Origin of the sequence: Pseudomonas entomophila, from assembly GCF_013523165.1 — a bacterium.
Classification (GTDB): Bacteria; Pseudomonadota; Gammaproteobacteria; order Pseudomonadales; family Pseudomonadaceae; genus Aquipseudomonas; species Aquipseudomonas entomophila_A.
This window is the reverse complement of record NZ_JAAMQI010000001.1, coordinates 57,672-113,686: the sequence shown is the minus strand read 5'-3', so window position 1 is coordinate 113,686 and position 56,015 is coordinate 57,672. Positions and strand designations below refer to the sequence as shown.

Annotated in this window: 54 protein-coding genes (2 of these 54 cut by a window edge); 31 read left to right on the top strand and 23 right to left on the bottom strand. The window is 64.7% G+C overall.

Features of this window, described 5'->3' with window-relative positions:
- From G7Z99_RS00470 to acs, 5 genes are all read right to left on the bottom strand, one after another.
- Positions 1 to 388, bottom strand: the 5' portion of a protein-coding gene (locus tag G7Z99_RS00470; protein WP_181091019.1) for an ABC transporter ATP-binding protein. The gene continues 377 nt to the left of window position 1, outside the view; the window shows 388 of its 765 coding nt (coding positions 1-388); its start codon is at positions 386 to 388; the stop codon falls past the left edge of the window.
- A gap of 21 nt (positions 389 to 409) precedes the next feature.
- Positions 410 to 1,108 (bottom strand): ABC transporter permease, encoded by a 699-nt coding sequence (locus tag G7Z99_RS00465; RefSeq protein WP_181091017.1) that lies wholly within the window; start codon positions 1,106 to 1,108, stop codon positions 410 to 412.
- On the bottom strand, positions 1,105 to 1,794 hold the full coding sequence (locus tag G7Z99_RS00460; RefSeq protein WP_181091015.1) for an ABC transporter permease: 690 nt from the start codon (positions 1,792 to 1,794) through the stop codon (positions 1,105 to 1,107). The genes G7Z99_RS00465 and G7Z99_RS00460 overlap by 4 nt, the downstream gene beginning before the upstream one ends.
- Positions 1,795 to 1,878: 84 nt before the next feature.
- Positions 1,879 to 2,679: an ABC transporter substrate-binding protein gene (locus G7Z99_RS00455; protein ID WP_181091013.1), complete on the bottom strand. Its 801-nt coding sequence runs from the start codon at positions 2,677 to 2,679 to the stop codon at positions 1,879 to 1,881.
- A gap of 529 nt (positions 2,680 to 3,208) precedes the next feature.
- A complete protein-coding gene (gene acs, locus G7Z99_RS00450; RefSeq protein WP_181091011.1) occupies positions 3,209 to 5,164 on the bottom strand; it encodes an acetate--CoA ligase in 1,956 nt (651 codons plus the stop codon).
- Positions 5,165 to 5,568: 404 nt separating this feature from the next.
- On the opposite strand from acs, the gene G7Z99_RS00445 reads away from it, so the two are divergent.
- The 4 genes from G7Z99_RS00445 to G7Z99_RS19750 all read left to right on the top strand — a co-directional run bounded on the left by G7Z99_RS00445 (position 5,569) and on the right by G7Z99_RS19750 (position 7,594).
- Positions 5,569 to 5,826: a DUF2790 domain-containing protein gene (locus G7Z99_RS00445; protein WP_181091009.1), complete on the top strand. Its 258-nt coding sequence runs from the start codon at positions 5,569 to 5,571 to the stop codon at positions 5,824 to 5,826.
- A gap of 319 nt (positions 5,827 to 6,145) precedes the next feature.
- Entirely contained in the window at positions 6,146 to 6,931 is a 786-nt protein-coding gene (gene phhA, locus G7Z99_RS00440; protein ID WP_181091007.1) for a phenylalanine 4-monooxygenase, read from the top strand.
- A 42-nt stretch (positions 6,932 to 6,973) separates the two neighbouring features.
- A complete protein-coding gene (locus tag G7Z99_RS00435) occupies positions 6,974 to 7,333 on the top strand; it encodes a 4a-hydroxytetrahydrobiopterin dehydratase (RefSeq protein WP_181091005.1) in 360 nt (119 codons plus the stop codon).
- 135 nt (positions 7,334 to 7,468) lie between these two features.
- Positions 7,469 to 7,594, top strand: coding sequence for a hypothetical protein (locus tag G7Z99_RS19750; protein ID WP_258196910.1), 126 nt, complete (start codon positions 7,469 to 7,471; stop codon positions 7,592 to 7,594).
- Between the two features lie 216 nt (positions 7,595 to 7,810).
- Here G7Z99_RS19750 and ydiJ read toward each other — a convergent pair whose 3' ends face one another.
- Positions 7,811 to 10,831, bottom strand: a complete 3,021-nt coding sequence (ydiJ, locus tag G7Z99_RS00430) for a D-2-hydroxyglutarate dehydrogenase YdiJ (protein WP_181091003.1) — start codon at positions 10,829 to 10,831, stop codon at positions 7,811 to 7,813.
- 185 nt (positions 10,832 to 11,016) lie between these two features.
- Here ydiJ and G7Z99_RS00425 point away from each other — a divergent pair, with 185 nt between their 5' ends.
- On the top strand, positions 11,017 to 11,901 hold the full coding sequence (locus G7Z99_RS00425) for a LysR substrate-binding domain-containing protein (RefSeq protein ID WP_181091001.1): 885 nt from the start codon (positions 11,017 to 11,019) through the stop codon (positions 11,899 to 11,901).
- Between the two features lie 21 nt (positions 11,902 to 11,922).
- Here the strand turns inward: G7Z99_RS00425 and G7Z99_RS00420 are convergent, their stop codons facing one another.
- The 6 genes from G7Z99_RS00420 to G7Z99_RS00395 form a co-directional block, all read right to left on the bottom strand.
- Positions 11,923 to 13,302 carry an amino acid permease gene (locus G7Z99_RS00420; protein ID WP_181090999.1) on the bottom strand — a complete coding sequence of 460 codons (1,380 nt, stop codon included), beginning with the start codon at positions 13,300 to 13,302 and terminating at the stop codon, positions 11,923 to 11,925.
- A 610-nt stretch (positions 13,303 to 13,912) separates the two neighbouring features.
- Positions 13,913 to 15,031, bottom strand: coding sequence for a 23S rRNA pseudouridine(2605) synthase RluB (rluB, locus tag G7Z99_RS00415; protein ID WP_181090997.1), 1,119 nt, complete (start codon positions 15,029 to 15,031; stop codon positions 13,913 to 13,915).
- Positions 15,032 to 15,183: 152 nt separating this feature from the next.
- Positions 15,184 to 15,990, bottom strand: coding sequence for an SMC-Scp complex subunit ScpB (gene scpB / locus G7Z99_RS00410; protein ID WP_181090995.1), 807 nt, complete (start codon positions 15,988 to 15,990; stop codon positions 15,184 to 15,186).
- Between the two features lie 22 nt (positions 15,991 to 16,012).
- Positions 16,013 to 16,711 carry a segregation and condensation protein A gene (locus G7Z99_RS00405; RefSeq protein ID WP_181091459.1) on the bottom strand — a complete coding sequence of 233 codons (699 nt, stop codon included), beginning with the start codon at positions 16,709 to 16,711 and terminating at the stop codon, positions 16,013 to 16,015.
- Positions 16,712 to 16,830: 119 nt separating this feature from the next.
- Entirely contained in the window at positions 16,831 to 17,460 is a 630-nt protein-coding gene (locus G7Z99_RS00400) for an L-threonylcarbamoyladenylate synthase (RefSeq protein WP_308812268.1), read from the bottom strand.
- Positions 17,461 to 17,473: 13 nt separating this feature from the next.
- Entirely contained in the window at positions 17,474 to 18,334 is an 861-nt protein-coding gene (locus tag G7Z99_RS00395) for a PHP domain-containing protein (RefSeq protein ID WP_181090991.1), read from the bottom strand.
- Positions 18,335 to 18,401: 67 nt separating this feature from the next.
- Between G7Z99_RS00395 and G7Z99_RS00390 the strand changes: the two genes are divergently transcribed.
- The 5 genes from G7Z99_RS00390 to G7Z99_RS00370 all read left to right on the top strand — a co-directional run bounded on the left by G7Z99_RS00390 (position 18,402) and on the right by G7Z99_RS00370 (position 22,191).
- A complete protein-coding gene (locus G7Z99_RS00390; protein WP_181090989.1) occupies positions 18,402 to 19,010 on the top strand; it encodes a septation protein A in 609 nt (202 codons plus the stop codon).
- A 1-nt stretch (position 19,011) separates the two neighbouring features.
- Complete coding sequence (locus G7Z99_RS00385) at positions 19,012 to 19,311, top strand: YciI family protein (RefSeq protein ID WP_181090987.1); 300 nt, start codon at positions 19,012 to 19,014, stop codon at positions 19,309 to 19,311.
- Between the two features lie 46 nt (positions 19,312 to 19,357).
- Positions 19,358 to 20,035, top strand: a complete 678-nt coding sequence (locus G7Z99_RS00380; protein WP_181090985.1) for a response regulator transcription factor — start codon at positions 19,358 to 19,360, stop codon at positions 20,033 to 20,035.
- Positions 20,036 to 20,374: 339 nt separating this feature from the next.
- Positions 20,375 to 20,791, top strand: coding sequence for a Spy/CpxP family protein refolding chaperone (locus G7Z99_RS00375; protein WP_181090983.1), 417 nt, complete (start codon positions 20,375 to 20,377; stop codon positions 20,789 to 20,791).
- Between the two features lie 59 nt (positions 20,792 to 20,850).
- Positions 20,851 to 22,191 (top strand): sensor histidine kinase, encoded by a 1,341-nt coding sequence (locus tag G7Z99_RS00370; RefSeq protein ID WP_181090981.1) that lies wholly within the window; start codon positions 20,851 to 20,853, stop codon positions 22,189 to 22,191.
- A 598-nt stretch (positions 22,192 to 22,789) separates the two neighbouring features.
- Here the strand turns inward: G7Z99_RS00370 and G7Z99_RS00365 are convergent.
- Positions 22,790 to 23,344: a nitroreductase family protein gene (locus G7Z99_RS00365; RefSeq protein WP_181090979.1), complete on the bottom strand. Its 555-nt coding sequence runs from the start codon at positions 23,342 to 23,344 to the stop codon at positions 22,790 to 22,792.
- Positions 23,345 to 23,584: 240 nt separating this feature from the next.
- Here G7Z99_RS00365 and G7Z99_RS00360 point away from each other — a divergent pair, with 240 nt between their 5' ends.
- Positions 23,585 to 25,039 (top strand): TrkH family potassium uptake protein, encoded by a 1,455-nt coding sequence (locus G7Z99_RS00360; RefSeq protein WP_181090977.1) that lies wholly within the window; start codon positions 23,585 to 23,587, stop codon positions 25,037 to 25,039.
- A gap of 74 nt (positions 25,040 to 25,113) precedes the next feature.
- Here G7Z99_RS00360 and G7Z99_RS00355 read toward each other — a convergent pair whose 3' ends face one another.
- Together G7Z99_RS00355 and G7Z99_RS00350 are read right to left on the bottom strand one after the other, a co-directional pair.
- The gene (locus tag G7Z99_RS00355) at positions 25,114 to 25,596 is read right to left on the bottom strand and encodes a GAF domain-containing protein (RefSeq protein ID WP_181090975.1); all 483 of its coding nucleotides are present in this window, start codon (positions 25,594 to 25,596) and stop codon (positions 25,114 to 25,116) included.
- A complete protein-coding gene (locus G7Z99_RS00350; protein WP_181090974.1) occupies positions 25,593 to 26,483 on the bottom strand; it encodes an ATP-binding protein in 891 nt (296 codons plus the stop codon). Before G7Z99_RS00350 ends, G7Z99_RS00355 begins: the two co-directional genes overlap by 4 nt.
- Before the next feature lie 104 nt (positions 26,484 to 26,587).
- Here G7Z99_RS00350 and G7Z99_RS00345 point away from each other — a divergent pair, with 104 nt between their 5' ends.
- The gene (locus G7Z99_RS00345; protein WP_181090972.1) at positions 26,588 to 28,906 is read left to right on the top strand and encodes a hybrid sensor histidine kinase/response regulator; all 2,319 of its coding nucleotides are present in this window, start codon (positions 26,588 to 26,590) and stop codon (positions 28,904 to 28,906) included.
- Here G7Z99_RS00345 and G7Z99_RS00340 read toward each other — a convergent pair.
- Both G7Z99_RS00340 and msrB read right to left on the bottom strand, forming a co-directional pair.
- Positions 28,866 to 29,354 carry a glutathione peroxidase gene (locus G7Z99_RS00340; protein WP_219854017.1) on the bottom strand — a complete coding sequence of 163 codons (489 nt, stop codon included), beginning with the start codon at positions 29,352 to 29,354 and terminating at the stop codon, positions 28,866 to 28,868. The two genes, G7Z99_RS00345 and G7Z99_RS00340, sit on opposite strands and share 41 nt — an antisense overlap.
- A gap of 43 nt (positions 29,355 to 29,397) precedes the next feature.
- A complete protein-coding gene (gene msrB, locus G7Z99_RS00335) occupies positions 29,398 to 29,793 on the bottom strand; it encodes a peptide-methionine (R)-S-oxide reductase MsrB (protein ID WP_181090970.1) in 396 nt (131 codons plus the stop codon).
- A 167-nt stretch (positions 29,794 to 29,960) separates the two neighbouring features.
- Between msrB and G7Z99_RS00330 the strand changes: the two genes are divergently transcribed.
- Both G7Z99_RS00330 and htpX read left to right on the top strand, forming a co-directional pair.
- Positions 29,961 to 31,172, top strand: coding sequence for a pyridoxal phosphate-dependent aminotransferase (locus G7Z99_RS00330; protein WP_181090968.1), 1,212 nt, complete (start codon positions 29,961 to 29,963; stop codon positions 31,170 to 31,172).
- Positions 31,173 to 31,399: 227 nt separating this feature from the next.
- On the top strand, positions 31,400 to 32,287 hold the full coding sequence (htpX, locus tag G7Z99_RS00325) for a protease HtpX (protein ID WP_181090966.1): 888 nt from the start codon (positions 31,400 to 31,402) through the stop codon (positions 32,285 to 32,287).
- Positions 32,288 to 32,785: 498 nt separating this feature from the next.
- Here the strand turns inward: htpX and G7Z99_RS00320 are convergent, their stop codons facing one another.
- Positions 32,786 to 34,492 (bottom strand): DEAD/DEAH box helicase, encoded by a 1,707-nt coding sequence (locus tag G7Z99_RS00320; RefSeq protein WP_181090964.1) that lies wholly within the window; start codon positions 34,490 to 34,492, stop codon positions 32,786 to 32,788.
- Between the two features lie 284 nt (positions 34,493 to 34,776).
- Entirely contained in the window at positions 34,777 to 35,532 is a 756-nt protein-coding gene (locus tag G7Z99_RS00315; protein WP_181090962.1) for a spermidine synthase, read from the bottom strand.
- Between the two features lie 114 nt (positions 35,533 to 35,646).
- On the opposite strand from G7Z99_RS00315, the gene G7Z99_RS00310 reads away from it, so the two are divergent.
- On the top strand, positions 35,647 to 36,996 hold the full coding sequence (locus G7Z99_RS00310) for a class II 3-deoxy-7-phosphoheptulonate synthase (protein ID WP_181090960.1): 1,350 nt from the start codon (positions 35,647 to 35,649) through the stop codon (positions 36,994 to 36,996).
- A gap of 119 nt (positions 36,997 to 37,115) precedes the next feature.
- Here the strand turns inward: G7Z99_RS00310 and G7Z99_RS00305 are convergent, their stop codons facing one another.
- Positions 37,116 to 37,856 carry a sulfite exporter TauE/SafE family protein gene (locus tag G7Z99_RS00305; RefSeq protein ID WP_375139124.1) on the bottom strand — a complete coding sequence of 247 codons (741 nt, stop codon included), beginning with the start codon at positions 37,854 to 37,856 and terminating at the stop codon, positions 37,116 to 37,118.
- Positions 37,857 to 37,981: 125 nt separating this feature from the next.
- On the opposite strand from G7Z99_RS00305, the gene G7Z99_RS00300 reads away from it, so the two are divergent.
- The gene (locus tag G7Z99_RS00300) at positions 37,982 to 38,938 is read left to right on the top strand and encodes a LysR family transcriptional regulator (protein ID WP_181090956.1); all 957 of its coding nucleotides are present in this window, start codon (positions 37,982 to 37,984) and stop codon (positions 38,936 to 38,938) included.
- Between the two features lie 56 nt (positions 38,939 to 38,994).
- On the top strand, positions 38,995 to 39,453 hold the full coding sequence (locus tag G7Z99_RS00295; protein ID WP_181090954.1) for a MarR family winged helix-turn-helix transcriptional regulator: 459 nt from the start codon (positions 38,995 to 38,997) through the stop codon (positions 39,451 to 39,453).
- 85 nt (positions 39,454 to 39,538) lie between these two features.
- Here G7Z99_RS00295 and G7Z99_RS00290 read toward each other — a convergent pair whose 3' ends face one another.
- Positions 39,539 to 40,471 (bottom strand): lipid A biosynthesis lauroyl acyltransferase, encoded by a 933-nt coding sequence (locus G7Z99_RS00290; protein WP_181090952.1) that lies wholly within the window; start codon positions 40,469 to 40,471, stop codon positions 39,539 to 39,541.
- A 111-nt stretch (positions 40,472 to 40,582) separates the two neighbouring features.
- Between G7Z99_RS00290 and minC the strand changes: the two genes are divergently transcribed.
- The 14 genes from minC (at position 40,583) to G7Z99_RS00220 (ending at position 53,325) form a co-directional block, all read left to right on the top strand.
- Complete coding sequence (gene minC / locus G7Z99_RS00285) at positions 40,583 to 41,341, top strand: septum site-determining protein MinC (RefSeq protein ID WP_181090950.1); 759 nt, start codon at positions 40,583 to 40,585, stop codon at positions 41,339 to 41,341.
- A gap of 98 nt (positions 41,342 to 41,439) precedes the next feature.
- Complete coding sequence (gene minD / locus G7Z99_RS00280; protein WP_181090948.1) at positions 41,440 to 42,252, top strand: septum site-determining protein MinD; 813 nt, start codon at positions 41,440 to 41,442, stop codon at positions 42,250 to 42,252.
- 3 nt (positions 42,253 to 42,255) lie between these two features.
- Entirely contained in the window at positions 42,256 to 42,510 is a 255-nt protein-coding gene (gene minE / locus G7Z99_RS00275) for a cell division topological specificity factor MinE (RefSeq protein WP_060393040.1), read from the top strand.
- 89 nt (positions 42,511 to 42,599) lie between these two features.
- Positions 42,600 to 43,235 carry an RluA family pseudouridine synthase gene (locus G7Z99_RS00270; RefSeq protein ID WP_181090946.1) on the top strand — a complete coding sequence of 212 codons (636 nt, stop codon included), beginning with the start codon at positions 42,600 to 42,602 and terminating at the stop codon, positions 43,233 to 43,235.
- 189 nt (positions 43,236 to 43,424) lie between these two features.
- Positions 43,425 to 44,714 carry a M18 family aminopeptidase gene (locus tag G7Z99_RS00265; RefSeq protein WP_181090944.1) on the top strand — a complete coding sequence of 430 codons (1,290 nt, stop codon included), beginning with the start codon at positions 43,425 to 43,427 and terminating at the stop codon, positions 44,712 to 44,714.
- A 262-nt stretch (positions 44,715 to 44,976) separates the two neighbouring features.
- Positions 44,977 to 45,141, top strand: coding sequence for a hypothetical protein (locus G7Z99_RS00260; RefSeq protein WP_181090942.1), 165 nt, complete (start codon positions 44,977 to 44,979; stop codon positions 45,139 to 45,141).
- Between the two features lie 45 nt (positions 45,142 to 45,186).
- Complete coding sequence (locus tag G7Z99_RS00255) at positions 45,187 to 47,367, top strand: mechanosensitive ion channel family protein (RefSeq protein WP_181090940.1); 2,181 nt, start codon at positions 45,187 to 45,189, stop codon at positions 47,365 to 47,367.
- 210 nt (positions 47,368 to 47,577) lie between these two features.
- Positions 47,578 to 48,642: an ABC transporter substrate-binding protein gene (locus G7Z99_RS00250; protein ID WP_181090938.1), complete on the top strand. Its 1,065-nt coding sequence runs from the start codon at positions 47,578 to 47,580 to the stop codon at positions 48,640 to 48,642.
- 46 nt (positions 48,643 to 48,688) lie between these two features.
- Positions 48,689 to 49,522, top strand: a complete 834-nt coding sequence (locus G7Z99_RS00245; protein WP_181090936.1) for an ABC transporter permease — start codon at positions 48,689 to 48,691, stop codon at positions 49,520 to 49,522.
- Entirely contained in the window at positions 49,512 to 50,321 is an 810-nt protein-coding gene (locus G7Z99_RS00240) for an ABC transporter permease (RefSeq protein WP_181090934.1), read from the top strand. Before G7Z99_RS00245 ends, G7Z99_RS00240 begins: the two co-directional genes overlap by 11 nt.
- Before the next feature lies 1 nt (position 50,322).
- Entirely contained in the window at positions 50,323 to 51,312 is a 990-nt protein-coding gene (locus tag G7Z99_RS00235) for an ABC transporter ATP-binding protein (protein WP_181090932.1), read from the top strand.
- Positions 51,313 to 51,376: 64 nt separating this feature from the next.
- Positions 51,377 to 51,787, top strand: a complete 411-nt coding sequence (locus G7Z99_RS00230) for a PA2817 family protein (RefSeq protein WP_181090930.1) — start codon at positions 51,377 to 51,379, stop codon at positions 51,785 to 51,787.
- A gap of 200 nt (positions 51,788 to 51,987) precedes the next feature.
- On the top strand, positions 51,988 to 52,524 hold the full coding sequence (locus tag G7Z99_RS00225; RefSeq protein WP_181090928.1) for a fimbrial protein: 537 nt from the start codon (positions 51,988 to 51,990) through the stop codon (positions 52,522 to 52,524).
- A gap of 60 nt (positions 52,525 to 52,584) precedes the next feature.
- Positions 52,585 to 53,325, top strand: a complete 741-nt coding sequence (locus tag G7Z99_RS00220) for a fimbrial biogenesis chaperone (RefSeq protein WP_308812264.1) — start codon at positions 52,585 to 52,587, stop codon at positions 53,323 to 53,325.
- Here G7Z99_RS00220 and G7Z99_RS00215 read toward each other — a convergent pair.
- Positions 53,309 to 54,757 carry a hypothetical protein gene (locus G7Z99_RS00215; RefSeq protein WP_181090925.1) on the bottom strand — a complete coding sequence of 483 codons (1,449 nt, stop codon included), beginning with the start codon at positions 54,755 to 54,757 and terminating at the stop codon, positions 53,309 to 53,311. The two genes, G7Z99_RS00220 and G7Z99_RS00215, sit on opposite strands and share 17 nt — an antisense overlap.
- 54 nt (positions 54,758 to 54,811) lie before the next feature.
- Positions 54,812 to 56,015, bottom strand: partial view of an autotransporter outer membrane beta-barrel domain-containing protein gene (locus G7Z99_RS00210; RefSeq protein WP_181090923.1) — the 3' portion only. 974 nt of this gene lie beyond the right edge of the window; 1,204 of the gene's 2,178 nt are visible here — the last part of the coding sequence; the start codon falls outside the window, past its right edge; its stop codon occupies positions 54,812 to 54,814.

Sequence of the window (56,015 nt, the reverse complement as noted above, 5' to 3'; positions counted from 1 at the left end):
CCTTTTCCAGCGCTTCCTTGCGACTGACGCCCAGCACGTGCACCGGCGCCTCGATGATGTTCTCCAGCGCGGTCATGTGGGCCCACAGGTTGAAGTGCTGGAACACCATCGCCAGGCGCGAGCGCAGGCGCTGCAGCTGCCTGGGCTCGGCCGCGTGCAGGGCGCCGTCCTTGCCGGCCACCAGCTTGAGCTGTTCGCCATTGAGCAGGATCTGCCCGGCGTGGGGCTGCTCGAGCAGGTTGATGCAGCGCAGGAAGGTCGACTTGCCCGAACCGCTGGAGCCGATGATGCTGATCACGTCCCCGGCCTTGGCGGCCAGCGATACGCCTTTGAGCACCTCGTGGCTGCCATAGCGCTTGTGCAGGTCTTGGACTTGGAGTTTGTACATGCGTTCGGATCTCACAGAGCGTCAGTGCTTGCGTGGCGCCAGGTAGCCGAGCCAACGGCGTTCGGCCAGCTTGAACAGGCGTACCAGGATGAAGGTCAGGCACAGGTAGAACACGCCCGCCGTGATGTAGGCCTCGAAAGGCAGGTAGTACTGGGCGTTGACCGTACGGGCCGCGCCGGTGATGTCGATCAGCGTGACGATGGAAGCCAGGCTGGTAGTCTGCAGCATCATGATCACTTCGTTGCTGTACTGCGGCAGTGCCCGGCGCAGCGCCGAGGGCAGCAGGATGCGCCGGTACATCTTGGCACGCGACATGCCCATGGCCTTGGCCGCCTCGATTTCGCCCGCTGGCGTGGCTTTCAGGCTGCCGGCGATGATCTCGGCAGTGTAGGCGCTGGTGTTGATGGCGAAGGCCAGGCAGGCGCAGAACGTCGCGCTCGACAGCCAGGGCCAGAACAGGCTGTCGCGCACGGCTTCGAACTGGGCCAGGCCATAGTAGATCAGGAACAGCTGCACCAGCATCGGCGTGCCACGGATCACGTAGGTGTAGAGCCAGGCAGGGGCATTGACCAGTGGGCGCTTCGACACCCGCATCAGGCCCAGCGGAATCGCCGCCAGCAGGCCGAAGAACAGCGAAATGCCCAGCAGCTTGAGCGTGGTCAGCAAGCCGCCGAGGTAGAGCGGCATGGCTTCCCAGACCGTGGAATAGTCGAAGATCATAGTTCAGCCACCTTGACGCCCACCGAGTAACGTTTCTCCAGTTGCTTGAGGGCCAGCAGCGAGACGCTGGTGATCACCAGGTACAGCGCCGCCACGGCCAGGAAGAAGGTGAACGGCTCGCGCGTGGCGTCGGCCGCCTGCTTGGCCTTGAACATCATGTCCTGCAGGCCGACGATCGAGATCAGCGCAGTGGCCTTGGTCAGCACCAGCCAGTTGTTGGTGAAGCCCGGTATGGCCAGGCGCACCATCTGCGGCACCATGATGCGGAAGAACACCTGGCGGGGGCTCATGCCATAGGCCGCGCCAGCCTCGGCCTGCCCCTTGGGAATGCCGAGAAACGCACCGCGGAAGGTTTCCGACAGGTAGGCGCCGAAGATGAAGCCCAGGGTAGCGATGCCGGCGACCATGGGGTTGATGTCGATGTAATCGTCGTAGCCCACCAAGGGCGCCACGCGGTTGATGACGTCTTGCCCACCGTAGAAGATCAGCAGGATCAGCACCAGGTCCGGGATGCCGCGCACCACCGTGGAATACACATCGCCCAGCCAGGCAAGCCAGCGCACCGGCGACAGGCGCAGGGCGACGCCGATGAGGCCTAGCACGATGGCCAACGCCATGGAGGACAGCGCAAGCTGCAGCGTCAGCCAGGCTCCGTCGAGGATGACTGCCCCGTAGCCTTTCAACATGATGAGGTCCTCGACCTTGAAAATGAAAAATGGTGCAAACCGCAGCGCGCCGCCGTTTGCACCATTGCAGGATGTAGCGCGTGGTTAGTGCGCGGCCTGGGCCTTGTCGTCCGGACCGTAGATGTCGAAGTTGAAGTACTTGTCCTGGATGGCCTTGTACTTGCCGTTGGCGCGAATGGCGTCGATGGCACCGTTCAGGCGTGCGCGGTTGGCGTCGTCGCCCTTGCGCACGGCGATACCGATGCCATCACCGAAGTACTTGGCGTCGGTGAAGGCCGGACCGACGAAGGCATAACCCTTGCCCGAGTCGGTCTTGAGGAAGCCGTCTTCCAGCAGGGTGGCGTCGGCGACGGTGCCGTCGAGCCGGCCGGCAGCGACGTCCAGGTAGATTTCGTTCTGGGTGCCATAGGGCACCACGGTCGCGCCCTTGGCCGCGAGCACTTCCTTGGCGAAACGGTCGTGGATGGAGCCACGCTGCACGCCGATCTTCTTGCCCGACAGCTCATGCAGGTCTTCGCTCACGGCAGTGCCGTCCTTCATCACCAGGCGTGCAGGCGTGAGGTAGTAGCGCTTGGTGAAGTCCACGGACTTCTTGCGGTCTTCGGTGATGGACATCGAGGACAGGATGGCGTCGATCTTGCGCACCTTGAGCGCAGGGATCAGGCCGTCGAACTCTTGCTCGACCCAGGTGCACTTGGCCTTGAGCTGTTCGCACAAGGCGTTGCCGATATCGTAGTCGAAGCCTGCCAGGCTGCCGTCGGGCTGCTTGAAGGCGAACGGTGGGTAAGCGGCCTCGATGCCGATCTTCAGCGGTTTTTCATCGGCCAGCGATACCAGGGAAAACGCGGACAGCGCCAGGGCGCCAAGCAGTGCGAGTTTCTTCATCGGGTAGCTCCATCGGTACAGGCAACAAAAGGCAGGGGTACTACTGCCCGCTAGGCGAAGGGTGACAATGCGAGCCACTCGGCGTCAGGAACGGATCCTGGTCACGAGCGTGTGGCTGGCATTCTAACGGCAGGCGAGTCGTCGAAATTTCTTTAAAGCGACAACTACTTACAAAAGCACCAAAAACGGCATCCAGCTCTATTGACAACCTCTGACGCATGTGCAGAAGCGATGGAATCCAACCCAGTACTCAAGCAATAAGCGGGCCTATTATTCGCAAACCCTTGTGCTACGGCAAGTCCGGATGTGATTGGCGATAAAGTCGCGGGCCTGTGCACCCGCCGGGCGCCTGGACGTTTCCAAAGGCTTCGCCGGGGTGCAGGGCTCGGTGATACTGCATGGAGGACAGGCGTGCAAGCACGGGGGGTTGGGCATCCGATGGTCCGGCAGGACGAGGGCAAGCCGGCTTCCGGTGCCCTGAGGGGCCGGACAGGGTGTCCGGCACCTCGGAGCGACAGGGGTCAGGCCATCAGGCCGCTTTCATGGTCTTGTGTGTGTCGATCAGGTGCTGGACCACGCCAGGATCGGCCAGCGTCGAGATGTCGCCCAGCGCGTCGTACTCACCCGTGGCGATCTTGCGCAGGATCCGTCGCATGATCTTGCCCGAACGCGTCTTGGGCAGGCCTGGGGCCCACTGGATGACGTCTGGCGAGGCGATCGGGCCGATCTCCTTGCGCACCCAGTTCTTCAGCTCCAGACGCAGCGCTTCGCTCGGCTCCTCGCCGGCATTGAGGGTGACGTAGACATAGATGCCCTGGCCCTTGAGGTCATGGGGCACACCGACCACTGCCGCCTCGGCGACCTTGGCATGGGCGACCATGGCGCTCTCGATCTCGGCGGTACCCATGCGGTGCCCGGACACGTTGAGCACGTCGTCCACCCGCCCGGTGATCCAGTAATAGCCATCTTCGTCGCGGCGGGCGCCGTCGCCGGTGAAGTACATGCCGCGGAACGTCTTGAAGTAGGTGTCGACGAAACGGTCGTGATCACCGTACAGCGAACGCGACTGGCCCGGCCAGGAATCGAGGATCACCAGGTTGCCCTCGGCGGCGCCCTCGATGATGTTGCCCAGGTTGTCGACCAGCGCAGGCACCACGCCGAAGAAGGGCCGTGTCGCCGAACCCGGCTTGAGCGCGGTGGCCCCTGGCAGAGGGCTGATCAGGATGCCGCCGGTCTCGGTCTGCCACCAGGTGTCGACCACCGGGCAGCGCTCCTTGCCGACCGTGGAGTAGTACCAGCTCCAGGCTTCCGGGTTGATCGGCTCGCCCACCGAACCCAGCAGGCGCAGGCTGGAGCCGTCGGCACCGGCCACCGCGGCCTTCCCTTCGGCCATCATGGCGCGGATCGCCGTCGGTGCGGTGTAGAGGATGTTGACCTTGTGCTTGTCGATGATCTTCGACACGCGGGTGATGTCCGGGTAGTTCGGTACGCCCTCGAACAGCAGCGTGGTCGCGCCGTTGGCCAGCGGCCCGTAGACGATGTAGCTGTGCCCGGTGACCCAGCCGACGTCGGCCGTGCACCAGTACACGTCGCCTGGACGGTAGTCGAAGACCCGCTCATGGGTCAGCGCGGTGTAGACGAGGTAGCCGCCCGTGGTGTGCTGCACGCCCTTGGGCTTGCCGGTGGAACCGGAGGTGTAGAGGATGAACAGCGTTTCCTCGGCGCCCATTTCCTTGGGCGCGCAATGGCTGGAGGCGACCTTCATCAGGTCTTCGTACCAGATGTCGCGGTGCTGGTGCCAGGCGATGTCGCCACCGGTGCGCTTGCACACGATGATCTTCTGCACGCTGGCGGTTTCCGGGTTGGTCAGGGCCAGGTCGACGTTGGCCTTCAGCGCCGTGCGACGACCGCCACGCACACCCTCGTCGGCAGTGATCACCACCTTGGAGCGGCAGTCGATGATGCGACCGGCCAGCGCCTCGGGCGAGAAGCCGCCGAACACCACCGAATGGATCGCACCGATGCGGGCGCACGCCAGCATGGCGACCACGGCCTCGGGGATCATCGGCATGTAGATGGTCACCACGTCGCCGCGGTGCACGTCCTGCCCACGCAGGGCGTTGGCGAACTTGCACACCTGTTCGTGCAGTTCGCGGTAGGTGATGTTGCGGCTCTCGGCCGGGTCATCGCCTTCCCAGATGATGGCCACCTGATCGCCGCGTTCTTCCAGGTGGCGATCCAGGCAGTTGTAGGAAACGTTCAAGGTACCATCGGCGAACCACTTGATGTCGACATGGTGGTCGTCGAAGGAGGTCTGCTTGACCTTGGTGAACGGCTTGATCCAGTCCAGCCGCTGGGCCTGCTCGCGCCAGAAGCCGTCGGGGTTGATCACCGATTGCTGGTACATGGCCTTGTAGGTGGCCTCGTCGGTCAGGGTACGTTCCATGACCTCGGGACGAACGGGATACAGGGGCGCCGCACTCATCTTGTTACCTCGGTGTCATCGTTGTTTTTGTATGGGACCGTTTGTAACTGTAGCGCAGCGCGGCCGACCATTCGACATTGGTAGTAACCGGCCACGCCTGCCCGGCGCCTCGGCTGTCGATCACGGCGCATGTAGCCGTGCACCTGGCAGGTGTGCGCAAAGTTGCAAAAGACTTTATCAAAAGTGGCGCTGTTTCTTCGTTCATGGCGTCATTAGACTTTCTCTCGACGGCATGAAACGCCGCTGACACTCCGCATGTTGCATCCCCTCATGAACGGTAACGTTCTCGCCTCCACGCGGGCGATCGGGATGACGATCACATGCCTCATGTGCAAAACGGGCTTTATCACGCGGCGCCTTGGCGACCGCGCGCCCTCCTACGACCTCGAACAGGTGAAACGAAGATGAAAGCGTTACTGGTGTTGATGCTGAGTGGTGTGTGCGCCGCGGCGATGGCCGATGAGGCACCGACGACCACTGGGCAGATTCCGGTCGAGCACTATCACTACAACGAACCGCTGGACATCGCGCGAGTGCTGTCGATGAGCCCGATTCCAAACGTCTGCGCGGTGGTACCCACGCGCATGACCTATGAAGATTCCGGTGGGCATCGTCATGTCCTCGAATATCAAGTCATGGGCAATGGTTGTTCCAACGGCTGATAAAGACGGCCGTACTGTTTGACACCCACTCGATACACCCTGGCATATCGAAACTTCATGAAATGATGTGTATCGCACAGGGCCTTACTTGAAAGTAAGGCCCTGTTTCTTCACGCGCGCATGTCACACAACCGTGCGCGAACTCATCATTGCCCTTCGCCCCGAGCACCGCTCATCGCCTGCCCGAGGCGGTGCTTCCGTCAGAGTGCACGGCGCTTTGCCCGCTTCGGCCGAATCCACTGGAAAGCCTCTCGCCTCTTGCGGTCTACTGCTCGACAGTCATCGACAACAAGAACAGGCTCATCCCTTGGAGAGCACCATGACACAGACGCAATACGTGGCGCGCACCCCTGACGCGCGCGGCTTCATCGATTACCCGGCGCAAGACCACGACGTGTGGCACACCTTGATCGAGCGGCAGCTGAAGGTCATCGAGGGCCGGGCCTGCCAGGAATACCTCGATGGCATCGAGCAGCTGGCACTGCCCCACGGCCGGGTACCCCAGCTGGGCGAGGTCAACAAGGTCCTGGCCGCGACCACTGGCTGGCAGGTGGCGCGGGTGCCGGCGCTGATCCCCTTCCAGACCTTCTTCGAACTGCTGGCCAGCAAGCGCTTCCCCGTGGCCACCTTCATTCGTACGCCCGAAGAGCTGGATTACCTGCAAGAGCCGGACATCTTCCACGAGCTCTTCGGCCATTGCCCACTGCTGACCAACCCCTGGTTCGCCGCCTTCACCCACACCTACGGCAAGCTGGGCCTGGCGGCCAGCAAGCAGGAGCGGGTCTACCTGGCGCGGCTGTACTGGATGACCATCGAGTTCGGTCTGCTGGACACGCCCAATGGGCGCCGCGTCTATGGGGGCGGTATCCTGTCTTCGCCGAAGGAAACCCTCTACAGCCTGTCGGACGCCCCTGAGCACCAGGCCTTCGACCCCGTCGAGGCCATGCGCACGCCTTACCGCATCGACATCCTGCAGCCGGTGTACTTCGTGCTGCCTCGGCTCAAGCGCCTGTTCGACCTGGCCCATGAAGACATCATGGCGATGGTGCACCAGGCCATGGCCCTTGGCCTGCATGCGCCGAAGTTTCCGCCCAAGGCCGCTTGAACGCGCGCCCTCACTGCCCTTTTCAGTCAATGGAGCCTGACCATGACCACCCTGAACCAAGCCCACTGCGAAGCCTGCCGCGCCGATGCCCCGAAGGTCAGCGATGAAGAGCTCGCGGCGCTGATCCGGGAGATCCCCGAGTGGAACATCGAGACGCGGGAGGGCGTGCTGCAACTGGAGCGCGTCTTTCGCTTCGGCAATTTCCGACATGCCTTGGCGTTCACCAATGCCGTGGGGGCGATTGCCGAAGAAGAAGGCCATCACCCCGGCCTGCTGACCGAATGGGGCAAGGTCACGGTCACCTGGTGGAGCCACTCGATCAAAGGCCTGCACCGCAACGATTTCGTCATGGCCGCCCGCACCGACGTGGTCGCCCGGCAGGCCGAAGGTCTCAAGGCCTGAGGCGAAACGGGTCGTTGATCGAACGCGGAGGGGGCGAACTGTTGTCAAACTGTCATCCGCGTTCCTGTACCCTGGCCAGACTTGTTCGCGCTGCGCCAGGCGCAGGCTTCCCTTCCCTTCGCGAGGAACGACACGATGCATGAGATCCCTAACTTCCCCTTCCCCCGCCTGACCCCGGAAACGCCCCTGGACACCGCGCCAGAGCCGGCATCGAGTGCCGAGCAGGAAGATGAGTGCACTGCCGAGGGCGATCAGGGCTGACGGAGATCACTTCCAGAGAAAAGTGTTCAAACCCCAGCACCATGAGCCAATCCAGGCTCAAGAGCAGTGGTGCCTGCCATGCCTTCACCGCGGACAAGCCCGCTCCCACAAGCGGTGCAGCCTCCGCTTTCTTGGCAGGCTGTAACGGTCCTGGTGGGGCTTGCCAGCGATAGCACTCGATCGGCCACCGCCTGTATCGCGGGCAGGCCCGCCGCCCTACCGCGCGACGTGCTCCAGCACCACCTCCAACGGATGCCGCAGGCGGCGCTCTGCCAGCCGCTTCACCTGGCTACGGCATGAATACCCGGTCGCCAATGGTTCGCCCGCCTTGTCCAGCTTGGTCGCCCAGGACTGCTCGAAGATCGTCCGTGAAGTCTGCTGGTTACGGGCTTCGTGGCCATAGGTGCCCGACATCCCACAGCAGCCGGTCGCCTCGGTCACCAAGGTCAACCCCAGACGCTGGAACACCTGCTCCCACTGGCGCGTACTGGCCGGTACGTTGGTCTTCTCGGTGCAATGCGCCATCAGCCGGAACGATCCCGCAGCCGCAGCCGAACGCGCAGGCAGTGCCTCGATCAACCACTCCTGCGGCAACAGCACCTTGGGCCCATCCTCCAGGCCAGGGACCTTGAGGTATTCCTGGCGATACACCAGGGTCATCGCCGGGTCCAGCCCCACCAGCGGCACGCCACAGTCCGCGAGCGCCTTGAGCTGGCCGGCGTTGCGGATGGCGGCCTTGGCGAAGGCACCGAGGAACCCCTGCACGTGCAGAGGCTTGCCGTTGGCGCTGTAGGGTGCCAGGAACACGCGGTATCCCAGCTGGTACGCCAGATCGATGAATGCGGCCAGCAGCGGCGTCTCGAAATAGCGCGTGAAGGCATCCTGCACCAGCACGAGGCTGCGTTCACGCTGGGCAGGCGTCAGCTCGCGCAAGGCCGGTACGCTGGCGGTGCCGACCCGGCAGCGCGTCAACGTGCGCTGCAGGTCAAAGCGGCTGATCAACGGGCTGTCGACCATGCCGACCTGGTCCGCCAGCAACCGGCTGACCCAGCGTGACCCCATCACCGCGTTGTACAGCCCTGGCGCATGGGCCAGGTGCGGCAAGGTGAACTCCAGCGAACCGATCAGGTAGTCGCGCAGCGGGCGCTGGTAGCGACCGTGGTACAGCTCGAGAAAGCGCGAACGAAAATCCGGCACGTTGACCTTGATCGGGCACTGCCCGGCGCAGGACTTGCACGCCAGGCAACCGGCCATGGCGTCGTACACCTCGTGGGAGAAGTCCGCCTGCCCCTGACGGTGCGCCCGGCTGTTGCGCAGCCGGGCCGGCAGGCCCTTGAGCCAGGCCATCGGCGTGCGTTCAGTGGCCAGCACATCGATGTCGGCAGCGCCTTGCAGGCGCAGCCACTCGCGGATCAGCGAGGCACGCCCCTTGGGCGAATGGCGCCGCTCGCGGGTGGCCTTCCAGGACGGGCACATGGCATCGTCGGGGTCGTAGTTGTAGCAGGCGCCATTGCCGTTGCAGTGCACCGCACTGCCGAAGCTCTGCCAGACCCGCTCGTCGATGGTGCGGTCCAGCTCGCCGCGCAAGGTCACTTCATCGACCCGCGTCAGGCCGGTGGCGCTGTCGGGCGGTGTGCAGATCTTGCCGGGGTTGAGCTGGTTGTACGGGTCGAACGCACCCTTGAGTCGCTGCAGTGCCGGGTACAGCTCGCCGAAGTACTCAGGCACGTACTCCGAGCGCAGCCCCTTGCCGTGCTCGCCCCAGAGCAGACCGCCATAGCGCTGGGTCAATTCGGCCACCGCATCGGAAATCGGCTTGACCAGTGCCGCCTGAGCCGGATCTTTCATGTCCAGCGCGGGGCGCACGTGCAGGACCCCCGCATCGACGTGGCCGAACATGCCATAGGCCAGGCCATGGCCATCGAGCAGGGCACGGAACTCGGCGATGTAGTCGGCCAGGCGCTCTGGCGGCACGGCGGTGTCTTCCACGAACGGCTGGGGCCGGACTTCGCCCTCGACGTTGCCCAGCAGCCCCACCGAGCGCTTGCGCATGGCATAGACCCGGCTCACGGCCGCCGCGCCCTCGGCCAGGGTATGGCCGAGCCGCTCGACGCGGGTGTCGGCCTGCAGGTGCTCGATGAACGCCAGCACCCGGGCGTTGACCTCCTCGGGCGAGTCGCCACAGAACTCCACCAGGTTGATCCCCAGGGTCGGACGCTCGGCATCGGCGGGGAAATACTCGGCCACGCTGTCCCAGACGATGTCCTGCATCGCCAGCTTCAGCACCTTGGAATCGACCGTCTCGATCGACAGCGGCTTGAGCGCCATCAGGGCATTGGCATCGCGCAGGGCCTCCATGAAGCTGGCGTACCGCACGTTGACCAGCACTGCATAGCGCGGGATCGGCAGGACGTTGAGCTTGGCCTCGACCACGTAGCCGAGCGAGCCTTCAGCGCCGCACAGCACGCTGTTGAGGTTGAAGCGCCCCTGCTCATCGCGCAGGTGCGCCAGGTCGTAGCCGGTCAGGCAGCGGTTGAGCGGCGGGAAGGTGCGTTCGATCAGTTCGGCCTGATGCTGCTGGATGTCGCGAGCCGTGCGGTACACCTCGCCCACACGCCCGGGTGCGGCGCAGGCCTGGTCGAGCGCGGCGTCGTCGATCGGCAGGCTGTGCAACCGCTCGCCGCCGAGCAGCACGCTGTGCAGCTCCAGCACATGGTCGCGGGTCTTGCCGTAGGTGCAACTGCCCTGACCGCTGGCATCGGTGTTGATCATGCCGCCGATCGTGGCGCGGTTGGAAGTGGACAGCTCGGGCGCGAAGAACAGGCCATGGGGCTTGAGCGCAGCGTTGAGCTGGTCCTTGACCACACCGGCCTGGACACGGACCCAGCGTTGCTCGACGTCGATTTCGAGGATCGCGTTCATGTGCCGCGACAGGTCGACGACGATGCCGTCGGTCAGCGACTGGCCATTGGTGCCCGTGCCACCGCCCCGGGGTGTGAGCACCACCTGGCGAAAGCGGGCCTCGCCCATGAGCGTGGCGATGCGTGCGACGTCGTCGGCATCCACCGGGAACACGGCGGCCTGGGGCAGGCGCTGGTAGATCGAGTTGTCGGTGGCGAGCACCGTGCGGGTGCCGTAGTCGGCGCTGATCTGCCCACGGAAGCCACTGCCACGCAGGGCATCGAGGAAGTCCGTGTAACGGGCGGCGGAGGTCTGGGGCTGCAATGGGGCGATCATCGACGGACGGCCTCTTTATCGGCGAATTCACGGTGACGTGGCAGACGGCAACGTAGGGGCGCCTGCTCTCGTTGGTGTCGCATCGGCATGGATCAAGCCAGGCGAAGTGACGAATGGGCCCATGTTCCTGTAGTTTCGCGGCCGGGGCAAACGGATAATCCTGCCGCTATCGATGACTTTCATGAATGAATTACCGCCACCTGACACCGTCCATGTCACTGCTGCTGGCCTTCGAGGCGGCCGCACGGCATGAAAGCTTCACCCGTGCTGCCGTGGAACTGTCACTGACCCAGAGCGCGGTCAGTCGCCAGGTGCAGGCCCTGGAGCATCAGTTGGGCTTGACGCTGTTCCGGCGCGAAGGCCGTCACGTGCAGCTGACGGACGTCGGGCGCCTGTACCAGCGTGAATTGAACGAGGCGCTCGGACGTATTCGCAGCGCCACCTTGCAGGCCCTGGCCTACCAATCGGGCGTCGGCACGCTGCGGCTGGCCACCCTGCCCACCTTCGGCTCGAAATGGCTGCTGCCCCGGCTGCATGCGTTCTACGCAGCGCACCCCGGCATGCTGGTGCACATTCACTCACGCATCGAGACGATCGACTTCGAGACCAGCGAGATCGATGCGGCGATCGGCGTCGCCTACCATGACCTGCCAGGGCTGGTCTGCCACCGCCTGCAGGCCGAGGAATTGGTGGTGATCCTGCCGCCCTCGGCGCAGGCAGCCGGAGAGGCCTGGACGCCGGCACGCATCAGTGAGCATCTGCTGCTCAACGTGGCCAACAACCCTCATGCCTGGGGCGAATGGTTCTCGCACCATGCCCTGCCCCACCGGAGTATGCGCCTGGGGCCGAGTTTCGAACTGACGTCGCACTTGATCCAGGCGGTGCGCGCCGGGATCGGCGTGGGGTTGGTGCCAAGGGTCCTGGTGGAGGACGAACTGACCAGTGGGGAACTGATCAGCGCCGGCGCGGCATTCGCCAGCCAGCGCAGCTATTACCTGATCTATCCGCCGCGCAACGAGGGGTTGCCGTCGTTGCGGGCGTTTCGAGGCTGGTTGCTGGAGCAGATCTGAAGGGGCCAGGGCCCCTGCTCGTCAGCGGCGCGTCTTGAGCCAGTACAGCCCGAACATCACTGCCAGCCACACCGGGATTGCGTAGACCGACACGTTGATGCCCGGAATCTGCAGCATGATCCCCAGGATGAGCACCACGAAGGCCAGGCACAGGTAGTTGCCGTAGGGGTACCACAGTGCCTTGAACAACGGCGTCTGGCCGGTGCGGTTCAGGTGCTGGCGGAATTTCAGGTGCGAGTAGCTGATCATCGCCCAGTTGATCACCAGCGTGGCGACCACCAGCGACATCAGCAGCTCCAGGGCATCCTGCGGCATCAGGTAATTGAGCAGCACCGCCACCACCGTGACGGCGGCTGACACCAGGATCGCGCGCACGGGTACACCGCGCCGGTCGACCCGGGCCAGACTGGCCGGGGCGTCACCCTGCTCGGCCATGCCGTAGAGCATGCGTGCGTTGCAGTAGGTGCCGCTGTTGTACACCGACAGCGCGGCCGTGAGCACGACGAAGTTGAGCAGGTGCGCCGCCACGTTGCTGCCCAGCAGCGAGAACACCTGCACGAACGGGCTGCTGCCATAGCTGCCACCGGCGGCGTCGATGCTCTTGACCAGGCCGTCCCATGGCGTCAGCGACAACAGGATCACCAGGGCGCCGATGTAGAAGATCAGGATCCGGTAGATGACCTGGTTGATCGCCTTGGGGATCACCGTCTTGGGCTGATCGGCTTCAGCCGCCGTGAAGCCGAGCATCTCCAGCCCACCGAACGAGAACATGATGATCGCCAAGGCCATCACCAGCCCGCTGACCCCGTTGGGGAAGAACCCGCCGTGGCTCCACAGGTTGCTGACCGAGGCATCGGGCCCGCCGTTGCCGCTGACCAGCAGGTAGCTGCCCAGGGCGATCATGCCGACGATGGCCATGACCTTGATGATGGCGAACCAGAATTCGGTCTCGCCGAAGACCTTGACGTTGGTCAGGTTGATCGCATTGATCAGCACGAAGAACGCCGCGGCCGTCACCCAGGTCGGGATCTCCGGCCACCAGTAGTGCACGTACTTGCCGACGGCGGACAGCTCGGACATGCCCACCAGGATGTACAGCACCCAGCAGTTCCAGCCCGACAGGAAGCCGGCGAAACCGCCCCAGTACTGGTGGGCGAAATGGCTGAAGGAACCGGCCACCGGCTCCTCGACGATCATTTCGCCCAGTTGGCGCATGATCATGAACGCGATAAAACCGCACAGTGCATAACCGAGGATCATCGACGGCCCGGCGGACTTCATCACCCCGGCCGAGCCGAGAAACAGGCCCGTGCCGATGGCGCCGCCCAGGGCGATGAGCTGGATGTGGCGATTCTTCAAGCCACGCTTGAATTCGCCGGAGGATGTGTGTGGTCCACTCATGAACGAGGTCACCTGCCTGTTGCTAGCTGTGACGAAATCGGACCCACCGCGCGCAGGGCGTGGCGGAATGGGCAAGGTGAGGCACCTTGGGTTCCCGGGCCTGTCGACTGGCCCAGGCCAAGGCCGGGCGACACGAAGACGAGGGTGACGGGAAAGCGCGATATGCGAGGGAGGTCACAGGTAAAACGCGGCGCATTGTATACCCCCAGGTTACCGAGAGCGTCAACGCGGCAGGCATTTTCTCGATGAAAATCAGACATTTCGTCGAGATTGCGCTCGCCAGGGGAGGCATCTGGCGCAGGAAAGGTGCTTTTGCCACAGGAGCTGGCGGTTCAAGGCGCGGCGAGGGACAGGACGCTATCGCGGGCAAGCCCGCTCCCACAAAGGCCCATGCAGCCTGCCCACAGGCAGGAACGTGCACTTACCCTGTGGGAGATTCTATGGCTTCTGCCAAGTGACAAAGGTGAGCCTTTCAGGCCTAATCGCGGCCGGTCCGGCGCCCCGGCAGGGACCGCTCCTACACCCACCACTGTGGTACAGGCAGCCGCAGTCCCCTGTGGGGGCTTGCCCGCGAGGGGGCCACGACGTGGCCCCGACTGCCCGGCATGACTCAGCCGCGCGGCTTGCCGCGACCACCACCCGAAGGCTTGCCACCGTCGCCGCGACCACCGCCCGAAGGCTTGCCGCCGTCGGTGCGACTACCGTCCGGACGACCCGGACGCTTGCGCATGTCGCTCGGTCGCTCGGCCACGGTGCTGCTGCCACGGCCGCCCTTGCGCGGTGCATCCTCGCGCGGCTGGCGCGCCGGACGTTCGGCCGTCGGGCTGGCGTCCTGGGCCGGGCGCAGGGAACGCACGCGCTCGTTGCGCCCCATGGGCCGGGTGGACTTGCGCTGCAGACGCTCGAGCTTGTCCTTGGCCTTGAGGTTCAGTGCCGGCAACGCCACCGGCTGCAACCCGACTTCGGCAGCGAGGATGTCGATCTCGCCCTGGGTCATTTCGCGCCAGCGCCCCATCGGCAGGTCCGAATTGAGGAATACCGGGCCGAAGCGCACGCGCTTGAGGCGGCTGACCACCACGCCCTGGGATTCCCAAAGGCGACGAACTTCCCGGTTGCGGCCTTCCATCACCACGCAGTGGAACCAGTGGTTGAAGCCTTCGCCACCCGGCGCCTTCTGGATGTCGGTGAACTTGGCCGGCCCGTCCTCGAGCATGACGCCGTCGGTGAGGCGCTGGACCATGTCGTCATCGACCTCGCCCCGGACACGCACCGCGTACTCGCGGTCCATCTCGTAGGACGGGTGCATCAGGCGGTTGGCCAGTTCGCCATCGGTGGTGAACAGCAGCAAGCCGGTGGTGTTGATGTCCAGACGGCCGATGTTGATCCAGCGGCCCTCTTTGGGGCGCGGCAGGCGATCGAACACGGTCGGGCGCCCTTCCGGGTCGTCGCGGGTGCAGATCTCGCCATCGGGCTTGTTGTACATGATGACCCGACGAACCGATTCGGCGGACTCTTCACGCTTGATCAGCTTGCCATCCACGGCGATGGCGTCATGCAGGTCGACGCGCTGGCCGAGGGTGGCCACCACGCCGTTGACCTTGATCCGGCCTTGGCCGATCCAGGCCTCGACGTCACGCCGCGAACCGACGCCGATGCGCGCCAGCACCTTTTGCAGCTTCTCGCCAGCGGGTGGGGTCAATGGGGTTTCTTGCAGGTCGTTGTCACTCATTCTGGGCACCTCCCGGTGTATGCAGTCAAACCAGTGTCGACGTCGAACGCGTCGAGCGGGCGCGCATCATACGCCCTTCCTGACAGGCATGCACGACCCGACCGATCACTTTTCGGGCACACCCCTGCACTTTCCGCCCGATGGCGGCAGGGCTAGTCGCGCGGTGAGGTCTGCTCGGCGTCCAAGGCCTCGACCGCCGCCGACTCGCTCGCCTCTTCGTCACCCTCCTCGGGAAGCGGCAGGTCGTCGAAGTCGGTCTTCAGCCCGTCTTCCATGGCATCGAGCTCCACCAGCAACGAGCGGAAGCTGGTTTCTTCCGGCGCGTCCTCCTCGGCCTGGGGCTCGTCCCCGAGGCTGGCATCGGCCAGCGCCTGCAGGTGGATCGGCACCGGGGCGTCGTCATCGTCGAAGGCCGGCTCAGGCTCCATCTCGCGCAACTCGGCCAATGCCGGCAGCTCGTCGAGGCTCTTGAGGTTGAAGTGGTCGAGAAACGCCTTGGTGGTGGCGAACATGGCCGGACGACCTGGCACGTCACGGTGCCCGACCACCCGGATCCACTCGCGCTCGAGCAGCGTGCGGGTGATGTTGCTGTTCACCGCCACACCGCGCACCTCTTCGATCTCGCCCCGGGTCACCGGCTGGCGGTAGGCGATCAGCGCCAGCGTCTCGAGCAAGGCCCGTGAATAGCGCTGCGGGCGCTCTTCCCAGAGGCGACCGACCCAGGGGCCGTACGTCTCGCGAATCTGCAGGCGGTAGCCGGACGCCACTTCCTTGAGTTCGAACGCCCGGCCTGCGCAGGACTTGCCCAGCACGTCCAGGGCTTTCTTGAAGACGGCCGGCGCAGGTCGCTCGGCCTCCTCGAACAGTTCGTACAGCCGTTCGAGCGATTGCGGCTTGCCCGAGGCGAGCAGGAAGGCTTCGATCAGCGACGCCAGGTCGCGTGGTTCATTGAGGTTCATGGGGCAAGGCTTGGCTCGTGGATCACTCGGCGCGCACGCGCACGTGGATGGGGGCGAAGGGTTCATTCTGCACGAGTTCGACCAGGGATTCCTTTACCAGCTCGAGCACCGCCATGAACGTCACCACCACGCCCAGCTTGCCCTCGGCAGCGCCGAACAGCGTGGCGAAGGGGACGAAGCCCTGGCCCCTGAGGCGTTCGAGCACTTCGGTCATGCGTTCGCGGGTGGACAGGGTCTCGCGACTGATCTGGTGGCTTTCGAACAGGTCGTTGCGGCGTATGACCTCGGCCATCGACAGCAGCACCTCCTCCAGCAACACCTGGGGCAGCACCTTGCGCACCTTGGCCTGGGGTGCCTCCAGACGTGGCACGACGATGTCGCGCCCTACCCGGCTCAGGCGGTCGAGGTCTTCGGCCGCCGTCTTGAAACGTTCGTACTCCTGCAGGCGGCGGATCAGTTCGGCGCGCGGATCCCCCTCTTCCTCTTCGGCCACGACTGCCCGGGGCAACAGCATGCGCGACTTGATTTCGGCGAGCATGGCGGCCATGACCAGGTACTCGGCGGCCAGCTCCAGGCGCACGCTCTTCATCAGCTCGACGTAGCCCATGTACTGGCGCGTGATCTCGGCCACCGGGATGTCGAGGATATCGATGTTCTGCTTGCGAATCAGGTACAGCAGCAGGTCGAGCGGTCCCTCGAAGGCGTCCAGGAAGATTTCCAGCGCATCCGGCGGGATGTACAGGTCGACGGGCAGCTCGGTCAGCGCCTGGCCATAGACCAGCGGCGAGGGCGCCGGGCGTGCCAGGTGCTGCGTTTCGCTCTCGCGATCAGGCACCTCGGTCATGCAGGCGCCAGGAACGGTTCGGGATCGCCACAGCCCACCCGGAGCACTTCCGGCTCGTCGTCGACCAGGCTGATCACGGTGGAGGCTTTCAGGTCGCCGAAACCGCCATCGATGATCAGGTCGACGTGGTGTTCCAGACGCTGCCGGATCTCGTAGGGATCGGTCATGGGCTCGTCATCGCCCGGCAGGATCAGGCTCACGCTCATCAGCGGCTCGCCCAGCTCGGCCAGCAGCGCCAGGGTGATCGCATGGTCCGGCACCCGCAGGCCGATGGTACGGCGCTTCTCGTGCAACAGCAGGCGCGGCACTTCGCGGGTGCCGTTGAGGATGAAGGTGTAGGGGCCTGGCACATGGGCCTTGAGCAGGCGGAACAGGCGCGTGTCGACCTTGGCGTACAGGCCCAGCTGGGACATGTCGCAACACATCAGGGTGAAATTGTGGTTCTTGTCGAGCTGGCGCAGGCGCCGGACCCGCTCGATCGCCGCCTTGTCGCCGATCTGGCAACCCAGGGCGTAGGCCGAATCGGTCGGGTACACCACCACCCCGCCCTTGCGGATGATGTCCACAGCCTGGCGGATCAACCGCGGCTGAGGGTTTTCCGGATGGATCTGGAAAAATTGGCTCACGTCGTTGTCCTGTTCATAGCGCAGTTGGCTGTTCATGTCGGAATCGACGCCACAACGGTGGCAGGTCCTCGGGCACTGGCCGATAGGCGCCGATCTCGCCCCAGGCGCCGGGGCCGTGGAAGTCGCTGCCAGCGCTTGCCAGCAGACCGAACTCGCGGGTGAGAATGGACAGCGTGCCGACCTGCTCGGCCGGCATCATCCCGTTGACCACTTCCAATGCCTGACCGCCGGCCTGCAGATAGTCGGCGATCAGGCGACGACGCTTGCTGCGCGTCAGGTCGTAATGCATCGGGTGCGCCAGGCTGACCCATGCGTTGGACCGGCGCAGGGTCTGGACGGTTTCATCCAGGGTCGGCCAATGCAGCTTGACGTCGCCCAGCTTGCCGGCCCCCAGCCACTTGCGAAAGGCCTCGCCGCGGTCCTTGACGTGCCCGGCCTGGACCAGGAACTCGGCGAAGTGCGGCCGAGCCGGGGCGTTGTCGCTGTCGCCCAGCGCCTGCTGCAGGGCACGTGCGCCCTCCAGGGCACCGGGCATGCCCTTGGCTGCCAGCCGTCGGTCGATCTCTTCGGCGCGCAGCCAGCGCCCCTTGTGCAGCGCCTGCACCGCCTCGAGCAGTGGCGGCGCATCCAGGGCGAAGTCGTAGCCCAGCACATGGATGGTCGCGCCACCCCAGGTGCAGGACAGTTCCACGCCGCTGACCCAGCGCATGCCCCGGGCCTGGCAGGCCTCGCGGGCCTCGACCAGGCCGTCGAGGGTGTCGTGGTCGGTGAGCGCCAGCGTGTGCACGCCGTGCGCGTGCGCCCGCGCGACCAACGCCGTGGGCGTGAGCGCGCCGTCGGATGCCGTGCTGTGGCAGTGCAGATCAACATTCATAGGGGAACGCTTTCGTCGTATTCGATGTTTGTTATTATGCCGCCACCTCTCGCTTCTGGCTGCCACCGTGAAACAATTCATCGATTTCATACCGCTGCTGCTGTTCTTCATCGTCTACAAGCTCGACCCTCGTCTGGTCGACGTCGGCGGTCATGCCTTCGAACTCGGCGGCATCTACAGCGCGACCAAGGTGCTGATCCTCAGCTCCGTGGTGGTATATGGCGTGCTGTTCCTGCGCCAGCGCAGGCTCGAGAAAGGCCAGTGGCTGACGCTCGTCGCCTGTCTGGTGTTCGGCGGGCTGACCCTGGCCTTCCACAGCGAAACCTTCCTCAAGTGGAAGGCGCCGGTGGTCAACTGGCTGTTCGCCCTGGCGTTTCTGGGCAGTCACTTCGTCGGCGATCGTGTGCTGGTCAAGCGCTTCATGGGTCATGCCCTGAACCTGCCGAACCCGATCTGGGTGCGGCTGAACCTGGCCTGGGTGGTGTTCTTCGTGTTCTGCGGCGCGGCCAACCTGTTCGTGGCCTTCACCTTCGAACGTTTCTGGGTCGACTTCAAGGTCTTCGGCAGCCTGGGCCTGACCGTCCTGTTCATGGTCGCCCAGGGGCTCTACCTGTCGCGCCACCTGCGCGACAACGAGACGCCCACTCCGCCTTCCTCCACCCAGCACAAGGATTGACATGCTCTACGCCATCATCGCTCGCGACACCGAAGGTTCCCTGGACAAGCGCCTGGCCACGCGCCCTGCCCACCTCGAGCGCCTGCAGCAGCTCAAGACCGAAGGTCGCCTGGTGCTGGCCGGGCCGCACCCGGCCATCGACAGCAACGACCCGGGCCCGGCCGGCTTCACCGGCAGCCTGGTCGTCGCCGAGTTCGACTCGCTGACCGCGGCCCAGGCCTGGGCCGACGCCGACCCCTACGTGGCGGCGGGTGTCTACGATCAGGTCGTGGTCAAGCCCTTCAAGCACGTCCTGCCCTGATTACCCGTGGCGGCTGCCTTTGGCCGCCCTTCGTCTCGAGTGAGTCATGAGTGAGCTGTTACTGATTGACGATGACCAGGAGCTCTGCGAGCTGCTGAGCAGCTGGCTGAGCCAGGAAGGCTTCGACGTGCGCGCCTGCCATGACGGGCACAGCGCGCGTCAGGCCCTGGCCGAGCAGCCGCCTGCAGCCGTGGTGCTGGACGTCATGTTGCCTGATGGCAGCGGCCTGGAACTGCTCAAGCAGCTGCGTACCGAGCATGCCGAGCTGCCGGTCCTCATGCTTTCGGCGCGGGGCGAACCTCTGGACCGCATCCTGGGCCTGGAGCTGGGCGCCGACGACTACCTGGCCAAACCCTGCGATCCTCGTGAACTGACGGCACGTCTGCGGGCCGTGCTGCGCCGCAGCCACCCGGGCACCCCGACGACGCAGCTGGCGATCGGCGACCTGGCCTTCAGCCCGGCACGCGGCGTCGTGGCGATCGAGGGCCGGGAGATGACCCTGACCCTGTCGGAAAGCCGAATCCTCGAGGCTCTGCTGCGCCAGCCGGGCGAGCCCCTGGACAAGCAGGAACTGGCGCAACTGGCCCTGGGACGCAAGCTGACGCTGTACGACCGCAGCCTGGACATGCACGTCAGCAACCTGCGCAGAAAGGTCGGCCCCCATGCCGACGGCCGCCCGCGGATCGTCGCCTTGCGCAGCCGGGGGTACTACTACAGCCTCTGAGCGGCAAGCGCTGGGAGGCGAGAGGCGTGAAAGGCTCACATCCTGGCTGATGCCAGACAGCCAGTTGAGGCCCGCCTGGCCGACTGCATCAGCCCTTCAAGCCCGACCACGACCGGCCCGGCGTCTCGTCAAGACTGTTGCGCGTCCTAGCGCCAGCTCGATCTCATGATCAAGCGCAGCCCCCTGTGTGCGGGCTTGCCCGCGATGCAGGTATCGCCTGGTCGGCCTCTATCGCCCCCTTGCTTTACCAATCCTTTACCGACCCCTGACCGCCCTTGACCTTGTCTTCCCTAGACTGGGCTCATCCGGTAATCACCGGCCCATGAGAGGAGAGACACCATGCGCAAGACCCTGACCGCCCTGCTGTTCGCCGCCGCGCTGCCGACCGTGGCCATGGCCATGCCAGAAGGCGGCCCGCGTCATGACGGCCCGCCTCACCGTGGTGGCGCGCCGTTCGCCCAGCTCGACCTGACGCCGGAACAGCGTCACCAGGTGGATACCCTGATGCGCGACCAGATGAAGGCACGTCACGACATCACCGACCGCTACCTGGACAAGCTGTCCGCTGCGGACAAGAAGGCCATGCAGGACGACATCAAGGCCAACCGCGAGAAGAGCCAGACCGCCATCCGCGCGCTGCTCAAGCCAGAACAGCAGAAGAAGTTCGACGACATGGAAAAGGAACGCGCCGCCCGCAAGGCCGAGTGGCAGGAATTCCAGACCTGGAAAGCTGAAAAAGCCAAGAAGGCCCAGTAAGCTGTCGTTGACCGCCCGACCCGCCTTTGGTGGGTCGGGCTTTTTTTCGTAGGGGAGGTGTGAGCGTGCGCTCATTGTTCTGGCGAATCCTGGCCAGTTTCTGGCTGGCCATCACCCTGGTCGCGGGGCTGTCGATACTGCTGGGCCACATGCTCAACCAGGATGCCTGGATCCTCAGTCGTCACCCCGGCTTGAACACCCTGGCCAGCCAATGGGCGCAGCATTACGAGCAAGAGGGCCTGGCGCCTGCGCAACGTTTCCTCGAGCAGCGCAAGCAGCGCTACAAAGTCGACGTGCAGGTACTGGACGAAAGTGGCCAGGCGGTGGTGCCCGGGACGTTCCCGCGGCGCGCGGCGGACTTCGAGGCACGGCAGACCAACGATGAACGCCCCCTGCCCTGGCGCCGGCTGACCGAGGAGTACACCAGCCCACACAGCGGCCAGACCTACCTGCTGATCTATCGCATCCCCCATCCTGAGCTCGACGCCTGGCACCGTGACAGCCTGCTCTGGCCACTGAGCGCCCTGGGCATCGCGCTGGTGGTGCTGACGTTGTTCAGCCTGCTGGTGACGCTGTCGATCACGCGCCCCTTGAGCCGTCTGCGCGGTGCGGTGCATGACCTGGGCCAGACCAGCTATCAGCAGAACAGCCTGGCGCGGCTGGCTGATCGACGTGATGAATTCGGTGTCCTGGCCACCGACTTCAACAAGATGGGCGCGCGGCTACAGAGCTTGATCGGCAGCCAACGGCAATTGCTGCGTGATGTGTCGCACGAGCTTCGCTCCCCTCTGGCCCGTCTGCGCGTGGCACTGGCCCTGGCCGAGCGCGCCGAACCGGCACAACGCGCAGCGCTCTGGCCACGCCTGACGCGCGAATGCGACCGACTGGAGGGCCTGATCAGCGAAATTCTCGAACTGGCGCGTGTCGATGCCGAGCAGGCGCATCCTGAACCGGTCGATCTGCCCGTGTTGCTGGGCGGCGTGTGCAAGGACGCTCAACTGGCTGTTCCGGAGCAGACCATCCGCTGTGAGGTCGAACCGGGCGTAAGCCTGCAGGGCTGGCCGACACTGATCGAACGCGCGGTGGACAATCTGGTGCGCAATGCCTTGCGCTTCAATCCCCAAGGCAAGCTCATCGAGCTGCTGGCCGCGCAGGATGCGCGTGGCGTCGTGATCAGTGTGCGTGACCACGGGCCAGGTATCGCGCCGGAACACCTGGCCCAGCTGGGTGAACCCTTCTACCGGGCACCGGGCCAGACGGCTGCCGGTCATGGGCTGGGGCTGGCCATCGCGCGCAAGGCGGTGGAGCGCCATGGTGGGGTGCTCGAGCTGTCGAACCATGCACAGGGCGGCTTCGAGGCACGGTTGGTGCTGCCGGCCGAGCCGGTAGTGGCGGGTTGACCGGGGGGTGATGGAAAGAACGCATGGATGGCTTCGTGGGCCCGCAGGGCCAGGCCTTTCAACCTCTTTGGAAAAAGCCCCACGACAGGGCCATCGTTGTATCCACAGACTGATCGGCTTGATACAGGCAAACGCAGTCCATCCTGTGGGAGTCCGCCCGCCGCCTTGGCGCCGCGCTGTCGCGCAGAGAACCTGGCGATAGCTGGCAGTGCTCAGATGCCGTGTCGCTGATCGATTTCTGGGACCGCTTTGCGGTCCATCGCGGCCGGTCCGGCGCTCCGGCAGGGGCCGCTCCTACACCGTAGCCGCACCACGGCATCGCAGGCAGTCGCGGTCCCCTGTGGGAGCGGCCCCTGTGCCGCGATTGGGCCCGCAGGGCCCACAAAGCCCTATAATTAATTACTTTTAAATCAATAATTTACTCTATGTTTATGAGAACGGGCTTGAGCCGCTCTGCCAGATCAGCGATGGGGTCCACATCGCGCTGGGCAAAGACGTTGAAAGGCCTGACCTGCAGGGCCCATGGACCCGCGATCGCTGTGGCGCAGGGTGTACCGCACAGCGCAGACTGCGCCGCCTTGTCACCACCACCTGGGAGTCACCCCCACGAAGCGACGAAATCTTCGGTCGCCAGCACTGGCGCGGTACGTGGCTCGTTCGCGGGCGTGCCGACGTACAGGTAGCCCAGCAGCTCTTCGTGGTCCTGCAGACCCAGGCCCTTGGCCACGTGGGCATCGAACGCCATGTCGCCGGTACGCCACAATGCCCCTATCCCTTGCGCATGGGCGGCAAGCAGGATGCCATGGGCCGCGCAGCCGGCCGCCAGCCGTTGCTCGACGAGAGGCACCTTGGGGTGTTCCTTCAGGCAGGCGATCACCACGATGATCATCGGGGCCCGCAGCGGCATGGCGCGGGCCTTGTCCAGGGCCGCCTGGCTGGCATCGCCCTTGAGCTGCACGGCCTCGGCATACAGCTCGCCCAGCCGCTCGCGCGCCGTTCCTTCGATGGTCAAGAAGCGCCAAGGCCGCAGCTGGCCGTGATCCGGCGCGCGCAAGGCGGCCTGAAACAGCGCTTCACGTTGTGCAGTATTGGGCGCCGGTTCGGTCAGACGCGCCACAGACACGCGATTGAGCAATGCATCGAGAGCCTCCATCGGCTTTCTCCTGGTCATGGATAGATGAGGGGCATTCTCAAGCTGCAAGCTGCAAGCTGCAAGCTGCGTGCTGCAAGTCAGAGCGTCAGCGCCGCCTCGGTGTCCTGTTGGCACCTGACCCACCGCACCACTGTCCGCTTGCAGCGTGTGGCCTGCAGCTCGCCTTCGAACATCCCACTTGCAGCTCGCCCCCGCTGCCCCGAAAATGGCGCCCCTCCGTTTCGACTCAGAGCCCCAGCCATGGCGTTGCCGACCCTCCGGATCATCGCGTTCATCATCGGCATCTTCCTGGTGACCCTGGCCGTGAGCATGCTCGTGCCCATGGCCACCCTGCTGATCTTCGACCGTACCGACGACCTGCCGTCCTTCGGCTGGGCCAGCCTGATCACCCTCGCAGCCGGCCTGGCGATGCTCGCGCAAGGTCGGCCGGAGCAGGTGCACCTGCGGCCTCGGGACATGTACCTGCTCACGGTCTGCAGCTGGGTGGTGGTGTGCGTGTTCGCCGCACTGCCGTTCCTCTTCACCCAGCACATCAGCTACACCAACGCCTTCTTCGAAAGCATGTCGGGGATCACGGCCACCGGCTCCACCGTCCTCAGCGGGCTGGACGACATGTCACCGGGGATCCTGATGTGGCGATCGATGCTGCACTGGCTCGGCGGCATCGGCTTCATCGCCATGGCCGTGGCGATCCTGCCCCTGCTGCGCATCGGGGGCATGCGCCTGTTCCAGACCGAGTCGTCCGACCGCTCCGAGAAGGTCATGCCGCGCTCGCACATGGTCGCCAAGTCCATCGTGCTGGTCTACGTGGGTATTACCGTGCTCGGCAGCCTGGCGTTCTGGTGGGCGGGCATGAGCCTGTTCGATGCCATCAATCATGCCATGTCGGCCATCTCCACCGGGGGCTTCTCCACCTCCGACCTGTCCCTGGCCAAATGGGACATCCCGGCGGTGCACTGGGTCGCGGTGGTGGTGATGATCCTGGGCAGCCTGCCCTTCACCTTGTACGTGGCCGCCCTGCGCGGCAATCGTGGCGCGCTGGTCCGCGACCAGCAGGTGCAGGGCCTGCTGGTGCTGCTGGTCGCCACCTGGATCGTGCTGGGCACCTGGTACTGGCTGACCACCGACCTGCCTTGGACGGACGCCTTTCGCCACGTGGCGCTGAACGTCACCTCGGTGGTCACCACCACGGGCTTCGCCCTGGGCGACTACAGCCTGTGGGGCAACTTCTCGCTGATGTTCTTCTTCTACCTGGGCTTCATCGGCGGCTGCTCCGGCTCCACCGCCGGCGGGATCAAGATCTTCCGCTTCCAGGTGGCCTACATCCTGCTCAAGGCCAACCTCAACCAGTTGATCCACCCGCGCGCCGTGATCAAGCAGAAGTACAACGGTCATCGGCTCGACGAAGAAATCGTGCGCTCGATCCTGACGTTCTCGTTCTTCTTCGCCATCACCATCTGCCTGATCGCGCTGTCGCTGTCGTTGCTGGGCCTGGACTGGATGACGGCGCTGACGGGTGCGGCGAGCACCGTGTCAGGGGTCGGGCCGGGGTTGGGCGAAGTCATTGGCCCGGCGGGCAACTTCTCGACCCTGCCAGATGCGGCCAAGTGGATCCTGGCCGGCGGGATGCTGCTCGGACGTCTGGAGATCATCACCGTGCTGGTGCTGTGCATGCCTGCGTTCTGGCGGCATTGAGCGCAAGAGCGCAGGCACCTCATGCCTGACAGGGGCCAGGCGTCACCCTGCCCCTGCCAGGACCCGACGGGCACTCAGCAGTCGGTCAGCTCGAGAAACGCCGCGGCCAACCGCTCCAGGCCGTGCTGGTCCTCGACGCCAAAACGCGCCAGGCGTGGGCTGTCCAGGTCCAGCACGCCGATCAGGCGACCGTCCTTGACCAACGGGATCACCAGTTCGCTGTTGGAGGCGCTGTCGCAGGCGATGTGCCCCGGGAAGGCATGGACGTCTTCGACGCGCTGGGTCTGCTGCGTGGCGGCCGCCGCGCCGCAGACCCCTTTGCCGAACGGGATGCGCACACAGGCGACCTGCCCCTGGAACGGGCCGAGCACCAGCTGCTCGTCACGCACCAGGTAGAAGCCGGCCCAATTGAGATCATCCACCTGATGGTAGAGAAACGCCGACAGCTGGGCGGCATTGGCGATGAAGTCGCGTTCGTCGGCGAACAGGGCGCGCACCTGCGCGACCAGCAGGTCGTAGCCGTCCAGGCCTTTGCCACTGGCATCGAGATCGATCATGGGTGTTGCTCCAGCAAGTGCAGCCCGACCCAGTAGCGGGCGAACTGGTAGGCACAGCGGCCATTACGGTTGCCGCGACCGGTCGCCCAGCGCACGGCCTCGGTTTCCAGCGCTTCGTCGCGCTGCCAGGTCAGGCCGGCCGCTCGGGCCAGCTGGTCGATCCAGTGCTCGACCACGTCCAGGTAGTGGGCCTGGCTGAAGGGGTAGAAGGAGAGCCACAGGCCAAACCGGTCCGACAGGGCGATCTTGTCTTCCACCGCCTCGTTGGGGTGCAGTTCGCCGTCGATCATCTTCCAGTGCTCGTTGTCACTCTGCTTCTCGGGCACCAGGTGGCGACGGTTCGAGGTGGCGTACAGCAGCACATTGTCGGGGGCCTGCTCCAGCGAACCGTCGAGCACGCTCTTGAGCACCCGGTAATCGCCCTCGCCCGCTTCGAACGAGAGGTCGTCGCAGAACAGGATGAAACGCTGGGGAAGCTGCTGCAGCTGTTCGACCACCCGTGGCAGGTCGGCCAGGTGGTCGCGCTCGATCTCGATCAGGCGCAGCCCGGCGCCGGCGTGCTCGGCCAGCAAGGCGCGCACCAGCGAGGACTTGCCCGTACCGCGCGAGCCCCAGAGCAGCGCATGGTTGGCCGGCAGGCCTTCGATGAACTGGTGGGTATTGCGGCCCAGCTGTTCACGTTGCTTGTCGACCCCGATCAGGTCGCTCAGGCGGATGTCCAGGCTGACCTCCAGGGGCAGCAGGTAGCCGCTGCGCGCATCGCGCTGCCAGCGTGCGGCCAGGCAGTGATGCCAGTCGATGCTGGGACGCGGCGCGGGCAGCAGGGGTTCGAGGCGCGCCAGTACCGTTTCGGCACGCTCCAGAAAAGCACTCAAGCGGGGGTCCATGACCACTCCTCATGTCAGATCAACGGCGGGGATGGACGGCTCGAAACACGCCGAGTCGGCTATGCTTGCGCAGCGCAAGGAACGTACAACTGGTTCGGGAACCCATGGATATCAAGTTCACCCATCGTCTGTCCTACAAGCAGGCCCGTCTGACGGTCCTTGCCGGCTTCGTTCTCGGAACCTTGCTCAGTCTCATCCAGATCGGCATCGATTATGCCAGCGAAGACGCCTCCATCAACCGTGAAATAGACGCGCTGCTGCAAATCAGCCACAACCCGGCCTCGCGCATCGCCTACAACATCGACACCGAGCTGGCCCATGAGCTGGCGGCAGGGCTGCTGCGCTCCCCCGCCGTGTTGCGCGCACGCCTGATCGACAACACCGACACGGTGCTGGCCGACGAGCAGCGCGATCGCCTGCAAAGCCCCTATCGACCGATCAGCGACTTTCTGTTCGGCGCCTACCGTCAGTTCGCCGACCCGCTGTACCTGACGCACATGCCCGGCGACCACCTGGGTACGTTGCGCCTGGATGTGGACACGTTCGCCTTCGGCAGCCGCTTCCTGAACCGCGCCGGCGTCACGCTGGTCAATGGCTTCGCGCGCAGCCTGGTGCTGACCGTGATCCTGCTGGCGCTGTTCTACACCATGCTCACCCAGCCGCTGGTGCGAGTCATCAATGCCCTGAGCCGGGCCGACCTGCGCCAGCCTGACCAGGCCAAGCTGACCTACCCGCCCGGCCACGAGACCGACGAGATCGGCGTGCTGGTCAAGGTCGCCAACCGCCAGTTCGTCAGCATGGCCACCGAGATTCAGCAGCGGCGTGCGGCCGAGAACCGCTTGACCGACTACCTGGGCGAACTCGAACACATCGTTTCGGCCCGTACCCAGGCACTGGAAGCCAGCAATGCCCGCCTGAGCCAGTCCAACCTGGAACTGGAACAGGCGCGTGGCCAGGCTCTGGACATGGCGCAGGCCCGTGCGGCGTTCCTGGCCAACATGAGTCATGAGATCCGCACGCCCCTCAATGGCATGCTCGGCATGATCGCGCTGGCGCTGGACAGCCCCGACCCAGGCGAGCAGCGCCAGCAGCTGTCCATCGCCCACGAGTCGGGCAAAGTGCTGGTGGAGTTGCTCAACGATATCCTCGACCTGTCGAAGTTCGATGCCGGCCAGCTCACGCTCGAATGCATTCCTTTCGACATGGGCACGCTGGTCGAAGACACCGCCAGCCTGCTGTCGCAGAATGCCGCTGCCAGCGTGGAACTCACCTGCCTGGTGACGCCGGACTTCCCCAGCGCCGTATTGGGCGACCCCACCCGCGTGCGGCAGATCGTCAGCAACCTGCTGGCCAATGCGCTCAAGTTCACCCGGTTCGGGCGGGTCGACGTGCGCTTGAGTCATGAGGACGGGCGCGTGCGGCTCGAGGTGTGCGACACCGGCATCGGCATCCCCGAGCAGGCCCAGGAACGGATCTTCCTGCCGTTCGTGCAAGCAGGCGATGGCATCACGCGGCAGTATGGCGGCACCGGCCTGGGCCTGACCCTGGCGCGCAACCTGTGCAGCGCGATGCAGGGCCACCTGCACATCGAGTCGCGTACAGGCTTTGGCAGCCGCTTCAGCATCGAACTGCCCTTGCCGGTACAGACCGAAGCAGTGGTGCCGGGGCGCCTGAAGGGTCGCGTGGTCGCCGTGTGCGACCCCAGCAGCGGGCTGGCCGAGTGGTTGGCGGCGACCTTGCCCGCCTGGGGCCTGGACTATGCCCGGAGCGATCGTTTCGACGACAGGGTGCCGCCGTCGGCAGACGTGCTGATCCTCAACGACCGCGCCCTGCTCGAGACGCTGCGTCCGAGGTTCGCGGCGCCGATCCTGCTGATCACCGCGTACGGCGAGTTCCTGCGCGGCCCTCAGCGCGCTCGTCTCGCGCCGCTGCAGCAATTGGCGCGCCCGGTCGGGCGTTCGACCCTGTACCAGACGTTGCGCCGTGCATTGCCCGGAAGCGAGGCCGGCCACGCCTTGCCAGGCCAGACCCCCAGTGCCGAGGGCCCTTGCGCGAGCATCCTGCTGGTCGAGGACAACCCGGTCAATCAGATGGTCGCGCAGGGCATGCTGACGCGCCTGGGTTGCCGGGTCCAGGTGGCCACCCATGGCGCCGAAGCCTTGCAACTGCTCGAACAGCAGCGGTTCGACATGGTGCTGATGGACTGCAACATGCCCGTGATGGACGGTTACGAAGCCAGCCGCCGGATCCGCCAGATACCCCGCTGGGCGGACCTGCCGATCATCGCGCTGACCGCCAACGCCATGCCGGACGAGCGTGACCGCTGCCTGGCCGCCGGCATGAACGACTACCTGGCCAAGCCGTTCCGGCGCGAGAACCTGCTCACGCTGATCGAGCGTTGGCTGGTGCCACCTGCCCGGTGAGCACCGCCTCGATCGCCGCCTCCAGCGCCTTGGGCTTGGTCAACGGCCCGAAGCGCGTCACCTGCCCCGTCGCCGGGTCGAGCAGGAACTTGGTGAAGTTCCACTTGATCGACTCGGTGCCCATCAGGCCGGGTGCACGGCGCTTGAGGGCAACGAACAGCGGATGCGCGCGCGGCCCGTTGACCTCGACCTTGCGGAACATCGGGAAGCTCACGCCGAAGGTGCGCTGGCAAAACTGCGCGATCGAGCGCGAGTCGCCGGGCTCCTGCTGGCCGAACTGGTTGCACGGGAAGCCGGCGATCACCAGCCCACGTGCCTGATAGCTCTGCCATAGCGCCTCGAGCCCTTCGTACTGCGGCGTGAAGCCACACTGGCTGGCGGTGTTTACCACCAGCACGGCCTTGGCCGCAAAGTCGGCCAGGCACTTCTGCTCACCGTTCAAGGTCATGCAGGCGATGCCCAGCAGTTCGTCACGCACCCCCAGTCTGCGTTCAGTCACGAGGCTTGAACTCCAGGCAGACCGAGTTGATGCAATAGCGCAGGCCGGTCGGTGGCGGGCCGTCCGGGAACACGTGGCCCAGGTGGGCGTCGCAGCGTGCGCAGGTGACCTCGGTACGGATCATGCCGTGGGAGATGTCGCGCATCTCGATCATGGCTTCCTGGCCGATCGGCGCGTAGAAGCTCGGCCAGCCACAGCCGGAGTCGAACTTGGTCGAGGCGTCGAACAGTGGCGCGCCGCAGCAGATGCACTGGTAGGTGCCCGCACGCTTTTCGTCGTTGTACTTGCCGGTGAAGGGCCGCTCGGTCCCCTTCAGGCGGCAGACCTCGTACTGCGCGGGGTCGAGCATCGCGCGCCACTCTTCCAATGTCTTTTCGATCTTCTGCATACAGCACCTCGGCAGGCTTGAATTTGCGTCGCGCCGTCTTTTCGCTGGCGCGGGGGGCACGTATATTAGTGCGCTCTGTGTCTGACATCAGCCAGTCACACACGCTCCGCCTTTTTTCGGTCTATTCGTCGGCGGGCCGCTGCGACCTCTCCACTCGGGATTCCAACATGCAGTTCAGCAAATCGAACAAGCTCGCCAATGTCTGCTACGACATTCGCGGCCCGGTGCTCAAGCACGCCAAACGCCTGGAAGAGGAAGGCCACCGCATCCTCAAGCTGAACATCGGCAACCCGGCACCCTTTGGCTTCGAGGCGCCCGAGGAGATCCTCCAGGACGTGATCCGCAACCTGCCCACGGCTCAGGGCTACAGCGATTCCAAGGGCCTGTTCAGCGCCCGCAAGGCGGTGATGCAGTACTGCCAGCAGAAGGACATCGACGGCGTCGGCATCGAGGACATCTACCTGGGCAACGGCGTCTCCGAGCTGATCGTCATGTCCATGCAGGCCCTGCTGAACAACGGTGACGAAGTCCTGATCCCGGCGCCGGACTACCCCCTGTGGACCGCCGCCGTGAGCCTGGCCGGTGGCAAGCCGGTGCACTACCTGTGCGACGAGCAGGCCGACTGGTTCCCGGACCTGGACGACATCAAGGCCAAGATCACCCCGAACACCAAGGCCCTGGTGATCATCAACCCGAACAACCCGACCGGCGCGGTCTACTCGCGCGAACTGCTGCTGGGCATGCTCGAGCTGGCCCGCCAGCACGACCTGGTGGTGTTCTCCGACGAAATCTACGACAAGATCCTGTACGACGAGGCCGTGCACATCAGCACGGCCTCCCTGGCCCCGGACCTGCTCTGCCTGACCTTCAACGGCCTGTCGAAATCCTATCGGGTGGCGGGCTTCCGTTCCGGCTGGCTGATCATTTCCGGGCCCAAGCACCACGCCCAGAGCTACATCGAAGGCATCGACATGCTGGCCAACATGCGCCTGTGCGCCAACGTACCGGCCCAGCACGCGATCCAGACGGCGCTCGGCGGCTACCAGAGCATCAACGACCTAGTGCTGCCGCCTGGCCGCCTGCTCGAACAGCGCAACCGCACCTGGGAGCTGCTCAACGACATCCCGGGCGTCAGCTGCGTCAAGCCCATGGGTGCGCTGTACGCCTTCCCACGGATCGACCCCAAGGTCTGCCCGATCCTCAACGACGAGAAGTTCGTGCTCGACCTGCTGCTGTCCGAGCGCTTGCTGGTGGTTCAGGGCACGGCCTTCAACTGGCCATGGCCCGACCATTTCCGCGTGGTGACCCTGCCACGCGTGGACGACCTGGAGCAGGCCATCGGGCGGATCGGCCAGTTCCTGCGCACCTACCGCCAATAAAAGCGATGCGGGGCCCTCCGCCCGTGAGCGGGTGGGCCCTCGAGACCGGATGCCACGATTGCCGCGCCCCGCCTTGAACTCAGACACGTCCTACAACACGTGCTGATACCTCTGTCAGCCCCCGCCCTACACAGTTTGAAATAGTCCCCCGGTTGAATCCGGACGCCTTGCGCCTTATATACCCCGGCAGTGAGCAACATTTCATCCGTCAGGAGAACGTGACAACCATGATGCGCATCTTGTTGTTTGTAGCCACCAACCTTGCGGTGGTGCTGGTTGCAAGCATTACCTTGAGCCTGTTCGGCTTCGACGGGTTCATGGCCGCCAACGGGGTCGACCTCGACCTTGGCCAACTGCTGGTCTTCTGTGCCGTGTTCGGCTTTGCCGGCTCGATCATCTCGCTGCTCATCTCCAAGTGGATGGCCAAGATGAGCACCGGCACCCAGATCATCACCCAGCCCCGCACGCGTCATGAGCAGTGGCTGCTGCAGACCGTCGAGGAGCTGTCGCGCGAAGCGGGCATCAAGATGCCCGAGGTCGGTATCTTCCCGGCCTACGAGGCCAACGCCTTCGCCACCGGCTGGAACCGCAACGACGCGCTGGTCGCAGTCAGCCAGGGCCTGCTCGAACGCTTCTCGCCCGACGAAGTGCGCGCGGTGCTCGCGCACGAGATCGGCCACGTCGCCAATGGCGACATGGTCACGCTGGCGCTGGTGCAGGGGGTGGTCAACACCTTCGTGATGTTCTTCGCCCGGATCATCGGCAACTTCGTCGACAAGGTGATCTTCAAGAACGAAGAAGGCCAGGGCATCGCCTACTACGTGGCGACCATCGTCGCCGAACTGGTCCTGGGCATCCTCGCCAGTATCATCGTGATGTGGTTCTCGCGCCGTCGCGAGTACCGCGCCGACGACGCCGGTGCACGCCTGGCCGGCACCGGCGCCATGATCAGCGCCCTGCAACGCCTGCGTTCGGAGCAGGGCCTGCCCGCACAGATGCCCGACACCCTCAAGGCCTTCGGCATCAATGGCGGCCTCAAGCACGGCCTGGCCGGCTTGCTGATGAGCCACCCCCCGCTCGAAGAGCGCATCGAAGCGCTGCGCCGTCGCGGCTGAGTTCAGCGTTACCCTACAGGGGCGACTTCGGTCGCCTCTTTTTTTGCCTGCGGTTTCGTACCCATGAGCATCCGCCTGCCGAGCTGCCGCTCACCCATGACCGCGCCTCGGTGAGACTGGCTGTCACGGGCCCTGTGGGAGCAACTGTCTTTTTCTATTCGGCCCATGCCCGACCGCATGGGCTGATGTGTGCGCTTACCCGCGACGCAGGCGGCGCCTGACAGGGCCCTATCGCTGGCAAGCCAGCTCCCACCCAGACCTCTGCAGCCGTCGGTGCAGGTATGGCTGCGCACGCAGCTTGTGAGCGGGCTTGTCCGCGATAGCGCTCGATCCGTCACCGCCTGCATCGCGGGCAAGCCCGCTCCCACACAGGGTTGTATCCACCTGTCAGCTAGTGCCCTGACTGTATGCGGTCGAGCGTGCCCTGCCTGAACGCCCGCCATAAAAAAACCCCGGTGCGATCAGGATCGCACCGGGGTTTTCGACATCACCTACGCATCAATCTTCGCGATAGCGACGCAGCTTGAGCTGCTTGCCAGCGACACGGGTGTCCTTGAGCTTGGTCAGCAGCTTCTCGAGGCCGTCTTCCGGCAGCTCGACCAGGCTGAAGCTGTCGCGCACCTGGATGCGACCGATCGCATCACGGGCCAGGCCACCCTCGTTGAGGATCGCGCCCAGCAGGTTCTTGGCAGCGATGCCGTCACGGGCACCCAGGGCGGTACGGCAACGGACACGGCCTTCGGCCAGTGGCAGCGGCGCACGGCGCTCGCGGTCACCACGCTCGCCACGGTCGCTGCGCTCACCGGTACGCTCGCGCGGGGTGTGCGACGGGACCAGCGGCTGGTCACGCTCGACGCTGGCCAGGTCCAGTGCCTGACCATTGGTGGCCTTGCGCAGCAGGGCCGCGGCCAGGGCACGTGGGCTGCAGCCCAGGTCGGCGGTCAGGCGGTCGAGCAGCTCACCGTGGCTGGCTTCGGAATCGGCCACCAGCGGCGCGAGGCTGTTGGTCAGCTTCTTGATGCGGGCGTCCAGCACGGCTTGCGCGTTGGGCAGACGGGCTTCGGCGACTTTCTGACCGGTGACGCGCTCGATCACCTGCAGCATGCGACGCTCGCGCGGGGTGACCAGCAGCAGGGCACGGCCTTCGCGACCGGCACGACCAGTACGGCCGATACGGTGCACGTAGGACTCGGGGTCGTACGGCATGTCGACGTTGAAGACGTGGGTGATGCGCGGAACATCCAGACCCCGGGCAGCGACGTCGGTGGCGACGACGATGTCCAGGCGACCGTCCTTGAGCGAGTCGATGACGCGCTCACGCTGGTTCTGGGCGATGTCGCCGTTCAGGGCCGCGGCCTTGTAGCCCTTGGCTTCCAGCGCGCTGGCCAGGTCCAGGGTGGCTTGCTTGGTGCGCACGAAGGCGATCAGCGCGTCGAACTCTTCGACTTCCAGCAGACGCAGCACGGCCGGGATCTTCTGGTCGGCGTGCACCATCAGGTGCGCCTGGTCGATCGCGGTGACGGTCTGGGTCTTGCTCTGGATCTTGACGTGCTTCGGCTCGCGCAGGTGACGCTCGGCGATCGAACGGATCGACGACGGCAGCGTGGCCGAGAACAGGACGGTCTGACGGGTTTCCGGCAGGGCGGCGAAGATCACTTCCAGGTCGTCCATGAAGCCGAGCTTGAGCATCTCGTCGGCTTCGTCGAGGACCAGGTGACGCACGGTCGACAGGACCTTCTCGTCACGGCGCAGGTGGTCGCACAGGCGACCCGGGGTGGCGACGACGATCTGGGCGCCGTTGCGGATGGCACGCAGCTGCGGGCCCATCGGTGCGCCGCCGTACACGGCCACCACGTTCACGCCCGGCATCTGCTTGGCGTAGGTTTCGAAGGCTGTAGCTACTTGCAGCGCCAACTCACGGGTTGGCGCCAGGATCAGGGCTTGCGGTTCGCGCTTGCTCGTGTCGATACGATTCAGGATGGGCAGTGCGAAGGCAGCGGTCTTGCCGGTGCCGGTCTGCGCCTGGCCGATCATGTCATGACCGGCGAGAATGATCGGGATCGACTGCTGCTGAATGGCGGACGGCTCTTCATAGCCGGTGGCCAGTACGGCGGCAACGATGTTGGGATTGAGATCGAGAGCGGCGAATCCGCCGGTTTCCTGGGTCATGGGTATGCCTCTAGAGGTGCATCCGCAAAGACCCATGCTCCAGAGCTGCACATGCCTTGAAAGACCCTAAGGTCACCCAGGCAGCTCTGGCGGCGGGGATTTGCGAAGACGATTGAAAAGGGAACATCTTGGGAAAGTCCGACGAGCGGACGCGCAGCCGTAGCTGAATTCGGAGGATTTGCACCACCTGCAACGGGGGCCCGCTGAAAGACCGGCGCGTACTATACCCGAATCGGCGATTCACTGTAGATTTTTTTTTACCGAACGGTCAAGTCGCCAGCCAGGCATGCCTGGCGGCTGAATCGTTTATGCCAGCGCCTTCACGTGGCCGGACGCAGTACCTGGATCAGCGGTTCGAGGCTGTACCCCAGGCGGGGGGCCAGGGCCTGGGCGCGCTGGCGCAGGCTGGGCAGGTCGAGTGCCTGATCGAGGTCGGCAGGCACGATCACCACCACGTTGCCCTCCTTGACCGGCAGCTCCCAGTAATGCCGGTGGTAGAGCCCCCTGAGCAAGGCAGCCCCCAGCGGCTTGCCCTCGTCGTTGGCCCACTGGTTGATGACCAGCCAACCGCCCGGGTTGAGCTTGCGCTGGCAGTCCTGCAGGAAATTCCAGGCCAAGTGCGCGACGCCGGGGCCGTGGTCGGTGTACAGGTCGACGAAGATCAGGTCCGCGCACTCGGCATCCGCCAGCAAGGTCATGGCGTCGCCGATGCGTACATACAGGCGCGGATCGTCGTCCAGCCCCAGGTACTGCATGGCCAGGCGAGGCACGTCGGGGCGCAGCTCGATGGCCTCGACATCCTCCAGTGGCAGGAACTTCAGGCAGGCCTGGGTCAGGGTACCGGCGCCCAGCCCCAGGAACAGTGCGCTGTCCGGTGCTTCATGGCACAAGGCAGCCAACAGCATGGCCCGTGTGTAGTCGTACTCGAGCCAGGCCGGATCGGCAGTGAACACACAGCTCTGCTCGATGGCATCGCCGAACTCCAGAAACCGGTATTCGTCCACCTCGAGCACGCTGATGACGCCGAAGGCATCCTCGACCCGCTCCAGCAGCCGCTCTTGCCGCTCGTTCGTCATTGCCCCATCCACGTGCGCAAAAGCGGGCATTGTCCGCCAATGCCGAGGGCGCAACAACCCAGCGCGCACCTGCTACCATGGGCCATCGCCCTTTTCCCTTGCACGAGTGCCCTGATGAACAGACCGTGGAGCCCCGACAGCTGGCGTGCCCTGCCAATCCAGCAGCAGCCGATCTACCCCGATGCCGCCCACCTGGGGCGTGTCGAACAGGCCTTGGCCAGCTACCCGCCGCTGGTGTTCGCAGGTGAAGCGCGCGAGCTGCGCCGCCAGTTCGCCGAAGTGACCCAGGGCCGAGCCTTCCTGCTGCAAGGCGGCGACTGCGCCGAGAGCTTTGCGGAGTTTTCCGCCGCGAAGATCCGCGACACCTTCAAGGTGCTGTTGCAGATGGCGATCGTCATGACCTTCGCCGCCGGCCTGCCGGTGGTCAAGGTCGGTCGCATGGCCGGCCAGTTCGCCAAACCGCGCTCGGCCAACGACGAGACTCTCGACGGGGTGACCCTGCCGGCCTACCGCGGCGACATCGTCAACGGCATCGGCTTCGACCCGGTCAGCCGGGTGCCGGACCCTGAGCGTCTGTTGCAGGCCTACCACCAGGCCACCGCCAGCCTGAACCTGTTGCGCGCCTTCGCTCAGGGCGGGTTCGCCGACCTGCACCAGGTGCACCGCTGGAACCTGGACTTCATCGCCAACTCGGCCCTGGCCAACAAGTACCACCAGTTGGCTGATCGCATCGACGAAACGCTGGCCTTCATGCGCGCCTGCGGCCTGGACAGCGCGCCGCAATTGCGCGAGACCAGCTTCTTCACCGCCCACGAAGCATTGCTGCTCAACTACGAGCAGGCCTTCGTGCGCCACGACAGCCTGACCGGCGACCCCTACGACTGCTCGGCGCACATGCTGTGGATCGGCGACCGCACCCGCCAGCTCGATGGCGCGCATGTGGAGTTCCTGCGTGGCGTGCACAACCCCATCGGGGTCAAGGTGGGCCCGAGCATGGACCCGCAGGAGCTGCTCCGGCTGATCGATGTGCTCAACCCCGACAACGATCCGGGTCGTCTCAACCTCATCGTGCGCATGGGCGCAGACAAGGTGGCCGAGCATTTCCCTCGGCTGCTGCAGACGGTCGCCCGCGAAGGCCGCCAGGTACTGTGGAGCTGCGACCCGATGCACGGCAACACCATCAAGGCCAGCAGCGGCTACAAGACCCGCGACTTCGCGCAGATCCTGGCGGAAGTCCGGCACTTCTTCGACGTTCACCGTGCCGAAGGCACCCATGCCGGCGGTATCCACATCGAGATGACCGGGCAAAACGTGACCGAATGCATCGGCGGCGCCCGACCGATCACCGAGGCGGGCTTGTCGGATCGCTACCACACCCACTGCGACCCGCGCCTGAACGCCGACCAGTCGCTGGAACTGGCGTTCATGATCGCCGATACGTTGAAGAGCAGCCTCAAGCGGTAGGGTTCAGTCGCACGTCATGAGCTGCAAGCTGCAAGCGATCGCCTGAACGGTCTCAGGGCTGGACCCTGAGGCCATGCGCCCCTGCGATACCGCTCAGCCTGCAGCTGACGACCTGCCGCTCACAGCTCGAACGCCAGCAACACCGCGCACACCACGAGGAACCCGCAGAACAGGCCGCGCAGGACTTTCTCGGGCAGGGCGTGGGCGAGCTTGACACCCCAGCTGATGCTCAGCAGACCGCCTACGGCCAACGGCAGGCCGATGCTCCAGTCGACGCTGTGGTGCACGCCGTAGGTCAGCAGGGTGATGGACGTGCTGGGCACGGCCAGGGCCAGGGACAGGCCCTGAGCGACCACTTGCGTGGCGCCGAAGACGCTGGTCAGTACCGGCGTCGCCACCACGGCGCCACCCACGCCGAACAGGCCGCCCATGCTGCCGGCGAACGCGCCCAGTACCCCCAACCAGGGCCAGGCATGACGCAGGCGATCGCTTGCCACGGCCCTGCGCATGAAGAGACGTATCCCGTTCCAGAGCGCCAGGACCACCAGGAAGCCGACGAACCCCAGGCGCATGATGTGGGCGTCCAGCCCTACCGCCCAGATCGAGCCCAGCCAGGCGAACAGCAGGCTGCACACCGACAGTGGCAAGGCGTGGCGCCATTCGATGCGGTTGCGCTGATGGTAGCGCCACAGGGCGAGCATGACGTTCGGCACCACCATCACCAGGGCCGTGCCCTGCGCCATCTGCTGGTCGAGCCCGAACAGAACGGCCAGCGCCGGAATGGCGACCAGCCCGCCACCGATGCCGAACAGGCCTCCCATAGTACCCAGGGCAGCGCCCAAGGCCACGAACATCACCATTTCCATCCCGACTCACTTCTGTCGTTGCGCAGTATGGCGCCATGCTAACGGCTCCCGCTTTGCACGGAAACGCACAAGCCCGCACAATGGCTTTGCACATTTCACATAAGCAAGGAGGTCTGCGCATGACGCCTGACATGCTGTCCGCACAGTTCAGCCTGTTCCTGGACGTGCTGGAGACCGGCAGCTTCTCGGCCGCCGCACGGCGTCATCACCTGACGCCTTCCGCTGTGGCCCGGCGCATGGACAGCCTGGAAAATGCCCTCGGCAGCCGCTTGTTCGTTCGCAGCACGCACCGAGTCGAAGCGACGCCTTCGGGCCGCGCGTTCGCCGAGCGTGCGCGGCGCATCCTCCACGAACTGCGCCTGGCCCGTGCCGAGGCGGTGTCGTTGAGCGAGTCGCCCGAAGGGCTGATCCGCATCAATGCACCGGCTGCGCTGGGCCGCCGCCACCTGGCGCCGGCCATCGCCGATTTTCTGGTCGCCTACCCAGGCCTGGATGTGCACTTGCAGTTGATCGACAGTTTCGTCGACCTGCAGGGCAGCCTGCTGGGCGAGTTCGATCTGGTACTGCGAGCGGGCCCATTGGCCGACACGCGACGGGTCGCCACGCCTCTGGCCGCGATGGTGCGGATCGCCTGCGCCAGCCCGGCCTACCTGGCCCGGCGTGGCATTCCCTCCACGCCGGCCGAGCTGCCCGAACATGACGGCCTGGACTGGGACGGCCCGGCACCGCCCTTCGCCTGGCGCTTCACAGAGGGCGACAGCACTCGCCTGTATCGCCCTCGCCGCTTGCGCCTGACGGCCAACAATGCCGAGGCCCTGCTCTGTGGTGCGCTGGCAGGGCTGGGCATCGCGCACCTGCCCACCTGGCTGACCAGCGAGCACCTCATGCGCGGCGAACTGGTGCCGTTGTTCTGCGATCACGGCCTGCCGGCACCGGAGGCCAGCGGCATCTATGCGCTGCGCCTCGAACATGAAACGAACTCTCGCAGCCGATTGCTGCTCGAATTTCTCAAGCACCGCTTCAGCCCGATCCCACCCTGGGACCAGGCCTTGCGCAGTGGGCTGCATCGACAATGAACCTAACGCATTGCGCGCATGCCAGATTGATATCCACCTAGCAGTGAAGGACATGCATGAACGCCGACATCCGATCCCCCAGCGATGAGCTGTTGCTGGACAGCCAGGTCTGTTTCGCCTTGCATTCCACCTCGTTGCTGATGACCAAGGTGTACAAACCACTGTTACAGACATTGGGCCTGACCTACCCGCAGTACCTGGCGATGCTGGTGCTGTGGGAGCACGATGGCATGACCGTGGGCGAAATCAGCCAACGATTGTTGACCGACCCAGGCTCGCTGACGCCGCTGCTCAAACGCCTGGAAAGCGAAGGCTTGCTCAAGCGCAATCGCAGCCGTGAAGACGAACGGGTGGTGCAGGTGCAACTGACCGACAAAGGTCGCCAGCTGCGCGAGGACGCGCGCCACGTGCCGAACGATATCCTGGGTGCCAGCGGGCGTAGCCAGGAGCGCTTGCGTCAGTTGCAGGAAGACCTGCTCGAATTGCGTGCCAGCTTGCAGAAGAACCTGGCCTGAGGCGGGCTGGCGGTTGACGAGGCGCTGAGGTGGCTGGTGCTTCCCCCTGCCAGCGACAGCCGCGCACTGCCTGTCAACGGCCCTCTCAGCCCTTGCGCTCATACAACCGGGGCGCGCCTTCGGGCCGCGACTTGAAGCGTCGGTGCGCCCACAGGTACTGCTCGGGGCACTCGCGCAGCACCGCCTCGACCCACTGGTTGATGCGCAGGCAGTCGTCTTCCTCGCTCGCCCCCGGGAAGCCTTCCAGCGGCGGGTGCACCACCAGCCGATAACCGCTGCCATCCTCGAGCCGGCGCTGGGTGAACGGGATCACCCGTGCCCTGCCCAGGCGCGCGAACTTGGTGGTGGCGGTCACCGTGGCGGCCGGAATGCCGAACAGCGGCACGAACACGCTCTGCTTGGTCCCGTAGTCCTGGTCCGGCGCATACCAGATGGCACGCCCGTTGCGCAGCAGCTTGAGCATGCCCCGCACGTCGTCACGCTCCACTGCCAGGGCATCGCGGTTGTGTCGCTCACGCCCACGCCGCTGGATATAGTCGAACAGTGCATTACCGTGCTCGCGGTACATGCCGTCGATGGTGTGCGCCTGGCCCAACAGCGCCGCGCCGATTTCCAGAGTGGTGAAATGCACGGCCATCAGGATCGCGCCCTGCCCGTCGCGCTGGGCGTCACGCAGGTGCTCCAGCCCTTCGATGTGGGCCAGGCGCGCCAGCCGGGCCCTGGGCCACCACCAGCTCATGGCCATTTCGAAGAAAGCGATGCCCGTGGAGGCGAAGTTTTCCTTGAGCAGCCGTGTGCGCTGCGCCCCGGACAGCTCGGGAAAGCACAGCTCCAGGTTGCGCGCCGCGATGCGCCGACGCTGACCGGCGACGCGGTACATCACCGCGCCCAGCATCCGGCCCAGCCCCAGCAAGGCACGATAAGGCAGTTGCACGATCAGCCAGAGCAGCCCCAGGCCCAGCCAGAGCCCCCAGAAGCGCGGATGAAAGAACTGAAGACGAAAACGCGGGCGTTCCATTGAAGCATCCGGTCAGACAAAGGCCGGGCATTCTACAACGGATCGGTGCGAGTTGCGGCCAGCGGGCGTTCTCGTTATAAGTCAGGGCACTTTTTTCGTAACAAGCCGTCTATGCAGACCATGAGCCCAAACCAGACACCCGACGCCGCACCCGTGTTCCAGCTCAAGGGCAGCATGCTTGCCATCACTGTGCTGGAGCTCGCCCACAACGATCTCGACGCGCTCGACCGGCAGTTGGCGGCGAAGGTCGCACAGGCCCCGAATTTCTTCAGCAACACGCCTCTGGTGTTGGCGCTGGACAAATTGCCCGGTGCCTGCGGCACCGTGGACCTGCCCACCCTGATGCGTATCTGCCGTCATCACGGCCTGCGTACCCTGGCCATCCGCGCCAGCCGGATCGAGGACATCGCCGCGGCGATCGCCATCGACCTGCCTGTCCTGCCGCCTTCGGGCGCTCGGGAACGACCGCTCGAACCCGAACCGGAAGTCAAGAAACCCGAGCCTGCTCCGCCACCGCCTCCGCCCAGCGAGCCAGAGGTGCGCCCGACGCGCATCGTCAGCTCCCCCGTGCGCGGTGGCCAGCAGATCTACGCCCAGGGCGGCGACCTGATCGTGACGTCCTCGGTCAGTCCGGGTGCGGAACTTCTTGCCGATGGCAACATCCATGTGTACGGCGCAATGCGGGGCCGCGCCCTGGCAGGCGTCAAGGGCAATACCCGCGCGCGGATCTTCTGCCAGCAGATGACCGCCGAACTGCTGTCCATCGCAGGTCAATACCGCGTGTGCGAAGAGCTGCGCCGCGACCCGCTCTGGGGGGCTGGCGTCCAGGTCAGCCTGTCTGGCGATGTGTTGAACATCACCCGCCTTTGACGGATACTTGCCGTCATTTTTAGTGCAACTTCTTTTCATGTTGCCGTTTTTGTGTATTTGCAGGGACTGCTGTCCCGTTCATCTAGGGGTGAAACACCTTGGCCAAGATTCTCGTCGTTACTTCCGGCAAGGGGGGCGTGGGCAAAACCACCACCAGCGCCGCCATTGGCACCGGTCTCGCGTTGCGCGGTCACAAGACAGTCATCGTCGACTTCGACGTCGGCCTGCGCAACCTGGACCTGATCATGGGCTGCGAGCGTCGCGTGGTGTATGACTTCGTCAACGTGGTCAACGGCGAGGCCAACCTGCAGCAGGCCCTGATCAAGGACAAGCGTCTGGAGAACCTGTTCGTGCTGGCGGCCAGCCAGACCCGCGACAAGGACGCACTGACCCAGGAAGGCGTCGAGAAGGTCTTGAACGAGCTGAAGGAAAGCTTCGAGTATGTGGTCTGCGACTCGCCCGCCGGCATCGAGAAGGGCGCGCACCTGGCCATGTACTTCGCCGACGAAGCCATCGTGGTGACCAACCCGGAAGTCTCGTCGGTACGCGACTCCGACCGCATGCTGGGTATTCTGGCCAGCAAATCGCGCCGCGCCGAGAGCGGCGAAGAGCCGATCAAGGAACACCTGCTCATCACCCGTTACCACCCCGAGCGCGTCGAAAAAGGCGAGATGCTCAGCATCGCCGACGTCGAGGAGATCCTTTCGATCAAGCTCAAGGGCGTGATCCCCGAATCCCAGGCGGTGCTCAAGGCCTCCAACCAGGGCATCCCGGTCATCCTCGACGACCAGAGCGATGCCGGCCAGGCCTACAGCGACGCCGTCGACCGCCTGCTGGGCAAAGAGAAGCCGATGCGCTTCATCGACGTACAGAAGAAGGGATTCTTCGAGCGCATTTTCGGGAGCAAATAAACCATGAACCTTTTTGACTTCTTTCGTGGCAGACAGAAACAGAGCAGCGCGTCGGTGGCGAAAGAGCGTCTACAGATCATCGTGGCGCACGAGCGCGGACAGCGCAGCACCCCGGACTACCTCCCCGCCTTGCAGAAGGAACTGGTCGAGGTGATCCGCAAGTATGTGAACATTGGCAACGACGATGTGCAGGTCGCCCTGGAAGACCAAGGCAACTGCTCGATCCTCGAGTTGAACATCACCCTCCCGGAGCGTTGATCGCCCCGGGTCACGTGCACGGCGACGGCCAGGCCGGCAGCTCGACTGCCGCGCCTGCCGTCGCCGTCGCGTTTTGCAGAGAACCCGCAATGCCGTTGTCGAACGTCCAGATCCTTCATCAAGATGCCGCCGTGCTGGTGGTCAACAAGCCGACGCTGCTGCTGTCGGTGCCCGGCCGCGCCGACGACAACAAGGACTGCCTGATCACCCGCCTGCAGGAAAACGGCTACCCGGACGCGCTGATCGTGCACCGGCTCGACTGGGAGACCTCGGGCATCATCCTGCTGGCCCGCGACGCCGACAGCCATCGCGAGCTGTCCCGGCAATTCCACGATCGCGAAACCGAAAAAGCCTACACCGCCCTGTGCTGGGGCCAGCCGGACCGCGACAGCGGCAGCATCGACCTGCCCTTGCGCTACGACCCACCGACCAAGCCGCGCCACGTGGTCGACCACGAACTGGGCAAGCGTGCCCTGACCTTCTGGCGCGTGCTCGAACGGCACACCGACCATTGCCGCGTCGAACTGACACCGGTCACCGGCCGTTCGCACCAGTTGCGCGTGCACATGCTGTCGATCGGTCACCCGCTGCTGGGCGACCGTCTCTATGCCAACCCCGAGGCCCTGGCCGCCCATGAGCGCCTGTGCCTGCACGCCAGCATGCTGGCGTTCACCCACCCGGTGTCAGGCGAGCGCCTGCGCTTTACCTGCCCTGCGCCTTTCTGAAGGTACGCGCCATACGCTGCGAGCTGTCGGTGATGGCGAGGGTTGCACCGCTACGTTCCAGGCACCAGGCACCGAGCCGAAGCCCTGCAGAATGGCTTGTGGCGCGTAGCGCGTGGCTTGCCGCTTGCAACTGCTCCGCCGTTGCCCGAAGCTTGCAGCTCAACGCTTGCCGCTGGTCTGGAGTACCTTATGCGCGACACCCTCAATCGAGGCCTGATCGATTTCCTCAAGGCGTCACCGACGCCGTTTCACGCCACCGCGTCGATTGCCCAGCGTCTGGAGGCGGCCGGCTACAGGCGCCTCGACGAACGTGAGCGCTGGACCACGGTGCCAGGCGGTCGCTACTACGTCACGCGCAATGACTCCTCGATCATCGCCCTGCAACTGGGCAAGCAATCGCCGCTCGAAAGCGGCATGCGCCTGGTGGGCGCCCATACCGACAGCCCGTGCCTGCGCGTCAAGCCGCAGCCTGAACTGCAACGTCACGGCTTCCTGCAGCTGGGGGTGGAAGTCTACGGCGGCGCCCTGCTGGCGCCGTGGTTCGACCGCGACCTGTCGTTGGCAGGCCGCGTGACCTTCCGCCGTGATGGCAAGGTCGAGAGCCAGCTGGTCGACTTCAAGCTGCCGATCGCCGTCATTCCCAACCTGGCCATTCACCTCAACCGCACGGCCAACGAGGGGTGGCCGATCAATGCCCAGCACGAGCTGCCACCGATCCTGGCGCAGGTGGCCGGCGATGAGCGCGTCGACTTCCGGGCGCTGCTGACCGAGCAGTTGGCCCGCGAACACGAGCTCAATGCCGACGTGGTGCTCGATTACGAACTCAGCTTCTACGACACCCAGGAGGCCGCGCAGATCGGTCTGCATGGCGAGTTCATCGCGGGCGCGCGCCTGGACAACCTGTTGTCCTGCTTCGCCGGGGTTCAGGCCCTGCTGGCCGCCGACAGTGACGAGACCTGTGTGCTGGTCTGCACCGACCATGAGGAGGTCGGCTCCTGCTCGGCCTGCGGTGCCGATGGGCCGATGCTCGAGCAGACCCTCCAACGCCTGCTGCCGGGGCACGACGAGTACGTGCGCTGCATCCAGCGCTCGCTGCTGATCTCGGCCGACAACGCCCACGGCGTGCACCCCAACTACGCCGACAAGCACGATGGCAACCACGGCCCCAAGCTCAACGCCGGGCCGGTGATCAAGGTCAACAGCAACCAGCGCTACGCCACCAACAGCGAGACGGCCGGGTTCTTCCGCCACCTGTGCATGGCCGAGGAAGTGCCGGTGCAGAGCTTCGTGGTGCGCAGCGACATGGGGTGTGGTTCGACCATCGGTCCGATCACTGCCGGCCACTTGGGCGTGCGGACGGTGGACATCGGCCTGCCGACCTTCGCCATGCATTCGATCCGCGAGCTGTGCGGCAGCCATGATCTGGCGCACCTGGTGAAAGTGCTGACGGCGTTCTATCGGAGTGCGGAGTTGCCGTAAGGCAGAGGTGGCGACGTACAGCCTGGACGGCCTGACTGGCCTGACAGCGCGATGCATTTTTTTGTGAGACCAGGCTTGCCTGCGATGCTGGCGGTGACGGACCGGACGCCATCGCGGGTAAGCCCGCTCCCACAAGGTCCGTGACACCCCATTCCACCGTGGCATGGATAGGGGGACATCCCTTGTCCTACCTCAATGCCCTGCTCCTTGCCTTGGCTACACTTTTCCTGTCGATCTTGTGTCTTCGCAGAAGGAGCCTGCCATGTCCGCCTTGCATTCGATGCTGATTCCCGTCATCGCGGGTCTGTCATTGCTGACCGTGGGCTTCAGCCTGCGTGAACGTGACCTGGGCGTGCTGATGATGTGGCTGGGTACGCTGAGCATCTTTGCGATCATGTGCTGGAAGATCCTCGAGAAACTGGCCTGAAATCCTCTACACTCGGGCATCGTCTGTCCCGAGGTAGAGTGTACGGTGCCTGTTCTCCTGCGTTGTCTTTATCTGTTGTGCCTGTTCGCCTTCATCGCGCCCGTTCAGGCGGCCGGATTGCCCAGCCTGCTGGGATCGGGTTCGTCTCATCAGGAACAAGCCTCCGAACCGTTGGGCAAGTCGCTCGACGAGGTCATCACCACGTTGGAAAACGACCAGCAGCGCGGCAAACTGCTGGCGGATCTGAAGAAGCTGCGCGACAGCACGCGCCAGGCCCAGCCGGCCGAGGCGCAAGGCGTGCTCGGGCTGATCGGCGGCACCCTGCACGACATCGAAAAGCAGTTCAGCGGCGAGTCCAGCCCGTTCCTGCGCTGGTCACTGGAACTCGATCAGGCCAGGCAGGAGCTGTCGACGCTGGCCGTGCCGATGCAGGAATGGCCGATGATCCTCTTCGGCTTCGCGGCCATCATCGCGGTCTGGAGCCTGCTGGCCATGGCCTTCAACTGGCTTGGCCACCGCCTGCAGGTGCGCTTCGGGCTGCCCGAGGAACTGCCACAGCATCCACGCCCCTGGGACCTGCTGCGGTTTGCCGTGCGCAAGCTCGGGCCCTGGCTGGTGGCGCTGATCTTCACCGTCTACCTGAGCTTCGCCCTGCCCTCGTCGCTGGGCAAATCCATGGCCATGGTACTGGCCTATGCCCTGGTAGTCGGCACCTGCTTCTCGGCCATCTGCGTGATCGCCTTCTCCCTGCTCGATGGACCGCACCGCCACCGTGCGCTGGACATCCTGCGCCACCGCGCCTTCAACCCGCTCTGGCTGATCGGCAGCTTCGCGGCCTTCGGCGAGGCCATGAGCGATCCGCGCCTGACTGCAGCCCTGGGCGTGCACCTGGCGCACACCCTGGCCACCGTCACCAACATCGTAGCTGCGGTGTGCACGGGCCTGTTCATCCTGCGCTTCCGTCGGCCCATCGCCCACCTGATCCGCAACCAGCCGCTGTCGCGACGCCTGACGCGGCGCACCCTGAGCGACACCATCGGCGTCCTGGGCAGCTTCTGGTACGTGCCGGCACTGGCACTGGTCGCGATCTCGCTGTTCGCCACCTTCGTTTCGGCGGGCGACACCAGCACCGCGCTGCGCCAGTCGCTGATGTGCACGGTGCTGGTGGTGGTGTGCATGGTGCTCAACGGCCTGGTCCGTCGGCATGCGGTCAACCCATGGCGCACCCACCGGCGCCAGCAGGTCTATGTCGAGCGATTGAAGAGCTTCGGCTATGCCTTGCTGCACCTGTTCATCTGGCTGGTATTTCTGGAGATCGGCCTGCGGGTCTGGGGCCTGTCGATGATCCGCTTCGCCGAAGGCGACGGGCATGAGGTCAGCCTGCGGGTCATGGGCCTGGCTACCACACTGATCATCGCCTGGCTGGTGTGGATCCTGGCCGATAGTGCCGTGCACCATGCCCTGGTGCGCTCGCGTCGCGGCCTGGCCAACGCCCGGGCGCAGACCATGATGCCGCTGGTGCGCAACGTGCTGTTCATCACCATCTTCATCATCGCGCTGATCGTGGCCCTGGCCAACATGGGCATGAACGTCACGCCCCTGCTCGCCGGTGCCGGTGTCATCGGCCTGGCCGTGGGCTTCGGCGCCCAGTCGCTGGTGGCCGACCTGATCACGGGCCTGTTCATCATCATCGAGGACTCGCTGGCGATCGACGACTACGTCGAACTGGGCGGGCACCTGGGCACGGTCGAAGGCTTGACCATTCGCACCGTGCGTCTGCGCGACATCGACGGCATCGTGCACACCATCCCGTTCAGCGAGATCAAGAGCATCAAGAACTACTCGCGCGAGTTCGGCTATGCCATCTTCCGCGTGGCCATTCCGCACACCATGGACATCGACCAGGCCATCGGCCTGATCCGCGACGTCGCGCAGAAGCTGCGCGCCGACCCCTTGATGCGCCGCAACATCTGGTCGCCTCTGGAGCTGCAAGGCGTGGAGAGCTTCGAGTCGGGGTCGGCCATCTTGCGGGCACGCTTCAAGACCGCGCCGATCAAGCAATGGGAAGTGTCGCGTGCCTTCAACCTGGCGCTCAAGCGCAAGCTCGACGAGGCTGGCCTGGACCTGGCCACACCTCGGCTGTCGGTGCAGGTGGTGAACGCCAGTGGCGGTGGGCCGCTGCAACCTGCTGGCGGCGCCCCTGCCGACACTGCGCCTGCCGAGTAGCCCAGGCCTGCACAGGGTACGGTGGGAACCCCCACCGTATCGGCGTCCTGCGCCCCCTGCACCCAGGCAGATCTGAACTACGCTGTAGCTTCAGCGCGCTGTCACACGACGGACATCAGACGGTCATGAACCCCCGTCAGCATGGCCGCTGCCGTCGACGTTCCCGCCCAGGCCTGTCGCAGGCCAGCGATCCCACGCAAGGAGTTCTGGATGAAACAGCTGTTCATGGCATCACTGCTTGGCTCCGCCCTGGCCCTGTGCACGATGGCACAGGCAGCCGACGACGACCTCAAGGCGCTGGAGGACGCCGCGCGCAAGGAAGGCGCGGTGAACAGCGTCGGGATGCCGGACGCCTGGGCCAACTGGAAAGGCACCTGGGCCGACCTGGCCAGCCGCTATGGCCTCGTGCACAGCGACACCGACATGAGTTCTGCCCAGGAGGTCGCCAAGTTCGACGCTGAAAAAGACAACGCCAGCGCCGACATCGGCGACGTCGGTGCCTCCTTCGGCCCCATCGCGGTCGCCAAGGGCGTCACCCAGCCCTACAAGCCCACGACCTGGGAGCAGATTCCCCAGTGGGCCAAGGATCAGGACGGGCACTGGGCGCTGGCCTACACCGGGACCATCGCCTTCATCATCAACAAGGACCTGGTCAAGGAAAAGGACCGTCCGACCCAATGGCACGATCTGGAACACGGCAGCTACAAGGTCGCCATCGGTGACGTCGGCACGGCCGCCCAGGCCGCCAATGGCGTGCTCGCTGCCGCCATTGCCTACAAGGGCGACGAACGCAACGTCGCACCTGGGCTTCAGCTGTTCACCACACTGGCCCAGCAAGGTCGCCTGTCCATGGCCAACCCGACCATCCAGACCCTGGAGAAAGGCGAGGTCGAAGTGGGCGTGGTCTGGGACTTCAATGGCCTGAGCTACCGGGAGCAGATCGACCCCAAACGCTTCGAGGTGGTCATTCCCGCCGATGGCTCGGTGATGTCCGGTTATACCACGATCATCAACAAGTACGCCAAGCACCCGAATGCCGCCAAGCTCACCCGTGAGTACATCTTCAGCGATGCGGGCCAGACCAACCTGGCCGTCGGCCATGCCCGGCCGATCCGCGCCGAATACTTGAAGCTGGCACCCGAGGTGCAGGCCAAACTGTTGCCCAACGAGCAATACCGCGCAGCCCAGCCGATCAAGAACGTCGAGGCCTGGGAGGTGACGGCCAAGAAACTGCCGCAGCTCTGGCAGGATCAGGTCATCGTGGAAATGCAGTGAGCCGAGGCGCGGACATGGTCGAGGCTCGTCAGTGGCAGGCCGTGTCATGAACACGCGCACGCGTGGCTGGGCGTTGCTGTGCGTGGCGCCCTTCGTCCTGTGCCTGCTGGTCTTTCAGATCGCCCCGCTGGCGTGGGTCATGGTGCACAGCGTGCAGACCGACGACGGCTGGGGCCTGGACAACTTCGTGCGCATCGCCACTTCGAAATTTCACCGGCAAGCCATCGGGCACAGCCTGGAAATCGCCTTCTGGTCAAGCCTGATCGGCATCGTCGTCGCCTTGCTCGGCAGCTACTCCCTGACCCGCGTGGACTCACGGCTGCGTGACATCGTCAGCGCCTTCGCCAACATGACCAGCAACTTCAGCGGGGTGCCGCTGGCCTTCGCCTTCATCATCCTGCTCGGCTTCAACGGCGCGCTGACCTTGCTGCTCAAGCAGGCCGGCCTGATCGAGGGCTTCAACCTGTACTCCAAGAGCGGCCTGATCCTGGTCTACAGCTACTTCCAGATTCCGCTCGGCGTGCTGTTGCTCTACCCGGCGTTCGACGCGCTTCGCGAAGACTGGCGCGAATCCGCAGCGTTGCTGGGCGCCAGCCCAGGACAGTATTGGCGGCACATCGGTTTACCGGTCCTGGCGCCAGCACTGCTGGGCACCTTCGTGATTCTGCTGGCCAATGCCCTGGGTGCCTATGCCACGGTCTACGCTCTGACCACCGGCAACTTCAACATGGTGCCGATCCGCATCGCCGCGCTGGTGGCGGGTGACATCACCCTCGACCCCAACCTGGCCAGTGCCTTGGCCATGATCCTGGTCGGCCTGATGACACTCGTCGCCGTGGTGCATCATTGGCTGCTGAAGCGGAGCTACCATGCGCGCTGATCGTTCATGCGAGGGTTTACGTGCCCAGCGGATGTACCACCACGGGGTGGTGTATCTGCTGTTCCTGATCCTGCTGCTGCCCCTGGCAGGCACCCTGCTCTACTCCCTGGCCACCAGCTGGTCGGCCAGCCTGCTGCCCAGTGGGCTGACCTTCAAGTGGTACATCGCCCTGTGGAGCGAGCCGCGCTTCCTGGCGGCGTTCGGCCGGTCGCTGCTGATCTGCGTCGGCGCGTTGCTGCTGTCGGTGGCGCTGATCCTGCCGTTGCTGTTCGTGGTGCACTATCACTTCCCACGGTGGGACGCGTGGATGAACGTGGTGATCCTGCTGCCGTTCGCCGTGCCGCCGGTGGTGTCGTCGGTCGGCTTGCTGCAGCTCTACGGCAGCGGCCCGATGGCGATGGTCGGCACGCCCTGGATCCTGATCGGCTGCTACTTCACCATCGCCCTGCCCTTCATGTACCGGGCGATCACCAACAACCTGAGGGCGATCCACTTGCACGACCTGATGGACGCCGCCCAGCTGCTCGGCGCCAGCCCTTGGCAGGCGGCGCTGCTGGTGGTGCTGCCCAACCTGCGCAAGGGTCTGCTGGTGGCGCTGCTGCTGTCGTTCTCGTTCCTGTTCGGCGAATTCGTCTTCGCCAACCTGCTGGTCGGTACGCGCTACGAGACCTTGCAGGTCTACCTCAACAACATGCGCAACAGCAGCGGTCACTTCAACAGCGCGCTGGTAATCTCCTACTTCGCGTTCGTGCTGGTGCTGACCTGGGTCGCCCATCGCTTGAACAAGGACAACGCCTGACATGAGTTTTCTCAGTGTGCGTTACTTGCATAAACGCTATGCGGGCACGCCGGTGTTCCAGGCCATCGACTGCGAGGTCGAACGGGGCGAGTTCGTCACCTTGCTCGGCCCCTCCGGCTGCGGCAAATCGACCCTGTTGCGTTGCATTGCCGGGCTGACCCCGGTGGACGGTGGCCAGATCCTGCTCGAGGGTCAGGACATCGTGCCGCTCAGCCCGCAACGCCGTGGCATCGGCATGGTGTTTCAGCAGTACGCGCTGTTCCCCAACATGACCGTGGAACAGAACGTCGGCTTCGGTCTGCGCATGCAGAAGACGGCACCTGCAGAGCGGCTGGCACGAGTACGCGAGATGCTGGAACTGGTCGAGCTGACGGACTACGCCACGCGCTATCCGCACCAGCTCTCCGGTGGGCAATGTCAGCGCGTCGCGCTGGCCCGCTCACTGGTGACCCGCCCCCGGCTGCTGCTGCTCGACGAACCGTTGTCGGCCCTGGATGCCCGCATTCGTCGGCATCTGCGCGAGCAGATCCGAACGATCCAACGCGAACTGGGTTTGACCACTCTATTCGTCACCCATGACCAGGAAGAGGCCCTGACGCTGTCCGATCGGATCGTGCTGATGAACGAGGGCCGCATCGTCCAGAGCGGCGATGCCGAAACGTTGTACACCGCCCCGGTGGATGCCTTCGCGGTCGGTTTCATCGGGCACTACAACCTGCTCGATGGGCCGAGCGCCAGCCAACTGCTGCGCCGTCCCATCGCCAGACGCCTGGCCATCCGCCCGGAGGCCATCCGCTTGGACGCACAGGGCACGCTCACAGGGCGCATTCTGGGGCACAGCCTGCTCGGCAACGTCATCCGTTACCGTGTCGCCGTCGAGGACGTCGAGCTGCGTGTCGATGTGCTCAATCGCACGGCGGCCGACCTGCATGCCGCGGGGTGCCACGTACGCCTGTCCATCGAGCCCTCGGCCCTGATCGAGATCGACTGAAGCCCCAGAGGCGGGCGATCAGGCGTATACTCCGCCTCCGTTTCAGCCAACCGAGGACCTTCCCATGGCCAATTCACATCTGGTCTACCACCTGCAACTGCTCCAGCACCTGCGCACCATTCTGGTGGCGTTGGGCGAGGCCGAGCAGGTGCCGGATGAAAGCCACGCCCTGTTCCTCGAACGCTTCGACGAGCTGTTGGCTCAACTGCCGCAGGATCCGCTGGAAAGCCAGTACCTGGGCCAGGACTTGATGTGCCAGGTGATCCAGCGTTATCCGCAGATCGCACACCTGGTGCCCCGCGATCTCTTGTGGTTCTTTGGCGGCGACTGCTTGCACTTCATGCCTGACGAGGAGCTGGACGTGTACCAGCAACTGGAAGAGCGGCGTCACGAGGCGCACCAGAACGACGAACCCTTCGATTGGCATCAGGAAAAGCGATTGCTGTCAGGGCCTGTGGACGACTCGCGCCACTGACCTCGAAGACGGCGTGCAAGGCATCGCCTTCAGTCCTGTCCTTTCTCCCCAGCACAAGTCGATTCACCTTACAGACGTATGACGGCACGCTGCCTAATCTGCGCTTCGTCCCGAGGCAGGCACACACCCGCCCCAGGGGGATACCAGAAGGTCAGCCTTGCAAAGGCTGGCCTGCATCGACCGACATACGGACATTCACCATGAAACGATCCCTCATTACCCTATCCCTAATGACCGCTGCCAGTGCTGCGCACGCACTACCCGATACCGGCACCATCCTGTTCTCAGGCAAAGTGAACGGCAATACCTGTTCAATCGAAATCACCGATCCGGGCAATGGCGCAGTGCTGAACCCGGTTGTATTGCCTGAAGGCAAAGCGACCCAGTTCACTGCCATAGGCGAGGAAAGCGCGCCAGTCTCCTTCGGCATAAAAATCACTGACGGCACCGGCTGTGACACCACCGGCAAAAAAGGCTATGTGTCATTCGCCGGTATGGATGGCGCGGCGGGTCAGAACAACGAGCTGCATGCCCTGCGTTCTGGCAGTGCCAAGGGCGTGGCGCTGGCGATCAAGGACAGCTCCGACACCCTGATTGCCTATGGTGCCAACTCCAAGGAATACGACCTGAACGCTTCCAAGACCATGGTATTTAAGGCCAATCTGCGCTCGACGGCCGATTCGGTCAGCCCAGGTCCGGTCAATGCCACAGTACCGTTCGTCTTCGACATCAAGTGATGCCGCGCCAGGCTGCGCGGCATGCGGCCTGGTCCTAGCCCAACCTGCGAATCGATGCCCATGCTTTCCTCCGCCTCACGATACCTTTACCAAGCCCTGCCTGCGCTGGCGCTGGCCCTCGCACTGCCAGCGGCAGAAGCGGCACTGACCCTCAATGCGACCCGCATCGTCCACGACAGCGATTCACGCAGTTCATCCGTACTGGTCGCCAACCCTACCAACCGGCCCTTCGCCGTGCAGACCTGGGTCAATACCCTTGAGGACGATACCCTTACGGCGGTACCACTGATGCCGACGCCCGTGCTGTTCCGACTGGATGCCGGCAAAGAGCAGATGGTACAGATCAATGCCCTGCCCACGACGCTGCCACAGGACCGCGAATCGCTGTTCTTTTTCAACGTCCAGGAAATCCCCCAGCAGACCGAGGTGCGCAACAGCCTCAACATCGCCATGCGCACCCGCATCAAGCTGTTCTATCGACCAAGCCAGCTCAAGGATGCACCCGACAGCCAACTCAAGCGCTTGAGCTGGTCGTTGCGCCAGCATGAAGACGGCCTGCATCTGGTCGTGAACAACCCCACGCCTTTCCACTACACCTTCGACCGGCTGCAGGTCAGTGGTGCCGGACAGTCGGAGAAGCCCGATGCCCGGGCCATGGCCATGCCGTTCAGCGAGCAGCGCTACCGGCTTGCCAACATTCGCCCGCAACCAGGGCTGTACGTCACCTTCAACACCCTCAACGACTATGGCGCAGCCACCGCATTGGTGCAGCAGCCCTTGGCGCTCATGCCAGCAAAGTGATATTCAGCGGTTGGAAGTTCGGCAGCTCCGGCCATGTACGGCCGGCGTCGAAACTGGCTTTCACCTCGACGCTGATGTTCTGCCCCACCACCAAGCCACGCAGAAACGACAGCGGCACCAAGGCATCGCGCCTTGACCCGATGCCCAAGGCAAGCTCTTCCTGGCTAACGGCATGGTTACGCATGACCGAGAAGCTTTGCGCCCCGGCGGCAGACACGCCGGAGACGTCGATCCTGATCCTTTGGTCGGTGCTGATCAGCTTCCACGCCGCCAACGTGATGGCGGGGTCTTGCGTCTGTTGGCTCAGACGCAGGGTAGTGCCCGTCGCCCCCGACAACTGCGGAGTAGGCAGGCTCGAACGTGGCAAGGGGTTGACCTTGACCCGCCGCACCGCCGACTGCAGCAGCCCCTCGCGGGTTTCGACGAGGTAACGCACCACCACGACCTTGCCGCTCATGGCTGCAACATTGCGTTCGGCAATAGCGTAGCGCCTGATCCCCGGAACCCCCGGGACGTCCTGTGCGCCAACCTGTCCTACACCCCAGCTCACTGTGAAGGGTTCGTTCAGGCCAATCACTGCCTCGCTGGGGATGTGAACCTGCAACGGCGCCTCGAGCGCGATCAGCTCCAAAGTCAAGGTGTCACCGCCGCCCATCGCCAGTGGCACCTCGACCCAAGGCAGCACGCGCGGTACCGGTTGTGCATCGATCACGAGCGCTTTGGGTACCGCCGCCTGGCTCTCGTTGCCGGCCCGGTCACGTATTCGGTATTGCGCATAGCGCGTACCGTCGCCTCGCTGACGAATCATGTCGCCGTCATAGTCGATGGTCACCGGCAAGCCTGCGTCCTGCTCACTCAAGGTCTGCTCGCCGACGCACGTGTCATCCAGCGGCTCATCGTCCCAATAGTAGATGATCGTGTCACCGGCACGAACCTGCTGGTAGGCTGGAACCTGTCCTTGCAGCTTGTTGCCATGCCCCTTGAGAAATGCATCGGTGACATCCTGCCCATCCAATTCGACAAACGACAAGCGTCCCCGGTTGCCCCCCAGCACGGGCACCGTACGATCGATGGTCAGTGTAAGCGCCGAGGAGTCGCTCACGGCGCTGTTATAGATACGCACCTGATAGGTGACGTGTATCTCGCCTTCCTTGAGCAAATGATCAAGGGGGACGTCGATGAAGCAGTCACTCGCCGCGATAGGTGCATCGAAGGTCTTGCCAGCGATGAAGTTGCCATTCCAGAACAGGCTCAACGTTTCCGGTGTTGCCGGAGAGGGCATCGAAATCGGCCATGGCGGCACCTCGATACGCAACGGCATGGCCAGCGCTGCAACGGGCAGCAGACCCGGTTGCCCGCCTGGAATATCGGCCAGGGCTACCGGTGCATGAGGAGGTGCCAGCAGATCGATGTGACGCGGAGCAGTCGCCATGAAACGTTCCTCCAAGACGGGTAGGAAGGCGAGCTGTCGCGCGCCCAACCACTCTTACCACCGATAGCTCAGGCCCACGTTGGCACCCCAAGGCTGCTCGATGCGTTCACCGTGGCTGTAGTCGAAATCGGCATGCAGTTGCAGGCGCTCATCCAGCGCAACCGAGACGCCGGCACCGGCCTCGGCACGCGAGCCCGCCAGATCATTGTCAAAGCGAGTGTCGTTGACCTTGACCTGATTGTTGTCGGCGAATTCGTGAGCATAGGCGAGACGTAGATACGGCTGTACGAACCGTCCTGCGCCCAGGTCGAACGTCCGTCCCAGGGTAGCCCCGGCCTTGCCGAGCAACGAGCGCGTGTCGTCGCCGCGGACCTCGAGGCCGTTGTCCAGGCGATAGTCCTTGCCCGCGATGGTAGCGGCCGACCACTGGGTGTAGGGTTCGACGAAGTAGCCGTTGCCCAGCGACAGATGACGACCGAACTCCACGGAGGCACCCACGCCGATGTTGTCATAACTGCCCTTGGCGCGTTGACCGTCGCTGAGCGTCACCTCTGAATCGTTGTCGAAGCGGTTGAGCTTGACCATGCTGTCGAGGTAGTAGCCGCTGCTTGCGCTCAGCCAGGTTGCATACACTCCCAGGTAGTAGCTCTTGACCTCGGCCGAGCCACCACGGGTCAGGTTCAGATCGGAATTGCTGTGGCCTGCCAGCACACCGGCCATCCATTGTCCGTCGCCCCATGGCAACGGCGTGTCGGCGCCGAGCGAGAAACCTTGCTGCGTCTGCCGGTAACCGGCCTGACCGTCGACGTTGTACTGGTTGCCATAGGCACGGCCCCAGGCGCCTGTTCTACGCGGATCCAGTCGGAGTTCGCCAAGTCGGCCACGCAGCGTGGCCAACTCGCCATACCACACGGTGGGTGCCGTGTTGAACAAGACCAGGGCCGAGGCAGTGCCTGGGGAGATCGTGTCACTGACGCCTTCCAGAAACCAGTCACTGCCGCGCTGCACCAGAGCGTAGGAGAACGTCCCGACGTCGACCGGGCCACCCAGTAGCGCGAACGTTGCATCCCCACCTCCGGCATGCACCAGTTGCACAGCTTCCGACGTGGTGGGTTCGGCACCGCTGCTGCCGACTAGCAGGCCGTGATTGCCGGTTGCAGTACCGGTGACGTCGAGTACGTCGGTCTCTCCAGTGGCGAAATTGGTATCCATGATGAACGTACCGCTGCCCGACAGTTCACCTAGCGTCAGACGCTGG

Bases quoted from the DNA above. Each gene is read 5' to 3' on its own strand.
- G7Z99_RS00465 (WP_181091017.1), bottom strand. From the start codon at position 1,108: ATGATCTTCGACTATTCCACGGTCTGGGAAGCCATGCCGCTCTACCTC.
- G7Z99_RS00460 (WP_181091015.1), bottom strand. From the start codon at position 1,794: ATGTTGAAAGGCTACGGGGCAGTCATCCTCGACGGAGCCTGGCTGACG.
- G7Z99_RS00455 (WP_181091013.1), bottom strand. From the start codon at position 2,679: ATGAAGAAACTCGCACTGCTTGGCGCCCTGGCGCTGTCCGCGTTTTCC.
- acs (WP_181091011.1), bottom strand. From the start codon at position 5,164: ATGAGTGCGGCGCCCCTGTATCCCGTTCGTCCCGAGGTCATGGAACGT.
- G7Z99_RS00445 (WP_181091009.1), top strand. From the start codon at position 5,569: ATGAAAGCGTTACTGGTGTTGATGCTGAGTGGTGTGTGCGCCGCGGCG.
- phhA (WP_181091007.1), top strand. From the start codon at position 6,146: ATGACACAGACGCAATACGTGGCGCGCACCCCTGACGCGCGCGGCTTC.
- G7Z99_RS00435 (WP_181091005.1), top strand. From the start codon at position 6,974: ATGACCACCCTGAACCAAGCCCACTGCGAAGCCTGCCGCGCCGATGCC.
- G7Z99_RS19750 (WP_258196910.1), top strand. From the start codon at position 7,469: ATGCATGAGATCCCTAACTTCCCCTTCCCCCGCCTGACCCCGGAAACG.
- ydiJ (WP_181091003.1), bottom strand. From the start codon at position 10,831: ATGATCGCCCCATTGCAGCCCCAGACCTCCGCCGCCCGTTACACGGAC.
- G7Z99_RS00425 (WP_181091001.1), top strand. From the start codon at position 11,017: ATGAATTACCGCCACCTGACACCGTCCATGTCACTGCTGCTGGCCTTC.
- G7Z99_RS00420 (WP_181090999.1), bottom strand. From the start codon at position 13,302: ATGAGTGGACCACACACATCCTCCGGCGAATTCAAGCGTGGCTTGAAG.
- rluB (WP_181090997.1), bottom strand. From the start codon at position 15,031: ATGAGTGACAACGACCTGCAAGAAACCCCATTGACCCCACCCGCTGGC.
- scpB (WP_181090995.1), bottom strand. From the start codon at position 15,990: ATGAACCTCAATGAACCACGCGACCTGGCGTCGCTGATCGAAGCCTTC.
- G7Z99_RS00395 (WP_181090991.1), bottom strand. From the start codon at position 18,334: ATGAATGTTGATCTGCACTGCCACAGCACGGCATCCGACGGCGCGCTC.
- G7Z99_RS00385 (WP_181090987.1), top strand. From the start codon at position 19,012: ATGCTCTACGCCATCATCGCTCGCGACACCGAAGGTTCCCTGGACAAG.
- G7Z99_RS00380 (WP_181090985.1), top strand. From the start codon at position 19,358: ATGAGTGAGCTGTTACTGATTGACGATGACCAGGAGCTCTGCGAGCTG.
- G7Z99_RS00375 (WP_181090983.1), top strand. From the start codon at position 20,375: ATGCGCAAGACCCTGACCGCCCTGCTGTTCGCCGCCGCGCTGCCGACC.
- G7Z99_RS00365 (WP_181090979.1), bottom strand. From the start codon at position 23,344: ATGGAGGCTCTCGATGCATTGCTCAATCGCGTGTCTGTGGCGCGTCTG.
- G7Z99_RS00360 (WP_181090977.1), top strand. From the start codon at position 23,585: ATGGCGTTGCCGACCCTCCGGATCATCGCGTTCATCATCGGCATCTTC.
- G7Z99_RS00355 (WP_181090975.1), bottom strand. From the start codon at position 25,596: ATGATCGATCTCGATGCCAGTGGCAAAGGCCTGGACGGCTACGACCTG.
- G7Z99_RS00350 (WP_181090974.1), bottom strand. From the start codon at position 26,483: ATGGACCCCCGCTTGAGTGCTTTTCTGGAGCGTGCCGAAACGGTACTG.
- G7Z99_RS00345 (WP_181090972.1), top strand. From the start codon at position 26,588: ATGGATATCAAGTTCACCCATCGTCTGTCCTACAAGCAGGCCCGTCTG.
- G7Z99_RS00340 (WP_219854017.1), bottom strand. From the start codon at position 29,354: ATGACCTTGAACGGTGAGCAGAAGTGCCTGGCCGACTTTGCGGCCAAG.
- msrB (WP_181090970.1), bottom strand. From the start codon at position 29,793: ATGCAGAAGATCGAAAAGACATTGGAAGAGTGGCGCGCGATGCTCGAC.
- G7Z99_RS00330 (WP_181090968.1), top strand. From the start codon at position 29,961: ATGCAGTTCAGCAAATCGAACAAGCTCGCCAATGTCTGCTACGACATT.
- htpX (WP_181090966.1), top strand. From the start codon at position 31,400: ATGATGCGCATCTTGTTGTTTGTAGCCACCAACCTTGCGGTGGTGCTG.
- G7Z99_RS00320 (WP_181090964.1), bottom strand. From the start codon at position 34,492: ATGGGTCTTTGCGGATGCACCTCTAGAGGCATACCCATGACCCAGGAA.
- G7Z99_RS00315 (WP_181090962.1), bottom strand. From the start codon at position 35,532: ATGACGAACGAGCGGCAAGAGCGGCTGCTGGAGCGGGTCGAGGATGCC.
- G7Z99_RS00310 (WP_181090960.1), top strand. From the start codon at position 35,647: ATGAACAGACCGTGGAGCCCCGACAGCTGGCGTGCCCTGCCAATCCAG.
- G7Z99_RS00305 (WP_375139124.1), bottom strand. From the start codon at position 37,856: ATGGTGATGTTCGTGGCCTTGGGCGCTGCCCTGGGTACTATGGGAGGC.
- G7Z99_RS00300 (WP_181090956.1), top strand. From the start codon at position 37,982: ATGACGCCTGACATGCTGTCCGCACAGTTCAGCCTGTTCCTGGACGTG.
- G7Z99_RS00295 (WP_181090954.1), top strand. From the start codon at position 38,995: ATGAACGCCGACATCCGATCCCCCAGCGATGAGCTGTTGCTGGACAGC.
- G7Z99_RS00290 (WP_181090952.1), bottom strand. From the start codon at position 40,471: ATGGAACGCCCGCGTTTTCGTCTTCAGTTCTTTCATCCGCGCTTCTGG.
- minC (WP_181090950.1), top strand. From the start codon at position 40,583: ATGCAGACCATGAGCCCAAACCAGACACCCGACGCCGCACCCGTGTTC.
- minE (WP_060393040.1), top strand. From the start codon at position 42,256: ATGAACCTTTTTGACTTCTTTCGTGGCAGACAGAAACAGAGCAGCGCG.
- G7Z99_RS00270 (WP_181090946.1), top strand. From the start codon at position 42,600: ATGCCGTTGTCGAACGTCCAGATCCTTCATCAAGATGCCGCCGTGCTG.
- G7Z99_RS00265 (WP_181090944.1), top strand. From the start codon at position 43,425: ATGCGCGACACCCTCAATCGAGGCCTGATCGATTTCCTCAAGGCGTCA.
- G7Z99_RS00260 (WP_181090942.1), top strand. From the start codon at position 44,977: ATGTCCGCCTTGCATTCGATGCTGATTCCCGTCATCGCGGGTCTGTCA.
- G7Z99_RS00250 (WP_181090938.1), top strand. From the start codon at position 47,578: ATGAAACAGCTGTTCATGGCATCACTGCTTGGCTCCGCCCTGGCCCTG.
- G7Z99_RS00245 (WP_181090936.1), top strand. From the start codon at position 48,689: ATGAACACGCGCACGCGTGGCTGGGCGTTGCTGTGCGTGGCGCCCTTC.
- G7Z99_RS00240 (WP_181090934.1), top strand. From the start codon at position 49,512: ATGCGCGCTGATCGTTCATGCGAGGGTTTACGTGCCCAGCGGATGTAC.
- G7Z99_RS00235 (WP_181090932.1), top strand. From the start codon at position 50,323: ATGAGTTTTCTCAGTGTGCGTTACTTGCATAAACGCTATGCGGGCACG.
- G7Z99_RS00230 (WP_181090930.1), top strand. From the start codon at position 51,377: ATGGCCAATTCACATCTGGTCTACCACCTGCAACTGCTCCAGCACCTG.
- G7Z99_RS00225 (WP_181090928.1), top strand. From the start codon at position 51,988: ATGAAACGATCCCTCATTACCCTATCCCTAATGACCGCTGCCAGTGCT.
- G7Z99_RS00220 (WP_308812264.1), top strand. From the start codon at position 52,585: ATGCTTTCCTCCGCCTCACGATACCTTTACCAAGCCCTGCCTGCGCTG.
- G7Z99_RS00215 (WP_181090925.1), bottom strand. From the start codon at position 54,757: ATGGCGACTGCTCCGCGTCACATCGATCTGCTGGCACCTCCTCATGCA.